Genomic DNA, 46,316 nt, shown 5'->3' with positions numbered 1-46,316 from the left:
TATGTTTTTGAATAGAATTCGCACTCTGTAAAAACTAATTTTTCTTTTATATTTACATTAGATGTATTAGAGTCAAACATTTCAATTTTACAATTATCAAATTCTATATTTTTGAAATCGTTTATATTTAAAAATCCAAATTCACAATTTTTAAATTCTATATTGTGTTGTGTTAAAATATCTTGCAATACTTTATTATCTGATACATCTATTTGGCAAACTTGTTTTATAATATGTTTTTGTTTGTCTTCACCGTCATTTAATGGAATAGACCAACTAACATTATCATCGCCAAAAATTTCTTTTAGTTTTTCATTGGCTAAATTAAATGTATCTGATGTTTCCGATGATCTCAAGCAACTTCTCTTAAAACTAATTTGTGCTATAAATTTAAAAACATATCATGTTTTGATTTAATCATTATCTAAATACTCTCTTAAAAATTCTATCTACATTTTTGGTGTAGTAGTTGTAGTCAAAGCACTCTTTGATCTCATCTTTGCTAAGGCTCTTAGTTAGGTCCTCGTCGTTTAGCAAATTTTGTAAAAATAGGCTGTGGCCTTGCTCGTCTATCGCTTTTTTGCCCTCTTGCAAGTCCGCCCAGACCTTCATGGCATTGCGCTGAACGATCTTGTAGGCGTCCTCTCTAGAGATCCCACGTTGTGGCAATTGCAAAAGCACACGTTGCGAAAAGACTAGGCCACCTGTTAAATTTAAATTTTTCATCATATTTTCTGGATAGACAACCAAATTTGCTATCAAATTTTTGATGCGAACCAGCATAAAATCAGCTGTGATAAACATATCTGGCAGGATAAATCTCTCAACCGAGCTGTGGCTGATGTCGCGCTCGTGCCAAAGTGCGACGTTTTCAAGAGAAGGCGTGACGTATGAGCGCAGCACCCTGCAAAGGCCGGTGATGTTTTCGCTAAGGACTGGGTTGCGCTTGTGCGGCATGGCGCTTGAGCCTTTTTGTCCTGGGCTAAAGTACTCCTCCGCCTCATAAACCTCAGTCCTTTGGTAGTGCCTAATGGCAACTGCGATCTTCTCGCAAGTAGAAGCTAAGATAGCGATGGCGCTCACCACGTGGGCGTAGCGGTCGCGCTGGATCACTTGATTTGACGCTGGAGCAGCTTTTAGGCCTAGCTCCTCGCAAGTTAGCTCTTCAAATTCCATCGGAGCGTGGGCTAAATTTCCCATAGCGCCTGAGAGCTTGCCATAGCTGATCGTATCTTTTGCGTCTTTGATGAGCTTTAGCGCCCTTGCGATCTCGTCGTACCAGATGGCAAGCACTAGGCCAAAAGTTATCGGTTCGCCGTGGATGCCGTGGCTTCTTCCGACCATGAGCGTGTGCTTGTGCTCATTTGCTCTGTCTTTGACCGCCTGCATGAACTCCTCAACGTCGCTGATAATGAGCTCTAGGCTCTCTTTCATCTGAAGCGCGACGGCTGTGTCGATGCAGTCGCTAGAGGTCATGCCGTAGTGTACAAACCTGCTCTCCTCGCCAAGGCTCTCGCTGACGCTTGTTAAAAATGCGATGACGTCGTGCTTTGTCGTCTTTTCTATCTCGTCGATACGAGCTACCTCAAATTTAGCGTTTTTGCAAATTTTCTCGCAGTCGCTGTCGCTTATGAAGCCAAGCTTATTCCAAGCTTTAACGGCAGCTTTTTCTACCTTGAGCCAAGCGTCGTATTTTGCTTGTATGCTCCACTTTTCAGCCATCTCTTTGCGTGAGTATCTTTCGACCATTGTTGAACCTTTTGTATTAGTTTGCTTTTGTCCTGAAAGTATAAATTTGGCTTTTTGGGCCAGAAATCACATCTTGTAATTTTCCTAAATTTAAGTTTTGATTATATAAAATCCGGGCTGAAATGTCGGTTATACGCTTATAAATTTGGGCTTAAGATAGCTCGCTCATTTTTCAAAAGGATCATTTTTGCCCTATGTAAATAAATTTATCGCCACTGCAGATCATCAAAAAGCTTATGAAATTTTACTGCAAAATGGCTTTAATATGAGCCAAACCCAGCGCCTCATCAATAAAGACAGGCTGATCTGTGGCGGCAGTGTCGTGAGCGAGAAAAATACCATTTTGTCTGGTGATGTCTTTTTGATCGACTATGAGGCCGAGCCAAAGGGACTAAAACCGATCTTTGAGTGCGAGAGTTTTGCGGTATTTGACAAGCCAAGCGGGGTGCTCAGCCACCCAAATGGCAGACACTGCGACTACTCGCTAAATGATGAAATTTACACACTTTTTGGGCGAGATGCGAGCGTGGCACATAGGCTGGACTTTGAAACAAGCGGCGTGATAGTTATAGGAAAAGATAGAAATTCTACGATAAAACTAAAGAAAATCTTTGAAAACAGGGAAGTTTCTAAAAGCTATCTCGCGATGGTACAGGGCAAGATCGAGCGAGAATTTACGATCGATGCCAAAATGGATCTAGCGAACAACTACGACGATGTGAAGATGCGAATGCAAATTTGTGAAAATGGGAAAAATGCGGTGACTAAAATTTTGCCGATAAAGTATTTTGACGACATCGATACGACTTTAATTCGGGCTATCCCACTCACTGGCAGGCAGCATCAAATTCGCTTGCATTTGTTTCATGTGAAACACAAGATCATTGGCGAACCACTTTATGGTTTGTCACGTCCGCAGATCGAGAAAATTTTAGACAAAGAGATGAGCGAGCGTGAACGGATAAATTTAACTGGTGCAAAAAGGCTTTTACTTCACTCGGACGAAATTTCATTTAAATTTGATGATTTTTTTTACAAAATAAAAAGCAAATTTGACGCCGAAAATGAGTTTTATAAATTTGCAAAAGAAGCAAATAATCAAACTATTTAAATTTTAAAAAGTCTTTCTAAAAAATAATATATAAAAATTTCATAGTTTTGCTTTTAGTTTTGAAACAAAAATTTTTATTGAAAAATAGAATTAAATTTTTAGTATCGTTAAATATTTCGACTTAAAATTTGGTAATCATTCTTTAGGTTCTAGTTTTTCACCCTCAAAATTTCATGCCAAATTTTTAGAATTTATTTTGAAGTTTTATTTTCATCTTTTAAAACTTTAATGATAAGTCCAAGCCCAACACCAGCAACCAACACTATAAAAATTATCTCGGCGATATCAAGAGCTGTCATTTTTTACTCACGTTAGTTTCATCGTTAGTTGGTTTTTCTTCTGCTTTAGCTGTACTCTTATCGCTAACGTTAGTTTTAAATTTTGGATTTTCATTTCGCTGTTTTAGTTGGCCACATGCAGCACTTATATCAAGCCCTTTGCTCTGTCTGATCGTGCAAGTGACGCCATGATCTCTTAGGTATTCTTGAAATTTTAGCATGCTGGTAAGCTCTGGTCGGCCAAATTCACTACCTTCATGCGGGTTAAAGTAGATCAAATTTACCTTTGCCTTGATACCATGCAACAGTTTTACCAGCTTTTTCGCATCACTAACACTATCGTTTAGGTCTTTGATAACAAGGTATTCAAACATCACACGCTTTCGCATATCGATAGGAAATCCCCTAACAGCATCCATAACTGCCTCGATATTATAAGCCTTATTTATCGGCATCAGGCGACTTCTAAGCTCATTAGTAACAGCATGTAGCGATATAGCCAGCAAGACCCCAAGGTCCATCTCGCCAAGCTTTTTTATCTGTCTACCAAGGCCGCTAGTTGAAACGGTTTGACGGCGTGGTGATATGGCTAGACCCTCATTAAGTGCTAAAATTTTGATCGCTTTACTAACGTTAGCAAGGTTATCAAGCGGTTCACCCATACCCATATAAACAACATTTATACGCCTTTCGTATGGTATGTTATTCTCTCTTTTTATCCACAAAATTTGCCCTACGATCTCGCCAGCAGTCAAATTTCTAACAAGTCCACCCTTTGCTGTTAGGCAAAAAGCGCAGCCCATTTTACAGCCGACTTGCGAACTAACACAAACAGTGTAACGAGCGTGTCGGCTAACCTTACCATCTTCGTCACTGATCTCCTCTTTCATCGGTAGTAAAACACTCTCTATCTTTAGCCCGTCTTTTAACTCAAAAAGATACTTGATCGAGCCGTCGCTACTCTGCTCAAATTTCACACATTTTAAAGGATCAAGGTAAAATTTCTCGGCTAGATCCTGACGCATATCTTTTGGCAAATTTAGCATTTGGCTAAATTCCGTAGCATTTTTTTTGTAAACCCACTCATAAATTTGCGTCGCTCTAAAAGAGGGAGAGACCAGCTCTTTTAACTCTTCAATGCTAAGATCAAGCAAATTTTTCACATATTTTCCTTTACATATTTTGTTAGTAGCTCTTTGGCTTTTGCGTGATTTTTTATAAAATCAGCATGCGCATTTTCATCGCAAAAATTTGTCGCTACGAAAATTCCATAAGCTGGAATTTTAAAAATTTGAGCTACTTTTAAAACAGAAAAAAACTCCATATTTTCTAAAAAATAGCCCTTTTCAAACATCTTATGAGCCAAATTTTTATCTGTCGTTATGAAATTTGATGAATTTGTTTTGATAGTTCCACGTGAAACGATAGAAGAAATTTCACACTCGATAGGCGAATAAGATCTATTTTCTATGCTAGAAATTTCGACATTTGCCCCAACCGAGCTTTCATAAATTTGCAAAATTTCACCATCTTTATAAAGACCTGCCGAGCCGACAAAAACTATCTTTTCTGGCATCTGATATAAATTTAGCTCAGGATTTTTTGATAAATTTTGGCTTATGTTTTGCAGCTCTGGGTTTGATGAGTTTGCAAATTTAGCCTCGATCTTTGCAAGATAATGTGGGTCAATATTTTTTAAATTTATGCTCTTATCATCAGCTCTCACACATGATCTTTTTTGCAAAAACTTTGTCAAATTTATCGCCATATCAACTAGCCCCACTCCCATCGGCAAGGCAAAGTCAAAAATTTCATTTTTTCCAGCGGAGATAACTAACATCAAAGCCTAACCTCAACGCCGTTTGCCTTAAGATACTCTTTTAGCTTTTTTATCTCGATCTCTCCAAAGTGAAATATCGAAGCAGCAAGGCACGCATCAGCCCCAGCTTCAAAAGCCTCTTTAAAATGCTCCATCTTACCAGCGCCACCACTTGCGATAGTCGGTATAGAAAGCGCACTAAAGATCTTTGTCAGCTCCAGACTAAAGCCCTGTTTGACGCCGTCATTATCCATAGACGTTAGCAAAATTTCCCCTGCTCCGCGCGACTCGACCTCTTTTGCCCAAGCAAAGGCATCTTTTTTAGTGTCGATCCTGCCGCCATTTATAAAAACACTATAACCATTTTCGATCTTTTTAGCGTCGATCGCCACGACGACGCACTGCGAGCCAAATTTCTTAGCCGCTTCGTCGATCAAATTTGGATCTTTTATCGCCGATGAGTTTAGGCTCACCTTGTCGCAGCCCGCATTTAAAAGGCGAGAGATGTCGTAGATCGTGCGTATGCCTCCGCCAACGGTTAGCGGTATAAAAAGCTTACTTGCGACCTTTTTTACGACATCGATTATCGTATCACGACCAAGGTGAGAGGCTGTGATATCCAAAAAGCAAAGCTCGTCAGCGCCCTCGTCGTTGTATCTTTTAGCTATCTCGACTGGGTCTCCAGCATCGACAAGTCCTACGAAATTTACACCTTTTACGACCCTGCCGTCTTTTACATCAAGGCATGGGATTATGCGTTTTGCGAAATGATTCAAATTTATCCTTTGTCTATCTTTCTGGCTGCCACCTCAAAATATGGCAAACTCGCCCAATTTTCTCGGTTTCCAACTATGTAAATAACCTCTTTTGCTCTTGTTAGCGCCACGTTTAGCAGGTTTGGCTTGCTAGCAGCCCACGCTCTAGCGCCATTTGTCGCACCGCCTAACACAAAGACAATAACATCAGCCTCTTTGCCCTGCATAGTGTGGATAGTGCCAGCACCTTTTAAATTTCTACAAACATCTTTAAATGGCGTTATTATCCTGATGTTATAATTTTGGCTAGCAAGCTCGCCCGCCAAGAGCTCTTTAACCGCTTCACCCTCGGCTTTGTTGTAGTTACCTATCCACTCCCCAGAGCTAACGTCTATCCACTTTGTTTGCACGTTAGTGTTTGCAAATTTACTAGCCCCATCTCGTCCAAGTATCATCATATCGTCATAAGTTGTCTCGTTTGAAATTTCAAACATAGGGTTAGCGCACCTTCTATGTACAATGAGTGGCGATCCAACCCAGATACTCTCGCCGCTACCTTTTATATATGTGCCGATCTTTTGTGCTTTGTCAGCTCTTAGCTGTACTGATGACTTTAGCAGGTTAAACTCATCTTTTGCCTCGCAGTAGCTAAGGATCGCATTATTTAAACTAACAGGTAATGTTACGACAGGCTCAAGCTGAAGCGGGTCGCCTACTACCACAGCCATCTTTGAGCGAAGTAATGCGCCTAACGCGTTAGTCAAATTTGCCTGCCCTGCTTCATCTATCAAAAGCATGCCTATATCGCCATTTAAAAGGTCTTTAAAGGTGTTATTAAACGAGGCAAAAGTCGAGCTAACAACTGGCGTTAGCAAAAATAAACCCTTGATGATCTCACGTCTATGTTTTGCATCAAGGCCGTTTTTTTCAGCCATCTTCTCATCATTAAAGATAACGCTAAGGGCACGTAAATTTGTCCTTACAGCCTCTTTGCAGGCAAATATCGCTGCCTTGTGCAAATTTAGCGCCTCTTTAAAAAACTCTATCCTAGCCTTAAAAAGCTTTGTCTTGTGAAATTTTTTGTCTATGCCAAATTCCATCATAAATGGCATACTCTTTTGCATCTCTTCGTTGCTCTCGCTAAAGCTGCCGTTTAGAAAGATATCTAGCTCCTCGCTCCTGCCAAGTATCTTTTGACGTCTAGCAAAGTCACTTTGCAGCCTTTTGTAAAGATTTATCTTAGTGCTAAGCTCTGCTGCCCTGCTCTCAAGCTCTGCTATCTCGCTTTTTAGCTCATTTAGCCTTGCTTCGTTTTTCTCTTTGCTCTCGCCATTTTGCCTGCTAGCTTTTAAATTTTGCTCGGCTATCTGGCGGTTTATCTCGCCTACCTTTAGCGCCTCGTCATTATACTTTTCAAAGGCCTCTGTCTTAAAAATTTGCTGAAAGATAAAAAATGGCGGCTTTTCTGGTGTGCTTAGGTACTCCTGCAAAGCCTCATTTTGACTAACAAGCCTTGTTAGCTCCTCTGCCTCCGCCTTTTTGTCCCCCAGCTTAGCCAAAATTTCATCATGCTCGTTCTCTAAAGGCTCTAAAAGCTCCTCTATCTGCTTAGCCGAGTAGTAGCTCTCAAGCCTCCTATCGACATCAGCTAGCTCACTTTTTAGGCTCTTTAGCTCCTCTTCTTTAATCCTGATCTCACTAAAAAGTAAATTTACCTCGTGAAGTACAAGGTTAAATTTCTCCTTTGCCACGTCAAAGTCATCTACGCCCTCGCCCACTGCAAGGTACTTGCCAAGCCCCATCAAAAAGCCATATTGCTCCAAAAACTCGCCGTATTCGCTTGCGATCTTGTCAAACTGGCTGTGAGTTGGCTCGATCTTTACGCCGTTAATCGCATTAAAAACAAAATTTGACTTATTTTGTTTTGATCCAAGCGCCACGCAAAATAGCCCCCAAGCTGGCTTTGAGATAAAGGACTTCTCGCCAAATTCACTCTTTTCATCAGCCGAGAGCAGCCTTGTGGCTATAAATTTAAAATAATCAATCTCGCCCGCATAATCCCCTATGCTCTTTAACTGGCTTAGCTCCTTACTCAAAATTTCAACCGCACCGTTGTTGCAAGAGCTAACGACCATCTCGTAGCCTTGAAGCTCGTCATTTAGCCTAAAATAAAGTGCCTTTTCATCGCTGTCATAAACTGGCTCGAAGATATCATGCCTGCTCATTTGCGCAAGCTTCATCGCCCTAAGCGTGACAACCTCAGCCATCACGTCCTTTAAAAGCGTAGTTTTTCCAGTGCCTGGAGCGCCATTTACGCTGTAAATTCCACCATTTCCATCTTTAAATTTCTCTATTATATTGTTTAGCGCCATTTGCTGTGAGAAATTTAGTGCAAAATCACTTGCAAAAGCCGATCGTGGGTAGCGCTCAGCCTTAAAAAAGTCCCTTACCGCCCTTTGATTTAGCTCATCTCTAACGTCAAGCCTCTCAAATTTATTCTCACTGCCCTCGTCTAAAAACTGATCCGTTAGCTCGTGCGTCCTGCCTGATTCATAAAATTTGATAAGCAAATTTATATCATCTATAAAAAAGCTATTTAAAAGGCCGTCCGTATCTTTAAAATTTGGATCAGCTATCCTTAATTCAAGCCTGATCACATCTTTGAAAAATGGCGTCTTTAGCGAGCTTTTTAGCTCCTCGTGCACCGCTTTTACATAGTCGCTAAGCTTCATTTTCTCTTTATGGATAGAAATTTTATCCTTGATGTGCTCGCACTCTTTGTTAAAGTCGCTTTGGCTGATCTCTTTTAGGCGGTTTAGGCGCACCATCGCCCAAGGAGCCGTTGGGATAAAAAGGTCGTTTGTTGAGTTTGGCGTGAAAAATGGGCTTAGCTCATCATCTAAATTTGCATCTTTTAAAGCAAAACTTTGCTCATTTTTACAAAACGCTAAATCGCCAGAGAGCTTAAGCTTATAACAAAATGCCTTTTCAAAGCTCGTTTGCTCAGAGCGTAGCTCCTCTAAAATTTGCTCTTTTTCAAATTTCACCTTTGCTAGCTTTGATATCGCAAGGGCAAGCAAGTCAGTCTCAAAAATGCCGCCGTAAATCGAAATTTCCACACCATTTTTTAAAAGCAACCTATCAAACGCTCTTAAAATTTGCATAAATTTCTCATCGAAATTTGCGATCTCAAGGTCCATTGATTTTTTAAATTTACTATTTGTCTTTTTTGGCTCGTCTAAGGTTTTTGGCTCTAAATATTGTGATAATAAAAAGTATTTTAAGGTATTTGCCCTACTCAAATTTGCGCCTTATTTTGTTGTTATTTAGTGATTATAGTCCATTTTATATATGATTAAACTAAACTTGTAATCATTGTATAAGTAATCTTTGGCTAATATCGCGGCTATGATAAAGGCAAAAAAGCACTTTGGACAGAATTTTTTACAAGACAAAGCGACACTAGATAAGATCATCCAAGCGATACCCAAGGACGTAGAAAACGTCGTTGAGATTGGGCCTGGCTTAGGTGATTTGACATTTAGACTTTTGCAAATTTACAAGACGACCTCTTTTGAGATAGATTGTGAGCTGTTTCAAATTTTAAAGGTCAAATTTGCAAATGAGATCCAAAATGGACAATTAAAACTTTTTTGTAAAGATGCTTTAGAGCAGTGGCAGCAAGAGGGCGGACTAAGTAGCGAGAACTACTTTTTGGTCGCAAATTTGCCCTATTACGTTGCTACGAAGATGATACTAAATGCGATAGATGACGAAAAATGTCTTGGGCTTATTGTGATGATACAAAAAGAGGTTGCTCTTAAATTTAGTGCAAAGAGCAGGGATAAAGAATTTAGCGCTTTATCGATCCTCGCTTCACTTCAAGGCAGGTGTGAGCTTTTGTTTGACGTGGATGCAAAGCTTTTTAATCCACCTCCAAAGGTCACATCTTCAGTCATCAAACTACAAAAAACAAAAAAGATTTTTGGCAAAGACGGGATTTTCAAAGATGCAAAACAATACGAGGCTTTTAAAGCATTTTTAAGAGCTGCGTTTGCTTCGCCAAGAAAGACGCTTTTGAAAAATTTATACACAAATTTTGACAAAAAGGCGTTAGAAGAAATTTTTGAAAATATGAACTTAGCCACAAATTTACGTCCACATGAGCTAGATGTCGATTCTTATCTAAAGATATTTGAGATTACAAAGGAAGATAATGAACGACAAAAACGAAGAGAAAGTTGTAACCAACCAAAGTAAAAACAACAAAAGACGAAGATTTAGACCAAAAAATAAGCCAAAACAAGAGGGCGAAACTACCGAGCAAACCTCACTAGCAAGCAAAAGCGTGATAGATAACTTCTTTGCAGCAGAGCAAGCTGAAGTGCACACCGAGCCAAAGAGTCAAAATCCTCGCCCAAAAAAGCAAAGAAATAATAAAAATCAAAACAAAAATGGCGAAAATAATAAGCCAAAAGAGCAAAAACAGCAAAAAGAAAAGCCAAAACAAGAGCCAAAAGCTGAAGCCAAAAACGAGGCAAAAGAGCAAAAAGAAAAACCTAAAAAGGCTAAAAAACCAAAGAAAAATTTGCCTGCAAAGCTAAATGGCAACGAGCAGTGGCAACAAGACATCGCAAGCGCGATGGAGGCAAACAAAGCCACTCACGAGCTAAGACTTGAGCCACTAAAGTATCTAAACTCAAGCGAGCATAAAATTCGCATAACACCGCTTGGCGGTCTTGGCGAGATCGGCGGCAATATGACGATATTTGAAACAGAAACCAGCGCCATCATCGTTGATATCGGCATGAGCTTTCCAAGCGAGAGCATGCACGGCGTGGATATCCTCATCCCAGACTTTGACTACGTTCGCAAGATAAAAGATAAGATAAAAGGCGTCATCATCACTCACGCACACGAGGATCACATCGGCGCAGTGCCTTACTTTTATAAAGAGTTTAAATTTCCTATCTACGCCACACCTTTACCACTTGGCATGATAAATAATAAATTTGAAGAGCACGGCCTAAAACAAGAGCGCTCACTCTTTCGCTCAGTCGAAAAGAGAAAGCCATATCTCATAGGCGACTTTGAGGTCGAGTGGATACATATAACGCACTCTATCATCGATGCTTCTGCACTTGCTATCACGACAAAGGCTGGCACGATCATCCACACAGGCGACTTTAAAATCGACCACACACCGATAGACGGCTACCCAACAGACCTTGGCAGACTAGCGTATTATGGCGAGCGTGGCGTGCTCTGTCTATTAAGCGATAGCACAAACAGCTATAAAGAGGGCTTTACAAAGAGCGAAAGCAGCGTTGGCAAGACCTTTGACGCGATATTTTCAAAGGCAAAAGGCCGCGTCATCATGAGCACATTTAGCTCAAACATCCACCGCGTCTATCAAGCGATCGAGTGGGGCTTAAAATACAACCGCAAAGTCTGTGTCATCGGCAGATCAATGGAGCGAAATTTATACACTGCGATGGAGCTAGGCTACATCAAGCTTGATAAGAAAATTTTTATCGACGCAAACGAGGTTGGTAAATTTAAAGATGACGAAGTACTTATCGTCACTACTGGCTCTCAGGGCGAGACTATGAGCGCGCTTTACCGCATGGCGACAGATGAGCACAAATATATAAAGATAAAGCCGACCGATCAGATCATAATCAGCTCAAAAGCGATCCCAGGCAACGAAAACAGCGTCTCAACGGTGCTAAATTTCTTACTAAAATCAGGTGCGAGCGTCGCTTACCAAGACTTTAGCGAGATCCACGTCAGCGGCCACGCAGCACAAGAAGAGCAAAAGCTGATGCTTCGCCTCATAAAACCAAAATTTTTCTTGCCAGTGCATGGCGAGTACAACCACATCGCAAAGCACAAAGAGACGGCCATTAGCTGTGGTGTGGATGAGCGAAATATCTATCTAATGAGCGACGGCGATCAGATGGAGGTTTGTCAAAAATACCTAAAACGTGTAAAAACTGTAAAAACTGGCAAAGTCTTCATAGATAATCAAATAAATAAACAGATAGCAGACGACGTCGTCATCGACAGACAAAACCTTGCCGAAGCAGGTGTCGTCATGATAATCGCTCAAATTTCACGTCACGGCGCAAAGCTCATCAACAAGCCTCGCGTCATCAGCTACGGCCTTGTAGGTGACAAGCAAGACGCTGAGTTTAGAAAAGAGATGGAGGGCGTGCTAGAACAATACCTAAGCAACGTCAAAGAGGAGCTTCTAAAAGATGGAAGGCTACTTGAGTCACAAGTGCGTCAAGTGATCAGAAAGCACATCTTTAGAAAGGTCAAAAAGTACCCAACTATCGTGCCGATCATCTATCTAATGTAAGGGAAATTTATGCAGACAATGAACCAAATCGCAGCTAGAGTTTTAGAGGTAGAGGCAAACGAGCTTTTAAGACACGCTAAAAGCGTAGAGATAGAAGATGCTGTAAATTTGATATATAACGCAAAGGGAAAAGTCATAGTAACAGGCGTAGGCAAGAGCGGTCATGTGGGAGCAAAGATCGCTGCTACGCTTGCAAGCACTGGCACGCCAAGCTTTTTCTTACACCCGACAGAGGCCATGCATGGAGATCTAGGCATGATAGAAAAAGACGATGTCTTGTTAGCCATTAGCTTTAGTGGCGAGAGCGATGAGCTTGTCAAAATTTTGCCTCATGTAAAGCGCTTTGGTGTGAAAATCGTCGCCATGGCAAGGAGCAAGACAAGCTCGCTTGGTAAATTTAGCGATGCTTTTATAGATATAAATGTAGAAAAAGAGGCGTGCCCACTAAATACCGCCCCAACGGCATCAACCACGCTAACGCTAGCTCTTGGCGATGCGTTAGCTGTTTGTTTGATGCAAAAGAGAGGCTTTAAAAAAGAGGACTTTGCAAATTTTCATCCAGGTGGTAGCCTTGGCAAGAGACTATTTTTGAAGGTCAAAGATGTGATGAGAAGCGAAAATTTACCGATAGTTCGCTGGAATGCAACCCTAAAAAGTGCGATCGATACTATGACACATGGCAAGCTTGGCACGGTTCTTATCGTTGATAAAGATGGCGTGCTAGATGCCCTTTTAAGTGACGGCGATCTTAGGCGTGCGCTTATGAGAGAGGACTTTGACTTAGACGAGCCAGCGATGAAATTTGCAACACTGCATCCAAAAGAGATAAACGACAAAGAGATGTTAGCAGTAGATGCGTTAGCTTTAATAGAAAAGTATAAAATTCAGCTTCTAGCTGTCGTAGAAAATGGCGTTCCTGTGGGTGTTTTACACATCCACGACCTTGCAAATTTAGGACTATAAAATGGAAAAAACAAGACTAAATAAATTTATCTCACATAACACAAACTACTCACGCCGTGAGGCAGATGAGCTGATAAAAGCTGGCAAGGTTAGCATAGCAGGACGTGTGGTTAGCGACCTTGCCACAAGCGTGGATGAAAACGATAAAGTGCGCATAAATGGCCGTTTGATAAAGCTAAAAAAAGAATTTACCGTTATCGTTTATCACAAACAAAAGGGTGAGCTCGTTAGCAAGAAAGATGACCGCGGACGAAAGACGATATATGACACGTTAGACAAGAAATTTGCCAAATTTGTTAGCGTAGGGCGCTTAGACTACGCAAGCGAGGGGCTACTTTTACTAACTGACGCCCCAGCGATCGCCACAGCGCTAATGAATAGCGACTTAGAGCGCGAATACTACCTAAAGGTAAAAGGCGAGGTAACAAAAGAGGTGATAGAGGCGATGACAAATGGCTTTTTCGCCAAGGACGCCACCAAAGGCGCGCACGCAAAAACTACTATAAAATCAATGGAATTTAAGCCATTTCTAGCCTATAAAGTCTTTGGCTCAAGCGGTGGCTACACAAAACTAAAGGTCATCATCAACGAGGGTCAAAACAGAGAGCTACGCCGTTTCTTTGGCTACTTTGACCTTGAAGTGATGGACCTAAAACGTGTTAGCTTTGGGCGTGTTAGCCTTGATATGCTAAAGCCTGGCAAATGGCGCTACTTCGAAAATAGCGAATACGAAGACCTAAGAGACTTTTTGAAAGTTAATAACGTTAGATACTAACATTAGGCTTGTTTCTATAACAAAGAGGCAAGCCAGACATGTTTCTACAAATGCACACCAAAATCACAAAAATTTATTAAACGACATATAAATTTGCCTTGCATATCCACAAAAAGATAAATAGATAATTAACAATAATCTAAGCTTTAAAAGGACAAAATATTGTTTAAGAATTTTGTAAAAGATGGAGTAACAATGAAAAAAATTGTCTTTTTGTCTATGATTTTACTATCTACTGCCTTTTCAAATAATTATTTAAAACTTGGTATAGAAGCTCGTAAAAATGGCGATTATGACAAAGCAGCAGAAATATACGAAAAAGCTTGTGATGATGGAAATGCCAATGATTGCCTTATTCTAGGCTTCTTTAATCCAAACAAAGAAGACGCGGAACAAAAATACAATAAAGCATTCGTAAGGCTATATGAAAAAGGTTGTAATAGCGGAAATGCTGATAGTTGTTTTGATTTAGGAGTTTTGTACGAAGATGGTCAAAAAGTAAAGCAAGACTATCGCAAAGCATACGAACTATATAAAAAAGCTTGTGATAGTGGAAATACTAATAGCTGTTTTAGTCTAGGACTTTTTTACGCATACGGGAAAGGAGCAAGACAAGACTATCATAAAGCAGCCAAACTATTTGAAAAAACTTGCAAAAGCGGAGATGCTACAAGTTGCTTTAATTTAGGGGTCTTATACAATAATGGGCAAGGATTAAGACAAAACTATCATACTGCAAAAGAATATTTTGGCAAAGCATGTGATTTTGGGGATCAAAAAGGGTGTGATCTTTACAAAGAACTAAACGAAAAAGGCTTTTAATACCCAAAAACAACCTAGCGAGCTCTAACAAATTTAGAGCTTCGCAAATTTATATCTTATTTTCTGAAAGTAGGATGTTTATGTATGGATTTAGCAGCGTTTCGCCGCGTGCTGCGTAGAGCAAGACCTCTTTAAAGTAGTTGTCGTTTATGCCGTAAGTGTGAAACTCATACGCCCCTATGCCGTATCCCATGGGAGTTATATCGACCCTCGAGTACCAGGCATTTTGCGCTGGGATGTAGCGGTTTGTATCCTTTGAGTAGACAAATAGCTTGATCTTATCTTTGCTCTTTTGCGCCATATACCAAATGAAAGAATTTGTGATGTCGTTAAAAAAGTAGATGTCGCCATTTGGCATGATGGCCTGAGCCGTGTCGTTGTTATCAGCGATGAGCGTCCTGCTCTCATAACATATAAATTTATTTGGCGTTAGCTGCTCTATGGGCTCAGACTTGCCGTTATTTAGGACTAAAATTTTATCATCGCTTATGTCGGCATTATAGGCGAGCACGGCTAAGACTAGGGCCAATAAACAAAGAGAAAAAATTTGCTTTATCAAAATAAAAATCCTCTTAACAAATAGTATTTGAGCACGTAAAGTGAGCATATCAGCACGCAAACACTTAGCCAGATCGATGAAAATTTAAGCTTGTGCGAGTAGTTTGTCTTTGTGATGATCTCCACAAGGTATGGCATAAGGCCGTAAAAAATGCCCAAAAACAAACTGCCCCAGATAAGGTAGCCAACGTAAAAATAGTCGCTTCTTAGCATGCAGTATGGACACTTGTGATTTGGCTGCTCGTAAACGTAAAGGCCAAAAAAGTAGGTGATAGCGTAGTAGCTAAGCACCAAAAATAGCAAATTTGCCACAAAGCTTGCCATGCTTTGCTTTAAGAAATTTAGCGCCAAAATGACAAAAAATAGCACAAAAAAGGCGCTCACTAAGCCAAAATTTGTATAGCCAAATGGCAGTTTTGGAGCTTGAAAAGTGACCGAGCAGCAAAAGACTGGCACCTTTAGCGGGATGTTATAAAAAAACGAAATTTCTATGCCAAGCTCGACTAATATCATCACAAAAAGGCAGATGAAAATGGCGTATTTTTTCTTTAGATATGGGAAATTTAGAGCCTGCAAGTCAAGCTTGTTTATAATCAGCCAGATACCAAGCCCAAATATCAGCAAAATTTTAGTGAGCATCAAGATGCCGCCAAATTTATTTGAGCCGATCACGCCAGCTGAGCACATAGCCCCTGGCACGATGTCAGAGAGCTCGTTTAGACAAAGTGCAAAAAATATAAACAAAACGATCTTTGTGCAGACGCTAAAGAGCAAGATCGTATTTACAAGGTAGTTTTGCTTTTCAAGCGAGTATTGAAGCGATGTTAGCGCGTTATAGTCCCACGATCTTACTATCCTAACGACGTAAAATAGCGAAATGCCCATCAAAACTAACAGCACAAACTCCGCTAACAAAAAGGCGATAACGGCGTTTGATAAAAATACGCTCATACTATCTCTCCGTTTTGCAAGCTAAGAGCCCTATCGGTTGCGCCTAGCTCGTCAAAAATGCTATCGTGAGTAGCGACTATGACGCTTTTTTTAAGCGCCTTAAATGACTCAAGTAGGCCTAAAAATGCACGCGCATTTTGCCTATCTAAATTTGCCGTTGGCTCATCAGCCAAAATGATATCCGCATCCATTGACAAAGCCCTAGCTACCGCGCATCTTTGACGCTCACCGCCGCTTAAATTTGATACATTTTCATCTCTTTTGTGTGAGATATTTGCAAGCTCAAGAGCCTTTTTTATCATCTCTTCACGCACATTTGCCTTGAAATTTGTTAGAGCAAACGGAGCTAACAAATTTTCATAGACGCTTAAGCCCTCGATGAGGTTAAAATTTTGAAAGACAAGCCCAAGTCTTTTGTGTCTAAACTCGGAGCAAAATGCGTCAGGCAGCTTTGCGATGTTAGTGCCATCTATCAAAATCTCCCCGCTAGTTGGCTTTTGAAGTAGGGCTATAAGCGAGAGTAGGGTGCTTTTACCGCTTCCACTAACGCCTTTTAGTATCACTAACTCGCCGTTATTAACGTCTAAATTTATATCTTTTAGAGCACAAAACTCGTTTTGTTTGCCTTGGTTATAAACTAGGCTAACGCCTCTTATATTTATCATTTTAGCCCCTCATTTATGTCGCCACACGCCACACGCCACGACGGGATAAGGACAAATGCCAAAAATGGTATGACGCCAAAGACAAAGATCAAAAAGAGCTTATCAAACTCCAAAATAGGCGTGAAATTTGTAAAATTTAAAAGCTCATCGCCTAAAAATATCCCCTTTAAAAATGGAGCGTTTAAAACAAATACAAAGAGATAAGCTAACATAACGCCAAGCAAAAAGGCGCTAACGCTAACGATGAAATTTTGTATAAATTTTAAAAAAATGATCTCTTTTATACAAAAGCCGATACTTCGCAAAATGGCTATCTCACGCTTTTTACTACCGTAAGCAAGTGAAATTTGGTTTTTAAGCAGCACGAAAAATATTAGCATAACGCTAACATAAATGCTCATAAAAATTCCGCCCTTATAGTAGTAAAGATGCCTAATGTTTGCTATCTCATCTTCTATGCTAATGGCAAATGAGTTTGGATATAAATTCTCAATCTTTAAAGCCACTTGGCTGATCTCTTCGCTATTTGGCACATCGACATAGAGCTTTGTGTATTCTTCGTCTTTTAAATTTAAGATAGCTCGCAAGGTATTTGGGTGTAAAAATATCGCGTTATTTGTGATAAGTCCGCTTTGTTTTGGCATGGTTTTTAGAATTTTTACCGGTATCATGCGCTGTTCTGTTAAGAAGTTAAAGCTCCCCTCATAGTAAAGCTCGTTCATAGCCGCCTTTACGCCCTCACCAACGATCATCTCGTCCTCTTTTAGGCTATCATCCTCATATAGATGAAACCAAACGCGCTTTTGCACAAAATAATACTCCCCATCAACCACGCCCCTAACGTCAGCCACGCCATCGATCTTTGAGATGTCGTAGATATAGCCAGGATGCATGAGATCATTTTTGCCAGCACGAAACGCACTAACAACGATACTTGATCTATCTTTTACCAAGCTTATAAGATCATGCTGGATCGAGCCAGAGATGAAAAGCACCGAGCTTAGCACGAAGATAATGAGCGCAAATAGACAAAAGCTAAAAAGGTGGTCCTTTTTGTCTTTAAAGAGCAGGACCACAGCGTAGTTTATGAAATTTCTACTTATCATAGACAAAGCCTTTTTGCTCTTTTAGGCTAAAGCTAGAAGCTAAATTTGCCCTTGTTATCTTTGAAATTTCTCTTAGCTCATCTTGCTTTGATTTGTGGTCAAAGCTAAGGTAGTGCGCCGCTAAGAGCGTATAAGAGAGTCCAAAAAATAACGCCAAAAATGCTAGAAATTTCACTTTATTTGCCAGTAAATGTCTTTATTTCGTCAAATTTTATGACACCTTTGCCAGCGTGATCTTTCATAAAGCTATTTGCCTTTGCTTCGTCTTTAAATGGGATAAACTCCTCGCCCATCGGTCCAAAAACGTTTGAGCCATAAACGTAAAACGCCTCTTTTGCCTCAAGCTTTTCAAGCGTGTAATAATCACTTACATAAGCCTCTTTCGCCACCTCATCAGCGAAGTAAAAGTGCGCCATATCTTTTACGCCATCAAAGTAATAGTCCTTGCCACCAGCCTTGATAAGTGTCGCCCACTGCTTGTTTTTTATAGGCATGCCACACACCGCACATCTTGCGTCCTTTGGCAGCTCGATACGCTCTTTTGCCCCTTTATAGGCGTTTATGTTTGCCTCACTCGTCAAATTTCCAGCCCATAAGGCAAAAACCGCACTGAGCAACAAAGCTATAAATTTCATCTTATCTCCTTTAATCTCTCTTTTTCTAACTCGCCCTTTTCATAGAGCTTTTTTAACATCTCATCATCAAAGTCTATCTCGTAGTAGCCCTTGACAAACTCGCTAAATTTAGCAAAATCATCAAAGGCGTATGAAAGCAGCCAGCGTCCGCCGTTATTGCCACCGACTAAATTTTGATGCTCCACTCCGTCATACCAGATAAAAAAGGTCGTTTGCTCTATCTCATCTGGCAAGAAGTAAGAGCGAAATTTAGCAGCTTCGCCACTATAAATTTGCTCTACTACCCTTTTATCAGAGCCGGCACTTAGCGAATTTAGCTCATTTTCATGGTCAAACCCTCTAACCAGCACCGCCTCACTCGTAAATATCACATCTAGCAGATCACCCTGCCCGTTATCTACTTTATATCTTAGGCTATTTTCGCCTTTTGTCTTAGAGATGAGCCTTAAGTGCTCCTCATCAGGCTCCGTCAAAGCACTATCTAGCAGATATAGCGCTTCAAGGCTTGCCTGCATATTGCCCCAGTTTTTAAAACTCATCAATGTTTCCCTAAAATTTCCAAATTCTCGCACGCCTCTTTTAGGCCATTTTTACAGCTTTTAGTAAAAATTTCACGTGCTTTTTCCACATCTTCTTTCACACCTTTGCCCTCAGCTAGCATGATTGCGTAGTTGTTGCAGCCTTTTTCATAGGCGTATTTGCACGCTTGCTCGTAAAGCTTTGTCGTTTTTGTAAAGTTTTGATCAACCCCTTGTCCATAAACATATAAAAAGCCAAGATTATCACATCCTATGCCAGCTTCGTTTGCGCAGGCCATTTCGTAGTATGTTTTAGCTTTTGCGTAGTCTTTCTCGACGCCTTCGCCCTGAGCGTATAGGTAGCCAAGGTTGCTGCATCCCATGCCGTCCCCTGCCTTGCAAGCCTTTTCATAAAGCTCTTTTGCCTTTTTTAGATCTTTTCTCACGCCAGTGCCATTTGCATAAAGCAAGCCAAGCTCGGTGCAGCCCTCGTTGTCGCTGCATGCTTTTTCATATAGTTTGACCGCTTTTGCTAGGTCTTTTTCTACGCCTTTGCCCTTTTCATATACATAGCCAAGGTTGCTGCAAGCCATAGAGAAATTTTGATCGCAAGCCTTTTCATAAAGCATTGCCGCCTTTACCTCGTCCTTTTTGACGTTGCCGTCACCCCTGCTGTAAAGCACAGCTAGGTTGTAGCAGCCTGATGCCTTTTTCTCTTTGTCGCAAGCATCTTCATAAATTTGCGCTAGTTTGTTGTGATCATCTTTTGCGCTTAAAGCCTCTTTGATGTAGCCAGCATTTAAAACGCACAAACTAGCAGCCAGTAAAATCAAACTCTTCATCATATCTCCTAAACTACTTTTATATCTCTGCCGCGGTAGGCTAGGGCGATCAGCAAGGCAAGAGCCACTAAAATCAAGTATATTAGCCCTGAGATGCCAAAGCTCTCACCATTTGCGTATGAGTGAAGCCCGCTAAGGTAGAAATTTACTCCAAAATATGTAAAAAGCACCGAAGCAAATGATAGCACGCTAGCCGTTAAAAAGACAAAAACGCCCCTAAGCTTTGGTATAAACCTTAGATGAAGCACTATGGCATAGACGATGATCGTTATATATGACCAGCTCTCTTTGCTGTCCCAGCCCCAGTATCTACCCCAGCTCTCATTCGCCCAGACACCGCCTAAGAAATTTCCGATAGTTAGCAGGCTAAGACCTATAATGAGGCTTAGCTCGTCGGTGGCGGCGAGGTATCTTATCTGTTCGCTAAGTTTTTGCTCGTTTTTGTCATTTTTTAGTGCCATCAAGATAAGTCCCACAAGCCCCAGCACAAAGCCAAAGCCCAAAAAGCCGTAGCTTGCGGTGATGACGCTTACATGCACACTAAGCCAAAACGACTTTAAAACTGGGACTAAATTTGTTATCTGTGGGTTTATAAAATTTAGATGAGCAACGAGCAAGCTCACACTTGCAAAGAGCGAAGCAGCGCCTAGTGCGAAGCTTTGATGCTTGAAAAATAGCACTCCAGCTAGCACGCTTATAAGCGAGATATAGACCAAACTCTCATAAGCATCGCTCCAAGGTGCGTGACCTGAGATGTAAGCGCGTAGGGCTAAATTTAGAGCATGCACCACAAATGCAGTGAAAAATGCAAGGCTAAGCGCTCTTTCAAATCTAAATTTCCTCCCAAAAAATAGCCTATAAAAGCCAAGAGCGAGCGAAGCAAGAGCTAGGATCATGTAAAAATAGATAAGAAATTTAAATATCTCCATTTGGTTATAAAGCACTTCAATGCTGGCCTTTGCCTCGCTTGGCGCAAGAGAGCCTAGAGTGCTTCTTTGATAGCTTGAAATTTGCTCCAAACTCTTATCAGCGCCTGCGCATTCGCCATCTTTTACGCAAAGGCTTAAATTTTCTATGTAAGCTCCTAAAACGCTTTTAAACTCGTTTGAAATTTCATCTTTGCTAAATGCTTCATTTACGCCTAGCCACGTGATCACGTCACCATTTTTAGCGGGGATAAATTTTAAAATTTCACCCTTTAGCGCAAGGTATAAGACATTTAGCCTCTCGTCAAATTTAATGACATCGCTATCAAATTTATCTCTTTTTGAGGCGGATTTTTCATTTGCAGCCTCTACAAATTTAGCCAGCTTATACTCGCCATTTTCGTTAAAGACGTCATTAAAGCTAGCAAATTTCTCACTAACGCCAAGAAGCTCGCCCACGCGCTCGCTCGTGATCTTTACCATCCTTTTATCCATCCACTCTTGTGGCGAGATGGCAAAAGAGAGCATGAGCTCATCGCTACTAAGCCCAAAGAGCGTCGTTTTGGTTGAAATTTTGCTAATCACTGCCCTTGTGTAAGAGCTAGCTGGGGCGATCCTACTATCAGTTTGAACTAAAATTTTGGCAAATTTATCTGCATGAGTTTTAAAATTTATGGCTTCATCGCTTGCGAAATTTGGCGTGGCATTTAGTAAAAGCAGGGTTAAAAATGCAAGCTGCGTGCCTTTTATGAAGTTACAAAGTCTAAAAAAACGGCTCTTTTTGCTAAATAAATTTCCCACAAAGCCAAGGCAAAGCAGAAAATATCCGATATAAGTTGGCATTTTGCCAGGATCAAAGCTGATCTCAAAGGCGCTTCCAAGCTCGTCAGCGTCGTATGATGATTGAAAAATTTTATAGCCCATGATGCTTAGTGGATGATTTAGTGAAATTTCATGCTCGACATCTGCGATGCTTACTTTGCTCGTGTAAGATGATGGGCTATTTAGTCCAGCATAACGCTCTAGGATAAATTTATCAAGCCTTAGCGAAAAAGGTAAATTTATCGCCCTTGAGCTAAAGTAAAATTTCGCCTCTTGCCCATCAAAGCTTAATATGCTTGGCTCAAGATCGTATCCAGCTCCGCCTTTTAGCTTGGCACTCTTGCTCTTTTCATTAGCAAAGCCAGCCTCTATGCTAAGTGTGGCTGGAGCGTTTTTCTCATCCTTTTTGTAGCCAGTTATCTTTATCTCAAATTCTTTGCCATTTATATCTTTTTTGAAGCCAAAGTCGTTTTTGCCAAGCAGGCTAAGTTTTAGTGGATATTCAAAACTTTCATTTGAAATTTGCACTCTCAAATATGGCTTTGTGCTTTGCATATAGCTGCCACTCTCACCCACTCTAAGATGCAATACACCCTCTTCGCCAAAGTATCTTGTAAGCGCAGCACCGATGAAGATCAGAATAAAAGCAAGATGTATCAAAAATGCGCCAAATTTCTTATACATCTTGGTTTTTACGATGCTAATGGCTAAGCAAATGGCACAAGCTGCCATGACGCACTCGTACCAGAGCGCTTCATAAACAAGCACTCTAGCCGTCTGTGTGTCATAAAAATTTTCCAAAAAGGTCGCCACCCCTGCACCAAAAGCAAGGATAAATAATAATATTAAAGACAAGCGATAAATGTTTAAAATTTTCATCACCTGCCCTTAAGCCTTAAATGCTATAAGTCTGTCCTGCATAAAGTATAAAAACCCTAAGCAATAAAACGCCAACGACTGCTGCAAATGAGCCAAGGTAGAAGCTAAATTTCATCTTGCCAAGTGCGAAATTTAAAACAAGAGGCAAGACAAAGCCAACTAAAACAACCCCAAGCCAGAAGAAATTTGCCCAAACACCACTATAAAATGCAACTGCCGCGCCTTGCTGATAGCTTGAGCCAAGCAAAAGTGAGACAAAAAGCATTAAAATGAGTAAAATTTCAGTGCATAAGACGTAAAACTCCACGCCATGAAGCGAGCCAAGGTCGCTTGAGTGTGGATCTTCTTTGAAAAATAGTACCGCTATCAAGCTGCTACCACTTATGCCAGCACTAAGTCCTGAAGCTATAAAAAGCGCTGGTAAAACAGCGGTGTTTAAAAGTGGAAATCTAATAAGCACCGAGATCAAAAAGCCTGTATATGCGCAAATGATAACCGCAAAAAGCAGGCAAAGCGCACTTAAGAGCGGATAAAGTGGCGATAAAATTTTCATCACGCCATCAAAAAAGCCACAAAATGGCTTTAGCTCCGCACTAAACGCATACAAACACATCAAAAAGCTAAGCGGTATAAATACGCAAAGTGCGGCTACACCGATAGACATAACTGATGTGAAGTTGTAATTAATCAAAATTTTCCAAAACAAAAGTGGCTTTTCAAGGTCAGCTATCAAGCAAACCATACCAAGCATGATGCTAACAAATGCCAAAAGCGAAGCAGCCTTGAAAAATGGGCTAAAGCTCTCTTGTCTTTTGTAGCGCTTTAGAAGTATGGCAGCTATTAGCGCTCCGCCACTCATACCAGCTAGCAGAAGATAAACAGCGATCGGCCAGCCCCACTCAACTGCGTGCGAAAATGTCGCAGTGAAATTTAATGCACCATCCATCTTACACCCCCGCTTTTACTTTAGGAATATATCTAAGGCTTGGTTTTGTGCCAAGTTCTGCTCTTAGCCTTATGCTATCTTTGACAGCTAAAAGCTGGCTAATGTGCGAGCTCTCATCGTTTAAATCGCCAAATACCAAAGCCTCATATCTGCACGCCTCAACGCAGGCTGGATCTTTTTTATCCTTTAAATTTGTATCTATGCAGAAGTTACAGCTTTGGGCTGAGTGACTAAACTTATCGATATATCTCACGTCGTAAGGACAGGCTACGATGCAGTATTTACAGGCGATGCAGTCATCTATGTTTGTAGTTTGGATGCCAGTTTTTGCGTCCTTGTGACAGGCTTTTGTTGGGCAAACAGCCACACAAGGCGCATCCTCACACTGCTGACAAGATACTCTTACATATCTTTTATCAAGCAAATTTTTTGGATCAGTCTTATCCTCTACAAAAAGTCTCATCTGTCCTTTTGGGACTAAATTTACTTTTCTACATGCCACTTCGCAGTCCGTGCAGCCAACGCATTTGTTTTGGTCAAATATCATGCCAAAATGTGGTTTTTTCGCACTCTCTTCACTCTTAAAAGCAAAACCACTACTTGCCACGCTAGCACCAGCAGCCACAACTGCCATGCGTTTAAAGAAGGCTCTTCTGCTATTTTGATTTTGCATTTTTAACTCCATTTATGCCTTAATGAGGCTTTTTAATGCCCTCATTTTGCTCTTTTTCATGAATTTTTCTTGCCGCCTCAGCTAATTCGCCAGGCTTTAAGACCTTAATAAGCTCTATCTCAAAAACGATAGTCTCGCCACCAGGTATCCCCTCCATGCCGCTATCGCCGTATGCAAGCTCAGGTGGGATGACAAATTTAAACTTCTCGCCCTCTTTCATAAGCATAAGTCCCTCTTCAAGCCCAGGGATCAAATTTAGCATCGAAAGATGAGCTGGAGCCTCTTTTGTCTCGTCAAAGACCTTGCCATCAACAAAGCTTGCTTTATAATTTACTATGATGATGCTCTCAGGCTTTGGTGTAGCCCCTTTTGAGCCACCCTTTATGATCTCATATTGTAAATTTGATTTTGTTGTTTTTACATTTTTGTTTTTTGCATTTTTTTCCATATAGGCTTTGCCTTGGGCTAAATTCTCTTTTAGCTTGGCAGCCTCTTTTTCTTTTACTATCTTATCTAAGCTTTCAGCCCTTTTGTTTAGTAGCTTTGCTATCTCATCATCACTTAGTTTTAGCTCGCTCTTTAGCGCATCACTAAAGCCTTTTATCACTGCATCAGCGTCATAGCCAACACCTAGTTGCTTTTGATCTAGCAGTCCTTTTAAAACATATCCACCGCTTGTTGCGCCTATGGCGTAAGAGTCGTTTGTATCGACATTTGCTAAGAGGCTAGCCACGCTTAGGCTAAGAAGTAGCGAACATTTTAAAAACGCATTTTTCATTTCAAACCCTTAAGATTAAAGGGGCTAAAACTAGCCCCTAAATGCTATAAATTTTTGTTTAGAATTCTCTGAGCTTCTTTTATATACTCTTTAGATGCATCTAGTCTTTGTTTAGTAAATTTAAATCCGTGCATACCCCACGAACCATCTTTTTCAACCATATCGATGATCTCTTGAGCGTTTTGGACAAGCTCATAAACTCTTGCTTTATCACTTGGATCTAGCTTTTTAGTCTCTAGTAGTGAGTAAATTCCCTCTATGCCTATTTTGACCTCTGAGAATTCATTTTTAACTGGAGTTTGCCATCCCATAACCTCATCATAAACTTGTTTTTGGTTTTTGAAGTGAAGTGTTGGTTTTAGCTCAGATAGCACTGGGCTATGGCAGCCTTTATTATCTTTCATATCTTTATCAGCCCAAGATGTTCTAGCGCATGCCCACATCAAATCAACATAGTTGTGGCCATTTTTATCTCTCTCAAAGTGCCAATCTTTAGCATCTCTTGGACCTTTAGCAGCGTCGCCTGGCACTAGAGATTTCTCTTTTGGATCGACCATGATCTTCCAGATGTGAGAGCGTCTTTGAGTATCAAAGCCAGCGTTGTCTTGGAACTGAACAGCGTAGAAATTCTCGCAGCTCATCATAAATGGCATGTGGCAAGATGCACAAGTGTTGTTTTTGTGTGTATCTGCTTTTGATGCGATATATGCTTGAGTCTCGTGACAATCTTTACAATCTTTTTTGATCTTTGGTTTAGTGTAGAACGCACTTAGATAGCCTTGATCTGGGTTGTAATTCATGCCAGTTACGCTCTTATCGCCTACGACGTTACCTGTGTTATCGTGTGGATCGTGGCAAGTGACGCATCTCATGCCTTTATCGTAGTGAGCGGTAAAGTATGATTGTGAGCCCTCAGAACCGCATCCTGGTCCCATTGATTTAAATTTAGAGCTTAAAGAAAGATCAAGCTTGCCGTTGTTAAGTGGGTTAGCACGCATTAGATCTGGGCTAAAGTTAAATCTTTGGTGACAGCGTTCGCAGTTTGATGTTCTAAAATTTGTAGCTCCATCAAGGTGACCGCCAGCTCCGTGGCACTCCTCACAGCTTACGCCTTTTGAGATAGTGTGTTTTTGAAGCTCTTTGGCATTACCAAGTGCTGCGTAAAATTCTGCTTTTGACTTAAAGTCAAATTTAACAGGGTGGCAAACCTCACAATATGATGAGTTTGCTTGGAAAAACATCGACTTTTTATGTTTTGCGGCGTATGAGGCAAGACCTCTGACATATCCGCCATTATCGCCATACTCTTCAAGCGTGCCAGGAAATTCTGGGACGAGCTCTTTTATCTTTTTAACAGTTGCGTCGTCTAAATTTAACGCCCATGTTCTTTGCCATTGGTTACCGCCAGCCACGATCTGACCTGTGCCATCTCTTAGCAAACCGCCCTCAACGTAGTAAGTACCACGAAGTAGCCATGCATCGACGTATCCCATCTTAGTTCTTAAGTGACCAACGGTTGCGTAGATGACATCTGGAGTGATACCTTTTGGAAGGATAGAAGCGGTATCTTTGTCAAATACTGGCTCAGTTAGGTTGTTATTGACCTCTGGGTGCTCGCCAGGGAAACGCATAGTAGTTGCGTGGCGAGATCTGCTCCAGACCTCATACTGAGCTGGGTGACACTCACCGCACTTTTCTGGTCCTACAAATTTATTAGGAAATTGAAGTGATGAAGTGGCTGGAATTCTATACATCATAGAGCTATAGCCCTTACCACCATCTCTTTTACTAAGCTTTGACATATCAAAGCCATGTCCCTCGGCAAGCCACTCTAAGCCACGGTCATGAACGACCATTTTGCCGACGGTTTTGCCACCATACTTTGTAAAAATAGGGTGGTTTTTAAATAGCCAGTTATACATCTCTTGCTCTTCTACGACGTAGTCTTGCAAGGAGACAACACCTCTACTTTGCAGTGTGCCTTTAGGATTTGCGATAACATCACGTGCTTTATCGGACATCTGCATATTATGCTCTTCGCAACAGGCTTGTGAAGCAAAGATACTAACACCCATGAGTAAGCCTGCTAAGGCTTTGTGTAAGTTTCTCACGTCTCCTCCTTTGAATTTTTATCCTAAAATCAAAATGATTTCATACTGATAATCTTAACACCAAAAAAGGGCAGAAAAGGGGGAAATTTAACAAATTATAAATTTTCGAAACTAATTGTAAATGCAACGTGGTTTTCATCCACATTTTTAGCAAAGATTAGGGCGTTATTTTTGCGAGCGATAAGGCGGCTCATATATAGCCCAAGCCCGCTACCGCTCTCTTTTGTGCTAAAGTGTGGCTCAAAGATGACCTTTAAAAATGAATTTTTTATCGCCCCTGCGTTATTTTGCACGCATAAATTCTTGCGATCATCTTTTAAAAAGGCGCTTATCTTTATCACTCTTGGCTTTGTGTAGCTTTGTTTAAATGCATCTTTTGCGTTGTTTATGATGTTTATTAAAATTTGGATTATCTCATTAAAATTTGCAAATACCTCAAAATTTTCTCTCACGTCAAGCTGCACTTCGATCTGATACTTTTTAAGAGTTGCGTTTAAAATTTTTATCGTTTGATTTATCACTTCAAGCACCTTAAACTCTTTTCTCAAGGTATTTGGACTAAAGAAATTTTTAAAGTCATCAACGGTTTCTGACATGAAATTTATCTGCTTGCTTGTCTCTTCTATAAACTCATAAATTTTCGCCTCATCAAGCTTTTTTCGCTCCTGATAAAGCTCTAAATTTATCAAAGCCGAGCTTATCTGAGCTAGCGGCTGCTTCCACTGGTGCGAGATATTGCCTATCATCTCACCCATCGAGGCTAGGCGGCTTTGATGTATCATCAGCTGCTCAGTTTGCTTTTTGCTCTCCTCACCACGCCTGTGCATCTTATAAACAAGTAGCAAAAATAGTCCAAAGATAAGCGTTATAGCGCTCATTATGACGATGACCTCTTGCAAATGGTAGGTAAAAATAGCGCGGATTGGTATCTTAAAAGAGATCATCGCGACCGTTTCGTTCACGTCTGGGATCTCTATGCCATCCATGCCATATTTTTCTAGCATTTGTTGTGGGGCATTTGCGCTGCTATGACAGGCTAGACAGCTTGGGCTTTGGTTTTTTATAGGCAGACCCACAAAGAGCTGTGAGCCATTTTCATCTTTTATTATCTTTACAAATTCTTTAAATTTATTCTCTTTAAAGCCGTGCAAGACGCCAGCTTCAAATTCATTTGGCTCGTGAGCTTTATTTAGCGGAGCGATGGCAACTAGCTTGTAGTCAAATTCAAGGTTATATTTTTTCTTTTGGATGTTGTAAATTTCACGGCTTATATATGATGACGATAGAAGTCTTTCGTCAAAAAAGTCCTCTTTTAAGACGCCCTGCTCTTTTAACTGCTCGATTAGTGGGCGCTGAACTCCAGCGATGTACTCTCTTACAGAATTTATGCCCTCCAAAACATAATACGCCTCTTTTTTGGCGTCTTTCATCGCTAGGTCGTTGTAAAAATTTAGCACAAGCGCCGAAACTAGCAGATAGACAAAGATAAAAGCACCGACTATTAGCTGAAATTTATATCTCACAAAGGTAGCCCACGCCGTATAAATTTTTGATCACATCTTTGCCTAGCTTTCTTCTAAGCTCTTTTACGATCGTCTTTATCGCCTCTTTTGTGGGCTGCTCGTAGTCCCAGATGTAGTCAAAAATTTGCTCATAAGTGATAGTTTGGTTTTTGTTGTTTAAAAAGTACTCCAAAAGCTTGCTCTCGCTCTTGCTTAGATGAGAAATTTCGCCATTTACATAAAGCGCTTTTTTGCCAAAATCATACTCAAGCTCGTCATTTAGCCTGATAGTTGGTGTGCGTCCAACTAGCTCAAAAGCCACATCTTCAAGCGCTTTGATGAAAGATTTTTTATCATATGGTTTTGCGAGATATCTTGTGATCTTTAGCTCAACTGCTCGCCACAGATACTCTTGCTCGACGTGGCTTGAAAGGATCACGATAGGGATTTTTTGGTTGATAGCTCTTACTTTTTTAGCGATCTCAAGACCATCGATATTTGGCACGCTGATATCAAGCACTAGCGCGTCATACGCCCCACTCATTGCAAGCTCAAGCGCATCAAAGCCGTCTGTGACGCCTTTAACCTCTGCGAAAAAGAGCTCCAGCGAGGCGCAGATATTTCGCAAAATCGCCTCTTCATCCTCTAGGCAAAGGACCTTTTTGTTTGATAAAACATCTAAAATATCATACTCTTGCATACGTCATCTCATCTCTTAAGCCAAAAATCCGACTTAAATAACACAAAATAAAAATTATTTCATAAATTTACATCATGATCGTAAGCTTAAAGTAAAAAATCAGCTCACTACTTAAGTGATAAATTTAAAAGAGAAAGTTAAATTTAGCCAAAGATTTGGCTAAATTTTCTAACTAGCCTTTAGTTGCCTCTGCTTCCAGGCTTAATAGCCTTGCTACCGCTCTTACAAAGCGGACAGTGCTCTGGCTCGTAAATTTCAAATTCAAAATTTCCTAAAGCGAAAAATGGCTTGTCGCTTGGCAGTTTTGCATTTGGCTTTGAGTCGTTGCCTAAATTTGCAACCTTACAAAAGCCACGATTTGCAAGTGCGGCAAAGCCAACCACTTCGCCACCAAGGCTCTCTATGACACGAGCCGCCTCAAGTGCCGAGCCACCAGTTGTGATGATGTCCTCACAAACTATAAATTTCTCGCCTTTTTTCACTTCAAAGCCGCGCCTTAAGCTCATCACCCTATCAACGCGCTCTGTAAATATAAAGCGCTTTTTCGCCGCGCGAGCTAGCTCATATCCAGCCAAAATTCCACCAAGTGCAGGAGAACAAACACTATCAAATTTAATGCCAAATTTCTCTATCACGCGCGCTAGCTCATCTGCTAGCTTTGCCGCAAGTGCTGGATCTTCAAGCACCTTTGCACTTTGTAGATAAAACTGCGAGTGATTACCACTACTTAGCAAAAAGTGCCCCTCCAAATATGCCCCAGCGTCCTTATAAATTTTCTCTAAATCCATCGCTTTTTCCTTTTAAAATTTGCCAAAAATCTTAACACATACCCACTTAAGCCACTCTTTTTAAAATTTAATAAGCCCCGCCCTTGTATAATTCTTGCACTCATACAAAAAGGACACACATGCTTCTCTTTAACCCTGTTGTTTTTAGCATTTTGGTGATGACGGTGCTATGTTTGCTGCGCTTTAACATCCTGCTTTCTATCCTCGTTTCTGCGCTTGTCGCTGGTGTCATGTATAAGCATGGTTTTAGCGGATTTGAAAGCGGTTTGGCAAGCGGTTTTGAGAGCTTTTTTTCGGCCCTAAAAGAGACCACACAAAGCCTCATAAGCGGCATGCAAGGCAACCTTGAGACCTCGCTAAGCTATATCTTGCTAGGTGCTCTCGCAGCTGCCATAGCAAATACAAATTTAACAGCCATTTTGATAAATGCAATGAGTAAATTTCTTAGCTCAAATAAGGTCATTTTTACACTAACCATCGCCTTTATCGCTTGTTTGTCTCAAAACTTGATCCCAGTTCATATAGCTTTCATACCTATCTTGATCCCACCACTTCTTGCCCTTATGAATAAGATGGGTATAGATAGGCGCGCGGTGGCTTGCGCTCTTACATTTGGTCTGCAAGCGCCTTATGTTAGCCTTAGCGTTGGCTTTGGTCTGCTTTTTCACAATATCCTTAAAAAAGAGCTAGCAAACAACGGCATAAACACAACCATCTCGGACATTTCTTCAGTCATGTGGATAGGTGGAGCTTCGATGTTTGTAGGGCTCATCTTAGCCATACTTTTTTATAGCAAAAAAAGGATTTATAAAACTTCTAAATTTGAAAAGGCCGAGCTTGATGAGATCGAGCGCGCAAAGAGCCTTGAGATGACTAAAAAAGAGTGGGCGGTCTTAGCTGGTGCGGTTGTCGCCTTTGTCGTGCAAATTTACACTTCGCTCTTGCCACTTGGTGCGCTACTTGGACTTTTGGTCATGGTTGTTTTTGGCGGAATAGAATATAAAAAAGTAGATAAGATCATGGATAATGGCCTTGCTATGATGGGCTTTATCGCATTTATCATGCTTGTTGCTGCGGGATATGGCACCATTTTAAGAGAGAGTGGCGGTATAGACGAGCTTGTAAAATACGCCAGCTTGGTCTCTGGCGGCAAGATAGGCGGAGCGCTTTTGATGCTACTTATCGGACTTCTTGTAACGATGGGCATAGGCACTAGCTTTGGCACTATCCCTATCTTAGCCTCTATCTACGTGCCACTTTGCCTTAGTCTTGGCTTTGGCGTGCCAGCTATCATCTTGCTAGTTGGTATAGCAGCGGCTCTAGGCGACGCTGGAAGCCCAGCAAGCGACAGCACACTTGGGCCAACGAGCGGTCTAAATGCTGATGGTGAGCACAACCACATATATGATACTTGCGTGCCTACATTTGTATTTTTTAATATCCCACTAATCATCGGTGGCATCGTAGGTGCGTTGATACTTGGATAAATATGATAGATAAAAATATGTAAGGAGCAAAAATGATAGGTATGCTAGTTGCCGAAGAAACACCACAGATCACTCAAATTTTACAAAAAGCGGTTCAAGAGATAAAACGAATAAACCCTAATGCAAGGGTTGAATTTGTAGATTATAACGACTACTACGTAAATAAAGAAAATGAACAAAATTTGAAAGAACTGATCGCAAAACATAGACGTGGCGAGCTTAAATATTACACTCTTGATGATGTGATCGCTGAAACCGATGCCATAATAGAAGGCAAAAATTTAAGATGAAAATTCTTTTTACAGATGATTTTAAAGAGAGTCTAAAAGAGATATTAAAATTCATAAAACAAGATAGCAAAAATCGTGCATATAACTTTCGCGATAGTCTAAAAAATGAAATCATAAAAATCCCTGAAAGACCATACTCTTACAGAGAAAATCTAACTATGAAAGATACCCAAGTAAGAGACTTGGTCTTCAAGGGATATGTTGTTGTGTTTGTCATAGAAGAGGGCGAACAAACTATCACTATCATATCAATCTATAAACACAATCTGCCAAATTTAAAATATCCTCAGTAACTATTATTTTTTGCCGATATAAATTTTGGAACATCTTTTGCTTTAGAAAGATCATAAAAAATTTTAAAACGAGAAAAAGGATAAGCTCATGATGAGATCACTTTGGTCTGGTGTTTCAGGCCTACAAGCCCACCAGATAGCCATAGACGTAGAAGGCAACAATATCGCAAACGTCAATACCTATGGTTTTAAATACAACCGCGCAAATTTTGCTGATATACTAAGCCAAACTCCAAGAGTTGCTACCGCTCCACAAGGTCAGCTAGGCGGTCAAAACGCTATGCAAATAGGTCTAGGAACGACTATAAACTCAACTACAAGAATTTTCTCACAAGGCACACTAACAGCCACTGACAAGCAAACCGACCTTGCTCTTCAAGGAAATGGCTTCTTCGTCGTATCTCCAGATGGCGGAACGACAAGATACTACACAAGAAACGGCGATTTCGTCCGTGATAAGGCTGGTAACTTTGTAAATAATAGCGGTTATATCGTTCAAGGCTGGACTAGAGATGAAGAGACTGGCACTATCGACTCAACAGGCCCTATAAGCAACATCGTCATCAAAAAAGGTCTTACAACTCCAGCAAGAGCAACAACAGAAGTTAAAATAAAAGGCAACCTCGACTCAGGTAACAGCATCGGTCAAAGAAGCACACCTATTTACGCTCTTGACTCAGTTGCTGGCGGACGCGACTACAATAACGATGGAATTTTAAACGCTAACGAAGTTCATAATGAAAACGACGTAAATAACGATGAATTTTATACAAACTCAAGAAACGAGCAAATTTTAACAGAGCGTGGTGTCGATCTTGGCGTTACATTTGACGAGCTTGGAAATGGTCTTGCTCTAAGAGATGGTCAAGGTATCTGGGTAAGCTACGCAAATGCTAAGACTGAGAAATTTTCAGTAGGTAGCGCCCTAGCACAAAACATCGGTCAGATCAACCCACCAGCTACACTTGATATAACACTAAATGGACAAAACATCAAAACTCAAGCTGGCACAATGACAAGCATCAGTGACGTTGCAGCTGCTATCAACGCTCAGTACAACAAAACTGGTGTTAGAGCTGAAATTTCAGAGGGTAACAAACTAACGCTTATAAACAGAAACAACTCAGGTACAACCGAAGAGACAAAAAACATCCACCTAACAGTAAATGCTGGAAACACAGTTGGCGGTCTAGCTAGTAAAGATATCATAACAGCTTATCAATATGTCTATACAAGCTCACAAACAACAGCTGTTCACCCAAATAACGACAAAATCGCAAGACAGATCACTACAACAGAAGATTTGCGTGCAGCTATGCAAGAGGATGCTAGAAACCATGTTGATTATAATGGCGATGGTCAAATAAGAGCAAATTCTGACGCACTTGATGCAGCAAAACTTGCAACTGCCGCTCACAAGGTAGCCCCTGGTACAGGTGGTGCAGCTATAACAAATCCAGCCTATGCACTAGCATATAACAACGCTTATGCAGCAGCAGCTGGCACACCTGATCAAAAACATGCAGCAGGTGTTGCTGCACTTCAGGCAGTAGCTGGAGATGATACGAACGATGGCGTAAAGATCACTGTAAATAAACTAGGTCAATTTCAACTAGAAAACCCTACAAATGAAATAGCTGATCAAGCTCTTTATATGACTACAACTGGTCTTACAAAACCAGCTCAAGGCACAAACAACGCAGCAGTCAATGAAAACGTTCGCTTTACAAATATCATGAAAGCACTTGATGGCGCACTAAGCCCAGGTCAAGCACTAAGAGCGAGCGGTAAGATGATGATGTCAAGCCACGGCTCAACAGCTGAAATTTTTGACTCACTTGGCTCAAAACACACAGTTAGTATCAGATGGGCAAAGACAGGCACTACAACAGATGGTGGAACTGAATGGAATATGATCATTCAAGTACCAGAGCCTGCTAAGATAAACTACACAGGCGAGGGTCCAGACAACGTTGTCACTGGTTCATTGAGATTTAACTCAAATGGCTCACTCGCTAGCTTTCACCCAGCTACGATAACATTTTCAGCTAACAACGGCTCACAAAGTGGTCAAAATGTTAGTTTAAATTTTGGTTTGGGAACTGATTTTAACGGACTAACAAGCTTTGATAAAGACTCATCAACTGAGTCTATCTCACAAGATGGCTACACAGGTGGCACACTAAATGACCTAAAGATCGACGAAACTGGTACGATCATCGGTGCATTTACAAACGGACAAAGCTTTGGTCTAGCTCAAGTTGCACTTGCTAGCTTTACAAACAACGAGGGTCTTCAAAGTGAGGGCGGAAACGTCTTTTCACAAACTGCAAACTCAGGCGAAGCAGTCATAGGCGCAGCAGGCACAGGCGATAAAGGAACGATCGCGGCTTCAAAACTAGAAGCTAGTAACGTCGACCTAAGCCGTGCGCTAACAGATCTTATCGTCATCCAAAGAGGCTTTCAAGCAAACTCAAAAACTATCACAACAAGTGATGAGATGCTAAATACACTTCTTCAACTAAAACAATAATCACAAAGGGGGCGCTCGCTCCCTTTTAAATTTACAAATAAAATCAGCCTTCTTTTTGTAAAATGCTAAAAAATTTCACAAAAAGAGAAAATATGCAAGTAACACTTCTAAATCACACTCCACTAAATATCTGCTCTCACGCGATCCGCACATGCTGGCAAAGCTTTGACAAAGGCGACAATGGCGGCGAAAAAGATGTCGAGCTGATAGATAGGGTGGGTAATAAATTTAAACACGCATCGACACTAGAGCATCTTTACTACAACTTCTACATCCAAGGCATCTCGCGCGCACTGCTTCAAGAGCTAGCCCGCCACCGCATAGCAAGCCTAAGCGTCAAATCAACCCGCTACACGCTAAAAGAGCTAAAAAAAGAGGAGAAATTTGAAGTAGGGCAGTTTGAGCGTGCGGCTAAATTTATCGTGCTAACAAATGACGAAATGGTCGATAACGCAAGCATAAAAGCGCTTGAAAATTTACGTGAAATTTTAGCCTCAACTACAAAAAGCCTTGATATAGTCAAATACTGCTTGCCAGAGTGCTATAAAACCGAGCTTACATGGAGTATAAATGCTAGAAGCTTGCAAAATTTCATCTCTCTAAGAAGTTCAAAATCAGCCCTTTGGGAGATAAGAAATTTAGCAAATGCTATCTACGACACCTTGCCTGAAGAGCATAAATTTATATTTGAGAAGTGCTTGCCAGAGGATGAGGGTTAAAATTAAGTGCAAAACAGCATCAAAGTATAAATTTAAAAAGTGTTCTAATATCTTTTAAAAATATCTTGGTGTCTGCCTATTTTAAAAAGCTTTAAAATTTCATCATCTCTTTGATAGATTATTACCAAATCTCCAAAAACGTGGCACTCTCTAAAATCTTTTAAGCTTCCAGTAAGCTGATGATCTTTTAAATCATCAGCTAATTTTTCATCATTTTGTAGTTGAAAAACCACCTTTGAAATCGCTTTTTCATCCCATCCTTGCTTTAAAACTAACTTCAAATCCTTTTTATAAGTGCTAAAAATTTCTAAAATTCTCATCAATGATTTTCTTGCTTTATTTCATTGATCAAGTCATCATGGTTTTTGTAAAATCCAACACTTTTTGCGTTTTTTAAATCAAGCAATGTCTGATCTGTCGGCATCTCTTGCTCTTTTGAACTATTGACATACTTGATTTTATATTTTGGATCCATAGCTTGCGCCATCGCTTTAAATGCCTCAATAGCTTTTTGACTGATATTATCGCCTATTATTGTTATTGTTTGCATAGCATGCCTTTTTGTTTTTTGGGGATTATATCATTTTTTGTTTTATTGTGTTTTTGTCTAAATTTACTTTTTCAAAACGTAAAGAAGCTCGTCTACGTGGATGTTTCTAGCTTTTAAATTTCTGCTGCCGCGGTAGGCATTATACTTTTGGCGAAGTAGATGAACTTTGCCCATTTTATTTAGATTTTTATCAAATTCATCTTGGTTGATAAAACCCTCTGAGTTAAACGAGATAAGCACAAATTTAGCCTTTAAATTTGCTATCAGCTCGAAAAATGCCTCGCTTGCTGATGACTTTTTATTAAAAACTGATCTGTTCCAGTCCTTTGCGATGCCTGAGACTTTTGAAATTTTACTTGGCTCTTCATAGCTTGCGATGAGATTTAGCATGAAGTAGTTTGAGCCGTATGGATGCTGGTTATAAGGCGGATCAAGATAGACTAGATCAAGCCCATCAAGCTCTTTTGCCAGCAAATTTGCGTCCTTTTGATAGACCTCAAATGGCACGCTGAAATTTGAAAAAATAGGCTTAGTCAAATTTATATCAGAAGTGATCCTTGAGATGGCATTTTGCCCCCTGCCACCAAACTGACCGATGCCCTCTTTATTTTTATGAAAACCTTTAAAAATTCCACTCGTATTTGCATGAACGCTTGCATTATAAAGTAGTGGAGCTATGAAAAATTTTCTCATCTCCTCTGGCAACACCTCATCTATGAGTCTTCTTGCGGTGTCAATGAATTTGGCATTTTTTCTTGTATAAAAGACCCGCTCGCCAAAAGCGATATTTTCATCATCTTGCGGGGCATAAAGCCTTGTTATAAAGCCCTCAGAAAGATTATCTTTTATCTCTTTTTCAAGCTTTTTTTGCCAGAAATTTATCTCATCTCTTAGCTCATTTGTGGCGTTTTGCAGATAGCATGAGTTTGTGATGAAACTGTAAAGTTCCAAGTCGTTTGCGACTAGAAATTCGCTATTTTGTTTTAAAAACCTAGCCACCACGCCGCTTCCACTAAAGAGGTCGCAGCAGCTAAGCTTCTCTTTTTTAAGCTCGTCTTTTGCGTATTTTACGCCTCGCTCGATAAAGCCTAAAAGAGAGCGTTTGTTACCAAGATAGGTTAAAATTTGCTCTTTTAGGTAGGCTTGATTTTCTTGTTTTACTGGCTTCAAATCAGTGCTTTTTTAGTCCCATAGCATCAACGTCAAGCTTGATCTCATCGTTATTTATGATGACTAGACCTTGTGCTAAAATTTTGCTTGCTATGGCGTGCGCCTCATCAAGTGAGTGCATCTTGTAAGTGCCGCATTGAAATTTATTTAGCTCTGGGATTTTATCTTGATCTTTGACCTCTAAGATATCTTTCATAGAAGCAAGCCATGCCTTTTTTACAGCTTCTTCGCTAGGTGTGCCAATGACACTCATATAAAAGCCAGTCCTGCAACCCATCGGCGAGATGTCTATTATCTCCACGCCGTTGCCATTTAGGTGGTTTCTCATAAAGCCAGCAAATAGGTGCTCTAAAGTGTGAGTGCCTTTTTCTGGCAAAATTTCCTCATTTGGCTTGCAAAATCTCAAGTCAAAAACGCTGATATCATCGCCTTTTGGGGTCTTCATACTCTTTGCTAGTCTTACTCCTGGGGCTTTCATCTTCACATGATCTACGCAAAAACTATCAAGTAGTGGCATATATTCTCCTTTAAATTTTTGGTAATTTTAGCGTAAAAAAGATTTAAAAATTTAAAGGCTCACGTAAATTTACATGAGCCTAGTAGTATTTTTGGGTATTAAAATTTATTTTTTCTAACGTCTGTTAGTATGACCTTCGCCATGCCGTCTATCTCGCTAGTTACGTCGTTTGTAGTATTAACAACTGAAATATTTTCTTTTGTAACATTATCTATTTGAGATACACTTTGATTTATCATATCAACAGCTGTTGTTTGCTCTTTGATTGATTCACTCATCTCGTTAATTGATTGAGCAAGGACATTTGTATTTGCCTCGATCTCTCCAAGTGATTTTTGTGTTCTTTCAGCTAGCTTTCTAACCTCATCAGCCACAACTGCAAAACCACGTCCATGCTCACCTGCACGAGCAGCTTCTATGGCAGCATTTAGAGCGAGTAAATTTGTCTGATCAGCAATATCACGGATAATAATGATGATATTTTTGATCTCATCACTTTGTCTTATAACATCCGCTGTCTTTTGAGATATTGCATTCATTGAGCTTGACATCTCTTCGATAGCTGCTGCACTTTCTTGAATAGACTCTGCTTGCTTATTTGCTCCTGAAGTTAAATTCTTCATAGATTCAGATAAAATTTGTGCTTTTTCTTCCAAAATTTGTGCCTGGCTTAGATTATCATTTAGCATATTGCAAATAGCAACACCAGAGCTATTTATACCAAGCATCATAGCTTTTAGATCAGCTTCAATGTTTTCATCTATTTCAATCTTTGCAGTATAGTCATTTTTAGAGTAAGCGTTTAATATATTTATTACATTACCCAAATTTTTACTAATAGAACTAAAGAAAGTGTTTAGTAAATCTTTTAGTTTGATAAGAGATGGGTTATTTGGGTTCTCACTTAGTTTGACGCCTAAATTTCCTCTTATCATATTATTTGCAGCTATATTTAGCTCTTCAAGCATGGTATTATCTTTTTTGATGCCAGCTATGACTTTGTCGATATTTTTATTTATCTCTTCACTCATCACGCCAAATTCATCAGTAGTGTGGATATCTAGCTTACTTGGGGCAGTGCTGCTCTCATAAGTGATAAATTTAAATGTATCAGAAAGCTTCTCTTGGATAACTCCGATAGGTTTAAGTGAGCGTTTTAGTAGTACAAATACAATGGCTGAGAGTATGACTATAAAGAGCACCGCAAGTATTAGCTGAGCTTTTAAGATAGGCATAGTGTTGTTTGAAAAGGTATCCGCACCTATTGCAACAGCAGCAAGCCAGCCATCATCGTTGATAGGTAAAATTTTAGCCGTTACATCTTGGTCTTTAGAGTTTTTATATGAGATCAGACCATTTTCGTCAAATTCTTTATTGGCATATTTTTCTGAGACGACCTTTGTAGCAGGCAAGATAGTGCCAACCTCTGAAGCTACGTCAGAAAAGAGCATAGTGCCATCTTTTCTCATCACATAAGCATATCCACCATCGCCAGTGTTGCCTATCTCGATGATCTTGTCACTAACTTTTTTTACATCTATATCTATACCAACAACGCCAACAAATTTACCATTTTTAGTAACAGGAGCAGTAAAACTCATAACAAGATCATTTGTAGAAGTGACCCTTGGCTCGGTATAAATTTCTTTATTTTTCTCTTTTGTGCTCTTATACCAGCCTCTAGTTCTTGGATCGTAGTTATCAGCTACGGTTGTTCTTTTACCATCTGATTGGAAGAAGTGTCCATCCTCATCGCCGTAATAAATATAGCTCACCGCAGAGTTTGCGACCTTTTTCTCTGATAAGACAAAGTTCATTATCTCATCGCCACTTTGAGTGCTCTCAACGACTGATGAAATTTTCTTGATATGCTCTAAATTTTCATCAAAAAAAGTATTTGCAACACTCTTTATATCTTTAAGGACTTGATCCTCTTTGCCACTGACAAGCTCAACGATCTTGTCCTTTGAAGTAAAATAACTAACCGCCGAGATAGCACAAAACGAGATGATGAGTAAGATCATCAAGGCTAGTGCTATCTTATTTGTGATAGAACGAAACACCCCTGCTCCTTTAAATTTTATTTGAAATCCATTTGCAAAACAAAATCGGAGCAAAAGTATAAATGTTTATAGTGTTCTCATAAATTCGGTGCTGTAATCGCCTTCAATGCGTCTTTTCATATCATCATGCCAGCCATTTGTAAGAGTGGTGAGGGCGTTAAATTTCTCAAGTAAATTTAAATTTTCACTTGGCGCGTAAAAGAGCCTGTTTATCTCTAAAATGCTCATATGAACTGGATCACTTTCTATAACCTCTATCGCGTCGCCTGCTTTGCACGAGCCTGGCGTAAGGACGCGGTAGTACCAGCCAGTAAGGCCTGTTTCAAAGATGTGAGTAGCCATATTTTCATTGCCCCATCTTTTTGAGAGTTTAAAGCATGGCTTTCTAGGCTGCGAGACTTGAAGCACAAGCGAGCCCACCTTATGGATATCGCCCACATAGACGCAGCTCTCATCAAGCCCGTCAATACATAAATTCTCCCCCATCGCCCCATAAGCTATGTTTTTTAATCCCAAAAATTTCTCCCACTCGGCGTAGTTTGCAAACGAATTTGCAAAAACTGCCTTTTCAGGGCCGCCGTGGTGCTTCGTATCAGCGACGCTATCGCCCTCAAAACCAAGCTCATTTGCGAAAATTTCGCCATTTTGAGCTACTTTAAAAATAGCCGAACTCCAAGGTAAATTTAGCTTATCAGTTGCATTTTGCGAGCCGTAGTTTTTCACATCTCCTATTAGTAAAGCTTTTAGTGTTGCCATTTTTTCCCTATCAAATTTAGTTTATTCTTAAATTATTCGCGTGAGTTAGCGCGATAGCGATAGCATCGGTGATATCAAGAGGTTTTATCTCTTTATTTATGCCTAAAATTTTCTTCACCATAAATGCCACTTGCTCTTTATCAGCCTTTGCCTTGCCAGTGACCGTTTTTTTTACTTGAAGCGGCGTATATTCGGCAAAGTCACCATGAAGCTGCAAAATTTTAAGACTAAGTGCCCCGCGAAACTGAGCGAGCTTTAAAACGGTTTTTGGGTTGTAGGCAAAGAAGATGTCCTCTATCGCGACCTCATCAAATTTATGGTTTTTAAAGATGAGATCAAGCCCCTCGCAAAGCTCTGTTATTTGGTATTGAAGCGTGTTTGGCTTTATCTTTATAAGCCCAGCTTCAAGAAGAGTAGTTTTAAATTTGCTCTTTTCAAGTATCGCGTAACCGCAATTTTTCGTGCCTGGATCGATTCCTAAAATTTTCATCACAATCTTTTCAATACTTTTTCACGACTTTTTCACGCCGTGAAAAAGTTTGTCAGAGTTTAACAAAGGTTTTATTAAATTTAAGATAAAATCGCTAATAAAATTCATTAAATAAAAAGGGTTGAAATTTGCTAGCAGACGAGATTTTAGAGCTTTTACAGACAAAAATATCAGCTAATGAATTTGACTGCTACATCAAACAATTAAAATTTAACGAAAAGGCTTCAAACGAAGATTTTATAGTTTTTAACGCCACGAGTGAATTGATGGCTAAATTTATAAAAACTAGATACGCAGAAAAGATCGCCTACCTTTACGAAGTAAAAACCGGCAAAAAGCCAGAGGTCGAGATAACAAGCCAAACAAAGCTAAAAAACATCAAACAAAGCCAAGTAAATGTAAAGCAGATCAAGGCGCAAAGCAGTATCTTAAACCCTGGATATACATTTGAAAATTTTGTCTGTGGCGACTCAAATCAGTTTGCATTTTTAAACGCAAAAGCAGTCGCGGACAAGCCTGGCGTGCTTTACAACCCACTTTTTATATATGGCACAACTGGTCTTGGCAAGACGCACCTGCTTCAGTCAGTTGGCAACTACTGCCTAGATCAAGGTAAGGTCGTCATCTGCGTGACGAGCGACCAGTTTATGATTGATTTTACCACGCATCTAAATAGCCACTCGATGACTAAATTTCGTGAAAAGTACCGAAACTGCGACGTTTTACTAATAGACGATGTGCAATTTCTTGGCAAGACAGATAAAATTCAAGAGGAGTTTTTCAACACATTTAACGAGCTCATCGCCAAAAAAGGTCAGATCGTCATGACCTCAGACCGCCCAGCAAAGATACTAAAAGGCTTTGATGAGAGGCTAAAGTCTAGGTTTGAGCAAAGCATAATGGCTGATATCACGCCACCTGAGCTTGATACAAAGATAGCCATCATCATCAAAAAATGTGAATTTGACAAAATTTATCTAAACAAAGAGGTCATCGACTACATCGCTACAAACATGGGCGATAATATCCGTGAGATCGAGGGCGCTATCATAAATTTAAACGCCTACGCAAGCTTGATGAGAGTTGAGATAACGCTTGAATTTGCTAAAAATACACTAAAAGATCTCATCAAAGAGAAGCATGAAAATATAAATTTAGAGACCATTATAGAGATCGTTAGCAAAGAGCTAAATATCAAGCCAAGCGACATAAAAAGCAAGTCAAGAGTGCAAAACATCGTCGAGGCTAGACGCATCATCATCTACCTTGCAAAGATGCTCACTACAAACTCTATGCCTCAAATCGCAAACTATTTTGGCATGAAAGACCATAGCGCCGTTAGTCACAACATAAAAAAGATAAACGAACTCATGGAGAGTAACGAAATTTTCAACCTCAGAGTGACTGAGATAAAGAACAAAATTTTAACAAAAGGATAAAAACAGAATGAAATTCGTGAATAAATGTGAAGAAATGAAAAATTCTTTTCACATTTTAAATAACGATGCTGGCGCGAGAAAAGATGGTTTTCACACTTTCACGCTACCAACTAATACAACAAAAAGAAAATTAAAAATAAGAGGGAGTATTTAATGAAGGTTTTAATAAACAAAAACATGCTTGAGAGCATAGTAACAAACACTAATCCATATCTCGAAAAAAGAGATCTTAGTGCTATAACTTCTCACATCTACATTTCAGCAAAAGATGGAGTTTTAAACATAAAAGCGACTGATCACGAGATAGGACTAGCATATAAACTAAGCAACGTAAAGATCGTTGATGAGGGCTATGCAACTGCAAATGGTAAAAAGCTACTTGACATCATCAAAAGTCTAAAAGATGAAGAGGTAACGCTTGAAACTGTTAATAACTATCTTTACATCAAGCAAAAAAACTCAAAATACAAACTTCCTATGTATAAATTTGAAGACTTCCCAGAGTTTCCAACGATAGAAGGCAAGGCTAAATTTAACATAGACGCCATAATGCTAGGTAGAAGCTTAAAGAAAATTTTACCATGCATCGATAGCAATAACCCTAAATTTGAGCTAAATGGCGCTTTATTAGACATAAAACAAAACTATATAAATATAGTAGGCACCGATACAAAAAGGCTAGCTGTATTTAAATTTGCAAATGAAGCGAGCAATGAGTTTTCACTCATCATCCCTAAAAAGGCGATAAATGAAATTCAAAAGCTATTTTTTGACAAGATAGAAATTTACTATGATGAAAACGTCCTCATTGCTCAAAGCCAAAATTTTGAGTTTTTCACAAAGCTGATAAATGGCAAATTCCCTGACTATGAGCGCGTTATACCAAAAGATATTGCTATAAGATTTGAACTAAACAGAGATAAGATGGTTGAGGGTATCAAGACTATTTCTATGCTAAGCGATCAGATGAAGATAACTTTTTCAAAAGAGAGCATTACATTTGAGAGCATCATAGAGGACAACTCTGAAGCCAAAACGATGATAGAGTTTCAAACTGGACTTGAAGAAGATATCAGCATAAATGTCAAAAATAGAAATTTAATAGACTTCTTACAAAGCATAGAAGATGAGAAATTTGAGTTTGGATTTAAAGATAAAAATTTACCTTTCGTTGTTAGCTCAAAAGAGCTTTTAACGGTTATAAGTCCATTAAATATATAAGTTAAAAAAGGTTTATGATGGAAAATAATTACGGCGCAGAAAATATTAAAGTACTAAAAGGGCTTGAGGCGGTCAGGAAGCGCCCAGGCATGTATATAGGCGATACTAACATAAGCGGTCTTCACCATATGATCTACGAAGTCGTTGATAACTCTATCGACGAAGCGATGGCAGGATACTGCGATACGATAGATGTTGAGCTTACACGTGATGGCTCAGCGATCATTAGTGATAATGGTCGTGGTATCCCAGTAGATATGCACCCGACTGAGAAAATTTCAGCTGCGACTGTTGTTCTAACTGTGCTTCACGCTGGTGGTAAATTTGACAAGGACACTTATAAAGTCTCTGGTGGTCTTCACGGCGTTGGTGTATCTGTCGTAAATGCTCTTTCTAAAAAGCTAATCGTAAATATCAAACGTGATGGCAAGCTTCATAGACAAGAATTTTCAAAAGGTATCCCACAAAGCGACCTTGAAGTGATAAAAACTACAAATCGCACAGGCACGCAAGTCGAGTTTTGGCCAGATGATAGCATATTTGAAGTGACTGAATTTGACGATGAAATTTTAACAAAAAGATTTCGTGAGCTAGCCTATCTAAACCCAAAGATAACTATAAATTTTAAAGATCAAAGAAATGGCAGAAGCGAGAGCTTTCATTTTGAGGGCGGACTTGAGAGCTTTGTAACTGATATGAACAAGGCAAATGCTGTCAGCAAAGCGGTCTCATTTAGCGGCGGCGAAGATGATGTTATGGTTGATTTTGCCCTGCTTTACAACGACACTTATAGTGAAAATTTACTAAGCTTTGTAAATAACATCAAAACTCCAGATGGCGGTACGCACGAAGCTGGCTTTAGAGCGGGCCTTACAAGAGTTATCACAAACTATGTTCAAGCAAATGCTGCTGCACGTGAAAAAGATACAAAGATAACTGGTGAAGATATCCGCGAGGGACTTATCGCAGTTGTGAGCGTAAAAGTGCCAGAGCCGCAGTTTGAGGGACAAACAAAGGGCAAACTAGGTTCAAGCTACGTAAAACCTATCGTTCAAAAGATGGTTTTTGACGTGCTTACAAAGTATTTTGAAGAAAACCCTATCGAAGCAAGAGCGATAATGGAAAAAGCCCTAATGGCAGCTCGTGGTAGAGAAGCGGCTAAAAAAGCTAGGGATCTAACTCGCAAAAAAGAGAGTATGAGCGTAGGCACACTCCCTGGCAAATTAGCTGATTGTCAGAGTAAAGACCCGGTAATTAGCGAGCTATATCTAGTGGAGGGCGACTCTGCGGGCGGTTCTGCAAAGCAAGGACGTGATAGAGTTTTTCAAGCGATATTGCCGCTTAAGGGTAAAATTCTAAACGTTGAAAAGGCAAGACTGGATAAAATTTTAAAGTCTGATGAGATAAAAAATATGATAACAGCGCTAGGCTGCGGTATTGGAGATGAATTTGACGCTGAAAAGCTTAGATATCATAAGATCATCATCATGACCGATGCCGACGTCGATGGTAGCCACATCCAGACGCTACTTTTAACTTTCTTCTTTAGGTTTTTAAATAAAGTTGTAGAAAACGGCCACATCTATCTAGCTCAGCCGCCACTTTACCGCTATAAAAAAGGCAAGAAAGAAATTTATCTAAAAGATGAAAAAGCTTTAAACGAATTTCTTATCGAAACTGGCATCGAGGGCGTTGATATAGAGGGTATCGGTAGTGCGGATCTCATCGATTTTTTAAAGATCGTTGCAGCTTATAGAAGCGTCTTAAAAGAGCTTGAAAAACGCTTTAACGTCCTTTCAGCGATCCGCTATATGATAGAAAATCCAGACATCGTCTCAAAAAGCTACAATGAAATTTTTGAAATTTTAAGAGACTTCTTAAAAGCTGAGGGTCATAACATATTAAACCACTACGTTAGCGATGATGAGATTAGAATTTACGTCCAAACAGAGAGCGGCCTAGAAGAGCTTGTGGTAAATGAAAATTTATTTACAAACCCACTCTATGAAGAGGCGCTTTACATCAGTCAAAAGATAAAAGAGCGTGGCCTAGACTTGCATAGTGACGTTATAGACGTGCTTGATGAAGTAGAGAAAAATGCGAAAAAAGGTGCATATATCCAGCGCTATAAAGGTCTTGGTGAGATGAACCCTGAGCAGCTTTGGGAGACAACTATGAACCCTGAGAACAGAAGACTTTTAAAGATCGATATAAACGACGCTATAAGCGCTTCTGATACGTTTAATCTCTTCATGGGCGATGAGGTCGAGCCAAGAAGAAACTACATCCAAGACCACGCAAAAGACGTTAAACACTTGGATATTTAAAAGGTGATCAAATTTAAATTTGACCTGGTTAGTAAAAATATAAAGGATAAAAAATGAGCGAAGAGCTAGAGATAGAGATGAAATACGGCGAGAAAATTTTGAAAGAATTTGACGTAGAGAGTGACCTTGAGGTCTGGGAAAATAAGCAAACAAGGGACTATGTCATAAAGATTACTCTGCCTGAGTTTTGTTGCCTTTGCCCTCGCTCTGGTTATCCTGACTTTGCGACCATATACCTTGAGTACATACCAAACAAGCTAGTTGTTGAGCTAAAAGCGATAAAGCTTTATATAAATAGCTTTATGAACCGCAACATCAGCCACGAAGATAGTATAAATGAAATTTACTCTGTTTTAGAGAAAAAACTAGAGCCTAAATTTATGAAGATAGTGGGCGACTTTAACCCACGTGGAAATGTCCATACG

The 46,316-nt window shown here is 40.0% G+C and carries 44 protein-coding genes (1 of these 44 only partly in view); 15 read left to right on the top strand and 29 right to left on the bottom strand.

Translation table 11 applies throughout. The features are described from left to right. The coding region (locus FZ945_RS09735; RefSeq protein WP_187424145.1) for a hypothetical protein at positions 1-356 on the bottom strand (356 nt) is incomplete at its 3' end. 64 nt (positions 357-420) lie between these two features. After that, entirely contained in the window at positions 421-1,749 is a 1,329-nt protein-coding gene (purB, locus tag FZ945_RS02420) for an adenylosuccinate lyase (protein WP_148802249.1), read from the bottom strand. Positions 1,750-1,936: 187 nt separating this feature from the next. Here purB and FZ945_RS02415 point away from each other — a divergent pair, with 187 nt between their 5' ends. Beyond that, complete coding sequence (locus FZ945_RS02415; protein ID WP_148802247.1) at positions 1,937-2,860, top strand: pseudouridine synthase family protein; 924 nt, start codon at positions 1,937-1,939, stop codon at positions 2,858-2,860. Between the two features lie 295 nt (positions 2,861-3,155). On the opposite strand, the gene rlmN is transcribed toward FZ945_RS02415, so the two are convergent. Genes rlmN through FZ945_RS02395 form a run of 4 tightly spaced genes read right to left on the bottom strand, consistent with a single transcriptional unit; the run spans position 3,156 to position 9,014 of the window. Beyond that, complete coding sequence (gene rlmN / locus FZ945_RS02410; RefSeq protein ID WP_148802245.1) at positions 3,156-4,301, bottom strand: dual-specificity RNA methyltransferase RlmN; 1,146 nt, start codon at positions 4,299-4,301, stop codon at positions 3,156-3,158. Beyond that, positions 4,298-4,978, bottom strand: a complete 681-nt coding sequence (locus FZ945_RS02405; RefSeq protein WP_148802243.1) for a purine-nucleoside phosphorylase — start codon at positions 4,976-4,978, stop codon at positions 4,298-4,300. The genes rlmN and FZ945_RS02405 overlap by 4 nt, the downstream gene beginning before the upstream one ends. Further along, the gene (gene hisF, locus FZ945_RS02400) at positions 4,978-5,733 is read right to left on the bottom strand and encodes an imidazole glycerol phosphate synthase subunit HisF (protein WP_148802241.1); all 756 of its coding nucleotides are present in this window, start codon (positions 5,731-5,733) and stop codon (positions 4,978-4,980) included. The genes FZ945_RS02405 and hisF overlap by 1 nt, the downstream gene beginning before the upstream one ends. 2 nt (positions 5,734-5,735) lie before the next feature. Further along, positions 5,736-9,014 (bottom strand): DEAD/DEAH box helicase, encoded by a 3,279-nt coding sequence (locus tag FZ945_RS02395; protein WP_148802239.1) that lies wholly within the window; start codon positions 9,012-9,014, stop codon positions 5,736-5,738. Between the two features lie 106 nt (positions 9,015-9,120). Between FZ945_RS02395 and rsmA the strand changes: the two genes are divergently transcribed. The 5 genes from rsmA to FZ945_RS02370 all read left to right on the top strand — a co-directional run bounded on the left by rsmA (position 9,121) and on the right by FZ945_RS02370 (position 14,636). Continuing rightward, positions 9,121-9,972 carry a 16S rRNA (adenine(1518)-N(6)/adenine(1519)-N(6))-dimethyltransferase RsmA gene (rsmA, locus tag FZ945_RS02390; RefSeq protein ID WP_148802237.1) on the top strand — a complete coding sequence of 284 codons (852 nt, stop codon included), beginning with the start codon at positions 9,121-9,123 and terminating at the stop codon, positions 9,970-9,972. After that, the gene (locus tag FZ945_RS02385) at positions 9,929-12,076 is read left to right on the top strand and encodes a ribonuclease J (protein WP_187424144.1); all 2,148 of its coding nucleotides are present in this window, start codon (positions 9,929-9,931) and stop codon (positions 12,074-12,076) included. Before rsmA ends, FZ945_RS02385 begins: the two co-directional genes overlap by 44 nt. A 9-nt stretch (positions 12,077-12,085) precedes the next feature. Further along, complete coding sequence (locus FZ945_RS02380; protein ID WP_148802235.1) at positions 12,086-13,039, top strand: KpsF/GutQ family sugar-phosphate isomerase; 954 nt, start codon at positions 12,086-12,088, stop codon at positions 13,037-13,039. A gap of 1 nt (position 13,040) precedes the next feature. Beyond that, entirely contained in the window at positions 13,041-13,814 is a 774-nt protein-coding gene (locus tag FZ945_RS02375) for a pseudouridine synthase (RefSeq protein ID WP_148802233.1), read from the top strand. 195 nt (positions 13,815-14,009) lie between these two features. Beyond that, positions 14,010-14,636 carry a tetratricopeptide repeat protein gene (locus FZ945_RS02370; RefSeq protein WP_148802230.1) on the top strand — a complete coding sequence of 209 codons (627 nt, stop codon included), beginning with the start codon at positions 14,010-14,012 and terminating at the stop codon, positions 14,634-14,636. Positions 14,637-14,685: 49 nt separating this feature from the next. On the opposite strand, the gene FZ945_RS02365 is transcribed toward FZ945_RS02370, so the two are convergent. From FZ945_RS02365 to pyrE, 16 genes are all read right to left on the bottom strand, one after another. Then, complete coding sequence (locus FZ945_RS02365) at positions 14,686-15,165, bottom strand: hypothetical protein (protein WP_262367136.1); 480 nt, start codon at positions 15,163-15,165, stop codon at positions 14,686-14,688. Between the two features lie 26 nt (positions 15,166-15,191). Then, positions 15,192-16,145: a hypothetical protein gene (locus FZ945_RS02360; RefSeq protein ID WP_148802228.1), complete on the bottom strand. Its 954-nt coding sequence runs from the start codon at positions 16,143-16,145 to the stop codon at positions 15,192-15,194. Beyond that, positions 16,142-16,810, bottom strand: a complete 669-nt coding sequence (locus FZ945_RS02355; protein ID WP_148802226.1) for an ABC transporter ATP-binding protein — start codon at positions 16,808-16,810, stop codon at positions 16,142-16,144. Before FZ945_RS02355 ends, FZ945_RS02360 begins: the two co-directional genes overlap by 4 nt. After that, the gene (locus tag FZ945_RS02350) at positions 16,807-17,916 is read right to left on the bottom strand and encodes an ABC transporter permease (protein ID WP_148802224.1); all 1,110 of its coding nucleotides are present in this window, start codon (positions 17,914-17,916) and stop codon (positions 16,807-16,809) included. The genes FZ945_RS02355 and FZ945_RS02350 overlap by 4 nt, the downstream gene beginning before the upstream one ends. Then, a complete protein-coding gene (locus FZ945_RS02345; RefSeq protein WP_103575190.1) occupies positions 17,906-18,091 on the bottom strand; it encodes a hypothetical protein in 186 nt (61 codons plus the stop codon). The genes FZ945_RS02350 and FZ945_RS02345 overlap by 11 nt, the downstream gene beginning before the upstream one ends. Position 18,092: 1 nt before the next feature. Continuing rightward, on the bottom strand, positions 18,093-18,551 hold the full coding sequence (locus FZ945_RS02340) for a nitrous oxide reductase accessory protein NosL (protein ID WP_148802222.1): 459 nt from the start codon (positions 18,549-18,551) through the stop codon (positions 18,093-18,095). Next, on the bottom strand, positions 18,548-19,090 hold the full coding sequence (locus FZ945_RS02335) for a hypothetical protein (protein ID WP_148802220.1): 543 nt from the start codon (positions 19,088-19,090) through the stop codon (positions 18,548-18,550). The genes FZ945_RS02340 and FZ945_RS02335 overlap by 4 nt, the downstream gene beginning before the upstream one ends. Continuing rightward, positions 19,090-19,911, bottom strand: coding sequence for an SEL1-like repeat protein (locus FZ945_RS02330; RefSeq protein WP_148802219.1), 822 nt, complete (start codon positions 19,909-19,911; stop codon positions 19,090-19,092). Before FZ945_RS02330 ends, FZ945_RS02335 begins: the two co-directional genes overlap by 1 nt. An 8-nt stretch (positions 19,912-19,919) precedes the next feature. After that, positions 19,920-22,538, bottom strand: coding sequence for a cytochrome c biogenesis protein (locus FZ945_RS02325; RefSeq protein ID WP_148802217.1), 2,619 nt, complete (start codon positions 22,536-22,538; stop codon positions 19,920-19,922). A gap of 16 nt (positions 22,539-22,554) precedes the next feature. Further along, complete coding sequence (nrfD, locus tag FZ945_RS02320) at positions 22,555-23,484, bottom strand: NrfD/PsrC family molybdoenzyme membrane anchor subunit (protein ID WP_148802215.1); 930 nt, start codon at positions 23,482-23,484, stop codon at positions 22,555-22,557. Between the two features lies 1 nt (position 23,485). After that, positions 23,486-24,157, bottom strand: a complete 672-nt coding sequence (locus tag FZ945_RS02315; RefSeq protein ID WP_180996975.1) for a 4Fe-4S dicluster domain-containing protein — start codon at positions 24,155-24,157, stop codon at positions 23,486-23,488. 19 nt (positions 24,158-24,176) lie between these two features. Then, positions 24,177-24,935, bottom strand: coding sequence for an FKBP-type peptidyl-prolyl cis-trans isomerase (locus FZ945_RS02310; protein ID WP_021084088.1), 759 nt, complete (start codon positions 24,933-24,935; stop codon positions 24,177-24,179). A gap of 44 nt (positions 24,936-24,979) precedes the next feature. Next, positions 24,980-27,046, bottom strand: coding sequence for a cytochrome c (locus FZ945_RS02305; RefSeq protein ID WP_009295151.1), 2,067 nt, complete (start codon positions 27,044-27,046; stop codon positions 24,980-24,982). Positions 27,047-27,141: 95 nt separating this feature from the next. Continuing rightward, a complete protein-coding gene (locus FZ945_RS02300) occupies positions 27,142-28,569 on the bottom strand; it encodes an ATP-binding protein (protein ID WP_148802213.1) in 1,428 nt (475 codons plus the stop codon). After that, entirely contained in the window at positions 28,559-29,248 is a 690-nt protein-coding gene (locus tag FZ945_RS02295) for a response regulator transcription factor (RefSeq protein ID WP_148802211.1), read from the bottom strand. The genes FZ945_RS02300 and FZ945_RS02295 overlap by 11 nt, the downstream gene beginning before the upstream one ends. A 179-nt stretch (positions 29,249-29,427) precedes the next feature. Continuing rightward, positions 29,428-30,036 (bottom strand): orotate phosphoribosyltransferase, encoded by a 609-nt coding sequence (gene pyrE, locus FZ945_RS02290; RefSeq protein ID WP_148802209.1) that lies wholly within the window; start codon positions 30,034-30,036, stop codon positions 29,428-29,430. 119 nt (positions 30,037-30,155) lie between these two features. On the opposite strand from pyrE, the gene FZ945_RS02285 reads away from it, so the two are divergent. The 5 genes from FZ945_RS02285 (at position 30,156) to thyX (ending at position 35,358) form a co-directional block, all read left to right on the top strand. Next, positions 30,156-31,523, top strand: coding sequence for a Na+/H+ antiporter NhaC family protein (locus FZ945_RS02285; protein WP_148802207.1), 1,368 nt, complete (start codon positions 30,156-30,158; stop codon positions 31,521-31,523). A gap of 32 nt (positions 31,524-31,555) precedes the next feature. Next, positions 31,556-31,813 carry a hypothetical protein gene (locus tag FZ945_RS02280; RefSeq protein WP_148802205.1) on the top strand — a complete coding sequence of 86 codons (258 nt, stop codon included), beginning with the start codon at positions 31,556-31,558 and terminating at the stop codon, positions 31,811-31,813. Next, positions 31,810-32,106, top strand: a complete 297-nt coding sequence (locus tag FZ945_RS02275; RefSeq protein WP_148802202.1) for a type II toxin-antitoxin system RelE/ParE family toxin — start codon at positions 31,810-31,812, stop codon at positions 32,104-32,106. Before FZ945_RS02280 ends, FZ945_RS02275 begins: the two co-directional genes overlap by 4 nt. Positions 32,107-32,194: 88 nt before the next feature. Continuing rightward, positions 32,195-34,639, top strand: coding sequence for a flagellar hook protein FlgE (gene flgE, locus FZ945_RS02270; RefSeq protein ID WP_148802200.1), 2,445 nt, complete (start codon positions 32,195-32,197; stop codon positions 34,637-34,639). Positions 34,640-34,731: 92 nt separating this feature from the next. Then, positions 34,732-35,358 (top strand): FAD-dependent thymidylate synthase, encoded by a 627-nt coding sequence (gene thyX, locus FZ945_RS02265; protein WP_103635662.1) that lies wholly within the window; start codon positions 34,732-34,734, stop codon positions 35,356-35,358. Positions 35,359-35,402: 44 nt separating this feature from the next. On the opposite strand, the gene FZ945_RS02260 is transcribed toward thyX, so the two are convergent. From FZ945_RS02260 to ruvC, 7 genes are all read right to left on the bottom strand, one after another. Next, positions 35,403-35,678, bottom strand: coding sequence for a type II toxin-antitoxin system RelE/ParE family toxin (locus FZ945_RS02260; RefSeq protein WP_103567136.1), 276 nt, complete (start codon positions 35,676-35,678; stop codon positions 35,403-35,405). Continuing rightward, positions 35,678-35,908, bottom strand: a complete 231-nt coding sequence (locus FZ945_RS02255; protein ID WP_103614211.1) for a molybdopterin converting factor — start codon at positions 35,906-35,908, stop codon at positions 35,678-35,680. Before FZ945_RS02255 ends, FZ945_RS02260 begins: the two co-directional genes overlap by 1 nt. Before the next feature lie 63 nt (positions 35,909-35,971). Continuing rightward, positions 35,972-37,078 (bottom strand): DNA adenine methylase, encoded by a 1,107-nt coding sequence (locus FZ945_RS02250; RefSeq protein WP_148802198.1) that lies wholly within the window; start codon positions 37,076-37,078, stop codon positions 35,972-35,974. Between the two features lies 1 nt (position 37,079). Next, positions 37,080-37,595 carry an S-ribosylhomocysteine lyase gene (gene luxS, locus FZ945_RS02245; RefSeq protein WP_012140684.1) on the bottom strand — a complete coding sequence of 172 codons (516 nt, stop codon included), beginning with the start codon at positions 37,593-37,595 and terminating at the stop codon, positions 37,080-37,082. Between the two features lie 98 nt (positions 37,596-37,693). Next, positions 37,694-39,658, bottom strand: coding sequence for a methyl-accepting chemotaxis protein (locus tag FZ945_RS02240; protein ID WP_148802196.1), 1,965 nt, complete (start codon positions 39,656-39,658; stop codon positions 37,694-37,696). 66 nt (positions 39,659-39,724) lie between these two features. Further along, complete coding sequence (locus FZ945_RS02235; RefSeq protein ID WP_148802194.1) at positions 39,725-40,414, bottom strand: MOSC domain-containing protein; 690 nt, start codon at positions 40,412-40,414, stop codon at positions 39,725-39,727. Positions 40,415-40,430: 16 nt separating this feature from the next. After that, positions 40,431-40,910 (bottom strand): crossover junction endodeoxyribonuclease RuvC, encoded by a 480-nt coding sequence (gene ruvC / locus FZ945_RS02230; RefSeq protein WP_103567041.1) that lies wholly within the window; start codon positions 40,908-40,910, stop codon positions 40,431-40,433. 122 nt (positions 40,911-41,032) lie between these two features. On the opposite strand from ruvC, the gene dnaA reads away from it, so the two are divergent. From dnaA to queF, 4 genes are all read left to right on the top strand, one after another. Beyond that, on the top strand, positions 41,033-42,343 hold the full coding sequence (dnaA, locus tag FZ945_RS02225; RefSeq protein WP_103567040.1) for a chromosomal replication initiator protein DnaA: 1,311 nt from the start codon (positions 41,033-41,035) through the stop codon (positions 42,341-42,343). 153 nt (positions 42,344-42,496) lie between these two features. Continuing rightward, positions 42,497-43,564: a DNA polymerase III subunit beta gene (dnaN, locus tag FZ945_RS02220; RefSeq protein ID WP_148802192.1), complete on the top strand. Its 1,068-nt coding sequence runs from the start codon at positions 42,497-42,499 to the stop codon at positions 43,562-43,564. A 17-nt stretch (positions 43,565-43,581) separates the two neighbouring features. Then, positions 43,582-45,891 (top strand): DNA topoisomerase (ATP-hydrolyzing) subunit B, encoded by a 2,310-nt coding sequence (gene gyrB / locus FZ945_RS02215; protein ID WP_148802190.1) that lies wholly within the window; start codon positions 43,582-43,584, stop codon positions 45,889-45,891. Positions 45,892-45,944: 53 nt separating this feature from the next. Further along, on the top strand, positions 45,945-46,316 hold the 5' portion of the coding sequence (gene queF, locus FZ945_RS02210) for a preQ(1) synthase (RefSeq protein ID WP_262367134.1). The gene runs 261 nt beyond the window's last position; the window shows 372 of its 633 coding nt (coding positions 1-372); its start codon is at positions 45,945-45,947; the stop codon falls past the right edge of the window.

Source organism: Campylobacter concisus (genome assembly GCF_902460535.1).
GTDB lineage: Bacteria > Campylobacterota > Campylobacteria > Campylobacterales > Campylobacteraceae > Campylobacter_A > Campylobacter_A concisus_AS.
This window is presented reverse-complemented; position numbering and strand designations above follow the sequence as displayed.

What these genes read in the sequence shown, in the direction of transcription:
- purB (WP_148802249.1), bottom strand. Translation starts at nt 1,749, where the DNA reads ATGGTCGAAAGATACTCACGCAAAGAGATGGCTGAAAAGTGGAGCATA.
- FZ945_RS02405 (WP_148802243.1), bottom strand. Translation starts at nt 4,978, where the DNA reads ATGTTAGTTATCTCCGCTGGAAAAAATGAAATTTTTGACTTTGCCTTG.
- rsmA (WP_148802237.1), top strand. Translation starts at nt 9,121, where the DNA reads ATGATAAAGGCAAAAAAGCACTTTGGACAGAATTTTTTACAAGACAAA.
- FZ945_RS02385 (WP_187424144.1), top strand. Translation starts at nt 9,929, where the DNA reads ATGAACGACAAAAACGAAGAGAAAGTTGTAACCAACCAAAGTAAAAAC.
- FZ945_RS02380 (WP_148802235.1), top strand. Translation starts at nt 12,086, where the DNA reads ATGCAGACAATGAACCAAATCGCAGCTAGAGTTTTAGAGGTAGAGGCA.
- FZ945_RS02375 (WP_148802233.1), top strand. Translation starts at nt 13,041, where the DNA reads ATGGAAAAAACAAGACTAAATAAATTTATCTCACATAACACAAACTAC.
- FZ945_RS02370 (WP_148802230.1), top strand. Translation starts at nt 14,010, where the DNA reads ATGAAAAAAATTGTCTTTTTGTCTATGATTTTACTATCTACTGCCTTT.
- FZ945_RS02360 (WP_148802228.1), bottom strand. Translation starts at nt 16,145, where the DNA reads ATGAGCGTATTTTTATCAAACGCCGTTATCGCCTTTTTGTTAGCGGAG.
- FZ945_RS02355 (WP_148802226.1), bottom strand. Translation starts at nt 16,810, where the DNA reads ATGATAAATATAAGAGGCGTTAGCCTAGTTTATAACCAAGGCAAACAA.
- FZ945_RS02350 (WP_148802224.1), bottom strand. Translation starts at nt 17,916, where the DNA reads ATGATAAGTAGAAATTTCATAAACTACGCTGTGGTCCTGCTCTTTAAA.
- FZ945_RS02340 (WP_148802222.1), bottom strand. Translation starts at nt 18,551, where the DNA reads ATGAAATTTATAGCTTTGTTGCTCAGTGCGGTTTTTGCCTTATGGGCT.
- FZ945_RS02335 (WP_148802220.1), bottom strand. Translation starts at nt 19,090, where the DNA reads ATGAGTTTTAAAAACTGGGGCAATATGCAGGCAAGCCTTGAAGCGCTA.
- FZ945_RS02330 (WP_148802219.1), bottom strand. Translation starts at nt 19,911, where the DNA reads ATGAAGAGTTTGATTTTACTGGCTGCTAGTTTGTGCGTTTTAAATGCT.
- FZ945_RS02325 (WP_148802217.1), bottom strand. Translation starts at nt 22,538, where the DNA reads ATGAAAATTTTAAACATTTATCGCTTGTCTTTAATATTATTATTTATC.
- nrfD (WP_148802215.1), bottom strand. Translation starts at nt 23,484, where the DNA reads ATGGATGGTGCATTAAATTTCACTGCGACATTTTCGCACGCAGTTGAG.
- FZ945_RS02315 (WP_180996975.1), bottom strand. Translation starts at nt 24,157, where the DNA reads ATGCAAAATCAAAATAGCAGAAGAGCCTTCTTTAAACGCATGGCAGTT.
- FZ945_RS02310 (WP_021084088.1), bottom strand. Translation starts at nt 24,935, where the DNA reads ATGAAAAATGCGTTTTTAAAATGTTCGCTACTTCTTAGCCTAAGCGTG.
- FZ945_RS02295 (WP_148802211.1), bottom strand. Translation starts at nt 29,248, where the DNA reads ATGCAAGAGTATGATATTTTAGATGTTTTATCAAACAAAAAGGTCCTT.
- pyrE (WP_148802209.1), bottom strand. Translation starts at nt 30,036, where the DNA reads ATGGATTTAGAGAAAATTTATAAGGACGCTGGGGCATATTTGGAGGGG.
- FZ945_RS02285 (WP_148802207.1), top strand. Translation starts at nt 30,156, where the DNA reads ATGCTTCTCTTTAACCCTGTTGTTTTTAGCATTTTGGTGATGACGGTG.
- FZ945_RS02280 (WP_148802205.1), top strand. Translation starts at nt 31,556, where the DNA reads ATGATAGGTATGCTAGTTGCCGAAGAAACACCACAGATCACTCAAATT.
- FZ945_RS02275 (WP_148802202.1), top strand. Translation starts at nt 31,810, where the DNA reads ATGAAAATTCTTTTTACAGATGATTTTAAAGAGAGTCTAAAAGAGATA.
- flgE (WP_148802200.1), top strand. Translation starts at nt 32,195, where the DNA reads ATGATGAGATCACTTTGGTCTGGTGTTTCAGGCCTACAAGCCCACCAG.
- thyX (WP_103635662.1), top strand. Translation starts at nt 34,732, where the DNA reads ATGCAAGTAACACTTCTAAATCACACTCCACTAAATATCTGCTCTCAC.
- FZ945_RS02260 (WP_103567136.1), bottom strand. Translation starts at nt 35,678, where the DNA reads ATGAGAATTTTAGAAATTTTTAGCACTTATAAAAAGGATTTGAAGTTA.
- FZ945_RS02255 (WP_103614211.1), bottom strand. Translation starts at nt 35,908, where the DNA reads ATGCAAACAATAACAATAATAGGCGATAATATCAGTCAAAAAGCTATT.
- luxS (WP_012140684.1), bottom strand. Translation starts at nt 37,595, where the DNA reads ATGCCACTACTTGATAGTTTTTGCGTAGATCATGTGAAGATGAAAGCC.
- FZ945_RS02235 (WP_148802194.1), bottom strand. Translation starts at nt 40,414, where the DNA reads ATGGCAACACTAAAAGCTTTACTAATAGGAGATGTGAAAAACTACGGC.
- dnaN (WP_148802192.1), top strand. Translation starts at nt 42,497, where the DNA reads ATGAAGGTTTTAATAAACAAAAACATGCTTGAGAGCATAGTAACAAAC.
- gyrB (WP_148802190.1), top strand. Translation starts at nt 43,582, where the DNA reads ATGGAAAATAATTACGGCGCAGAAAATATTAAAGTACTAAAAGGGCTT.